The sequence below is a fragment of the Marinobacter nanhaiticus D15-8W genome (assembly GCF_036511935.1).
In the GTDB taxonomy this organism is placed as follows: domain Bacteria; phylum Pseudomonadota; class Gammaproteobacteria; order Pseudomonadales; family Oleiphilaceae; genus Marinobacter_A; species Marinobacter_A nanhaiticus.
Genome location: NZ_AP028878.1, coordinates 5,236,338 through 5,292,393, shown reverse-complemented (window position 1 = coordinate 5,292,393; position 56,056 = coordinate 5,236,338). Strand labels below are relative to the sequence as shown.

Sequence of the window (56,056 nt, the reverse complement as noted above, 5' to 3'; positions counted from 1 at the left end):
GCATGGTCCGCTGGCGCTGGTGGACAGCGAAATGCCCGTTGTCACCGTTGCGCCCAACAACATGTTGATGGAAAAGCTTAAGTCCAACCTGGAAGAGGTCCGAGCCCGTGGCGGTGAACTGTTCGTATTTGCCGACGGCGAAGCCGGTCTGACCGAGGAAGACGGCGTGCACGTCATGTCCATCCCCGAGGTGCATCCGATCACCGCGCCGGTCGTCTACACGGTGCCCCTGCAGTTGCTCTCTTACCATGTTGCGGTGCTGAAGGGCACCGATGTGGACCAGCCGCGGAACCTGGCCAAGAGTGTCACGGTCGAATAGTCGGCTGTAGCTGCAATCTCAGTTTGCTTCCACTTGGCCCGCCACTTGCTATGAAAACGTGTGAGTGGCGGGTTATGGTTTTTAAAGATCGGTGTTTCTGCTATCTTTCCCATGCGGGTAAAAAGTAAACACCATATCCGACGTACTAGCGGGAGAGACTGGTTCGCGCAGCGAATCGGCGCCGAAGGAGCAACTGCCCCGGAAACTCTCAGGCAAAAGGACCGCTAGCACGAGACACTTTCCGAAGAGCTGCCAACATCTGCGTCAGTTGGCACACCGAAGGAGCAAGCGGCCGCTGATATCAGACGGCGCGTGAATCTCTCAGGTTCAGTGACGGAAGGGGTGCTGTCTACAGTCGTGTAGAGAGGAAACCCCGACGCCCCTGGAGATGATCATGAAACGCATTGCTGTTGTCGGCGGTGGCATTACCGGCATCACAACCGCCTATACCCTCGCCAAGCGCGGCTTCGAGGTTACCCTTTTCGAGAAACACCGCTATGCGGCGATGGAGACCTCGTTCGCCAACGGTGGCCAGTTATCGGCCTCAAACGCCGAAGTTTGGAACAACTGGCAGACCATCATCAAAGGCCTGCGCTGGATGATGCGCAACGATGCGCCATTGTTGGTCAACCCCAAGCCAACCTGGCACAAAATGAGCTGGTTCGCCGAGTTCATGGCGGCCATTCCCCAATACGAAGCCAATACCACCGAAACCGCCCGCCTGGCCATCGCTGCGCGGGAGCACCTGTTCGAGTGGGCGAAGAACGAAGGAATCGATTTCGATCTCGAACGTCGCGGTATCCTGCATATCTACCGCAACAAGTCCGGGTTCGACCATGCGGCCAACGTCTCCAGATTGTTGGCCGCTGGCGGCCTGGAGCGCAGGGCTGTAACCCCGGATGAAATGCGCGCCATCGAACCCACCCTGGCGGGTACCTACTACGGTGGTTTCTTCACGGAGAGCGATTCCACCGGCGATATCCACAAGTTTACCCATGGACTGGCGACCGCCATCGAACGCCTGGGCGTCAATACCCTGTACGGCTATGATGTGAACGACGTAGGCGCCGACCAGAATGGTGCCTGGGTTACTGCCTCCGATGGTGAAAGCGAACAGCGCCACAGCTTCGATGGCATGGTGATCTGCGCTGGCGTTGGCAGCCGTCCGCTGGCAGCCAAACTGGGGGACCGGGTCAACATCTATCCGGTGAAGGGCTACTCGATCACCGTCCATCTGGATGATGAGTCGTCGCAGCAATCGGCCCCGACGGTCAGCCTGTTGGATGACGAGACCAAGATCGTGACCAGTCGCCTGGGCGGCGATCGCTTCAGGGTGGCCGGCACGGCGGAATTCAACGGCTACAATCGCGACATCCGGGCTGATCGTGTGCGCCCGCTGGTAAGCTGGGTGGAGCAGTGTTTCCCGGGTGTGAGCACGCGGCGCGTCGTGCCCTGGGCGGGTCTGCGACCGATGCTTCCGAATATGATGCCGCGCGTTGGCCCTGGCCGACTGCCAACGGTGTTCTACAACACGGGCCACGGCCACTTGGGTTGGACCCTGTCGGCGATTACTGCGGAAATGTTGGCTGACGCGGTGGAGAATCCAGCTTCAGCCCAAGCTATGGGCGCGGCCCACTAGTCGCGATCGACTCGAAGTCTAGCGGTGCGCTGCCGAAGTGGCGCGCCGCTTCCTGACCGGCTTGCGTTCTACGACGTTCTTCCCCTGCACTTGTAACCTCAACGTGCGCCACGCTTGACACAGCGAAGTGGGCGATCCCGCCATCTGGGTCACTTGCTCGCTCATGCTCACTCTCCACCACTCTTCATGTGCACGACCCGGATGTCGTGCACTGCTTGAAAGTTTTGCGTCACTCTAATCGCATGTACCGTTCCCGTGTCGTGCACGGGTCGTTGTGCTGACGACTGTTATCAAGAATGGTCGAGCTTAAGTCAAAAAACAAATGAAAATTATTATCATTTGACTGCAATCAAGATTTTTTGCCTATTTTGTCTGCTAACGGGCTACGTCGAAGGAGGTAAGTCCCTTTAGCCAAAGGCATTAATGACCTATGCCTTTGGGCGTAAGTTACGCAGTTGCAGTAACAAACCAGTAGGCCTTCTGCTATCATCCTGGCGGTTTGTTGGTCCGTGTATCGCACACGGCTTGACGCCGGGGACAACCCATGCCGTGCTCGCCCCAGTTGCCGCGGCCTTATTCGGCTTGAAGTTCCCTCCTTTTGCTTCCTACAAACAACTGACAATAAAGACGGGTACCATGCCAACGACTGTTTTTGGCGGCTTTACCGCAAACTTCCTGGGCAATGCGCCTGCCTGGTATAAACAGGCCATCCTCTTGTTTCTGGCGATCAATCCCCTGGTGCTGTGGTCCCTGGGGCCCGCGGTCGCCGGTTGGCTGCTGGTCGGCGAGTTCATCTTCACCCTGGCCATGGCGCTGAAATGCTACCCACTCCAACCTGGCGGACTGCTGGCCATTGAGGCGCTGCTGATCGGCATGACCTCAGCCGACGCCGTCTATCTGGAAGTACTGCATAACCTGCCGGTGATCATGCTGCTGATGTTCATGGTGGCCGGCATCTATTTCATGAAGGATCTGTTGCTGGTCACCTTTACCCAGATTCTTGTGGGCGTGCGTTCCAAATCGAAGCTGGCTCTGCTGTTCTCGCTGGCGGCGGCCTTCCTGTCCGCGTTCCTGGATGCGCTGACGGTGACGGCGGTGATCATCAGCGTGGCGGTGGGTTTCTATTCGGTATATCACAAGGTGGCGTCGGGCAAGGGTTACCATCACGACGACCACAACGCGCATTCAGATGACGGTGTGATCGAGTTGCATCGGGAAGACCTGGAAGAATTCCGCGCCTTCCTGCGCAGCCTGTTGATGCACGGGGCCGTGGGCACGGCCCTCGGTGGCGTGGCCACCATGGTGGGTGAACCGCAGAACCTGCTGATCGCCAAGGAAGTCGGTTGGGATTTCGCCACCTTCTTCCAGCGCATGGCGCCTGTCAGTTTGCCCGTCCTGGTGGCGGGACTGTTCACCTGTCTGCTGCTCGAGAAGCTGCGCTGGTTCGGTTATGGGGCGCGTCTGCCCAAGCCGGTGCGACAGGTACTGGAAGAGTTTGCCGCCAATGAGCGTTCCCGCCGTACGGCCTCCGACCGGGCTGCGCTATGGATCCAGGGCCTGGCGGCCATCGTCTTGGTGATCGGCCTGGCGTTTCACCTGGCGGAGGTGGGGCTGATCGGCCTGCTGGTGATCATCCTGATCACCTCCTTCACCGGCATCACCGACGAGCACCAGATTGGCAAAGCCTTCCAGGAAGCGCTGCCGTTTACGTCGTTGCTGGTGGTGTTCTTTGCCATCGTTGCGGTGATCCACGAGCAGCACCTGTTCACTCCGGTCATCAACTACGTGCTGAGTCTGCCCGAGTCCCAACAGCCGGGCATGTTCTTTATCGCCAACGGCCTGTTGTCGATGATCAGCGATAACGTCTTCGTGGCGACCGTCTACATCAGCGAAATCAAGCAAACGCTGGAGGCTGGCAGCATCTCCCAGGCTCATTTCGAGGAGCTGGCTGTGGCGATCAATACCGGCACCAACCTCCCGAGCGTCGCGACACCCAACGGCCAGGCGGCGTTCCTGTTCCTGCTCACATCCGCGATTGCGCCTTTGGTACGCCTGTCTTATGGGCGCATGGTGATCATGGCGTTCCCCTACACCTTGGTAATGGGCTCTGTGGGGCTGCTGTGCGTGATGTATCTGGTGTGACATATCCGCTGTGTGATCCTTTCCGTGCGCTGGTGGTGACGGCAACGGTCGATCAAGGCAAACTGTTGCCAAAGCAATGACAAGGCGCCTGGGCGCCGTAAGGAGGGAGTGATGTCCAACGTCGTAGCGTGTATTGACGGTTCACGATCGACAACAGCCGTTTGCGACTATGCAGCCTGGGCCTCTCTACGGTTGGATGCATCCCTGATGCTGTTCCATGTGCTGGACCAACTGCGGTACCCGACCGAACCGGACCTTGCGGGCAGCATTGGCTTGGGCAGCCGGGAGCACCTGTTGGAAGAACTGGCCGAACTGGACCAGAAGCGCAGCCGTATCGCCCTTGACCAGGGCCGGCACATGCTGGAAGCGGCCGCTGCCCGGGTCCGTGAGGACGGCGTGGAGACCATACAGCAGCGCCAGCGACACGGCGACCTGTCCGATAGCCTGCTGGATGTGGAGCCGGAGATCCGGCTGCTGGTGATGGGCCTGCACGGGGAGAGCAGCAGCGACAGGGACATCCATATCGGCAGCCAGTTGGAAACGGTCATTCGCACCCTGCATCGACCGATCCTGCTGGTTCCAGACGAGTTTGCCCCGCCACGCAATGCCATGCTCGCCTTCGATGGCAGCGATACCGTCAAGCGCGGGGTGGATCTGCTTTCCAATAGTCCGATTTTCCGGGACTTTTCCCTGCACCTGGTGATGGTGGGTACTGAATCAGAAGCCAACTGGTCGCAACTGCGCGAGGCCGAACAAAAGTTGACCGCAGCCGGTTGTGAAGTGCACCTGGCGATCCGCGCCGGCGACGTTGAAAAGACCCTGCATAGCTACCAGGAAGAGCAGGGGATCGACCTGCTGGTGATGGGCGCTTACGGCCACTCCCGGATTCGCCAGTTCCTGGTTGGCAGCACCACCACCAACATGCTGAAGACCAGCGGCAGCCCGCTGATCATTCTCCGATAGTTAGTCTTTACTTACTTGTCTGGCCAGCCACATATTGAACGCCAATGCCCCCGCGCTGACCGATCGATAGCTCAGTGTCGATATGCCGTGATGGATCTGTCGCACCCGCTGGCTCACTGGCCGGGTGACAGGAATTCGTGCCAAAACGTTGAACGTCTCGTCGGCGATCGATAGGTGGACCTGCTCTAGCCGGCCAGCGGTCGCCGCCGCTCCGGCACTGGCCAGGTCGGCCATCCCCAGCCACCAGTCACGATGCGTCAGTTCCTTTGGTGCCATCATTGCAGCCATTCCTCCAACTGAGCCAAGACCTGCGGATGATGAGCCAGCCGGATATGGTCTATGCCGGCAAACACCACTTCGCCATCCAGCGTCCAACCCGTCTGACCACGGCCGCAGGCACTGTCTTCATGAACCAGGGCATCGCCGACAAGCCGATTCACCAGATGCGCCCGCCGGCGTCCAATAAGGCCGCAAACAGCAAAATGCCGGACCTCCGGCAGCAACGGCGCCGTGTCGTCTTCCTCAAGTATGACCCCTTGATTCAGGTTGCGTATACCCACGCTGCGCAGGTTGACGAGATCCGCCGCCGCCCGTAGGTAATCCCGGGGCATCTGTTGCATCAATCCTGTAGTGCCCTGCGCCAGCCGGGCGAGCCAGGACCCGTCGTGAGGCGAACCGAGGTAGACGCAGCTATCCAGGTGATCGATCCAGGTGTGTGATGCATCTTGCCCGTAGTGGCAGGCACTGCGAATCAGCAGGCCGCCCATGCTGTGGCCCAGCAGGAAAAGGTTTTCCACTGGCACCGGCCAAGCGGCGACCAGTTGTTCGATCATTAGCGAGAAATCCCGGCCGTTCTGGTGGATGGCGCGGCCCGAGTTGTAACGCACGGTGAGTGCGGTCGCTCCCAGTCTTTCGCTGAGGGCCGTCGCGTAGTTGTAGCCGGGCCGGCCGGGAAAGTCCCAGATCGTCTCCATTTCGGTCAGGCCATGGACCAGGATGATCAGCGTGCGCTTGGGGTTGTCTATCGCCGGGGTGGCATCGAGATGAAGCGTTTGCCCGGCCTGCTGCATCTGCATGGTCACGGCCAGCGGGTTGCGCCGGGATTCCAGCCAATCGCCGAGAAAGCCGCTGACGATGGCCGAAGCCTGATGTTGCCAGTGGGCGAGTGGGGTATGCATGGTCGAATACCTGCTGGTTATTTACTATACAGTCTAGGTCGGGCCAGTCGAAGAGCCATTGGCTTTTCTGGCCGTGTATGGCGGCAGCCCAATCAATGGTGCGGTCCAGTTTGCGGGGTGGCTGGGGGCGTCTTCAAAACCGAATTTCGCTAGTCGTCGGAGCATAGACTGGGTTAACCTTGGCTGACGCTAAATGCAGACTGGATAGATGGAAGGCGATCCGGCGTAACCGGGGGAACAATGACAAAGGATTGTGTCGAAACCCGACGTCCAAAGGGGCGGTGGTATGGAGTCATTCTGCTTTGGGCAATCTTGCTGTGTACACCGATAGCCTGGGCCGAGCCGACTACGTTGCGCATCGGCTACGTGGAATTCCCGCCTTACGAGTACCAGGACGAACAGGGCAACGCGGCAGGTAGTTTTATCGAGCTTACGCGCCTGGTCGCCAAGGAGGCGGGATATCGGCCCGAATTTATCTATCTGCCGCCGAGCAGGCTGTACCTCTATCTCCGTGAAGGCCGCATCGATTTATGGCCCGGCCTGACCTATATCCCGCCGCTGCAGGGCCATGTGCTGACGAGCAAGTCCACGCCAATGCTGGTCGAACTCAGCGCATGGCACCTCAAGGAGACGGCGCCGGTGGCCCGGTTTGACGACTTGCGGGACAGCCGTCTCATCCTGATTTCGGGCTATACCTACGGTGGTTTGAGCACCTATCTGACCCGCCAGCCGGATATTCGGTTGAGTTACTCGTCCACCCACCAATCCGCCGTCGACATGCTGCGTCTCAAGCGTGGTGAATACCTGCTGGACTACCGCGAACCTGTAGAGGCGTTAGGCGCCACGCAGTCGATGGACGACCTCCGGCACTCCTTTATACGAGACTGTGTGACCGCCTGGCTGTTCTCAATGGAACAGGATAAGGCCGAGCAGTTCCGCGAGGACTTCGATAGGGCCTTCGCGCGCCTGCAAGCGCGCGGCGAGTTGCCGGTAACGCCAACGTCGAGTGAGACCGCTCTCTTGCCGGGCTTTCCGATGTTACCGCCCCATGATCTTTCGGCCAGGGACAATTTCGTGTTCTCCCCAGGTTCGAACGGGGAAGTTGTCGGCAGTGAATAGCCTTTCCCGCAACGTCAGGATTCATCCTCGGCTTCACCCTCTGCCTCACTGACGCGTATCAGCTCGATATCCCCGTACCAGGCGGTCGCCGCTTCGCCGGTATTGTCCGAGTCGGACATGATGCCGATACCGATAATACGCGGCGGTGGTTCGCCGAAGGCGGTGCGATAATCCGACACCAGATCCCGTTCCACCGTCACCCACTGGCCTACCTTCTCACTACCACTGGTAACCGCGATCATACGGGTTTTCTCGGTGTAGGGATTGGGCACCATCGCCCCCAACGGTAGGCGGTTGGCCCAGATGTAGTTGATCGCATTCCCTGGCAGTTCGTTGCCGTAAAGTATTTCCACCGCCTTGCGCTTGGCCCGCTCGAAAAAACCGGCTTTCTCCGGCTGAAAACCGAAGGCCACGTAGATTCGGGCGGGATAGTCATCGCCGCTCTTCTGCCGAGCGTCTCCCTTGTCGTAGACGGTACTGACCTTCCAGCGCCAGCGCATCAGCAGCTTCTCTCCCGGTTCGATGGAAATACGGGCAATACGGCCAGAGGCGCTGTTGTCGGTGTCCGCCTGTATGACCTGGGTCTCGTCTTCCGTGATCAGGGCGTAGTCGGTGTGACGGTCGATATTGGGGAAATCCAGTGCCGACCAGCCATCGTCGAGGCTTGCCATGCTGGAAAACGGTTTGATGATATCGGCGGCGCCGGCCGGATTCGCGGCAAGGCCAATCAAGAGTGTCAATAAGAGGATGGAGGGCTTCATGCCCATTGGGAGGCTCCGTGGAATAATGGTCTGTCTATTTTCAGGCTTTGTATTTGATACGTCCAATGAGGCGGTATTATCCAGTCAAACGCCCTCAGGAACGAAAAGCTCGCATGGTCAGGCTACCACGGCTGCGCCGGTACCGGAGTGTACTGTTTTCAAATCACTCGAAATGTTGCATGGAAGGCCGATTGGCGCCAGAGGATCGCGATCCACAAGGCATGGGTGTTGACCAGCAGCGCGAGCACCCACTCGAAGGCATCCTCGAAGCGTTCATGGAACGCGTGGGCGATGGCATCGAGCACCACCGAAAAGAGACCTACAGCCAGGGTGACCTGACACAGGCGCAGCAGGTAGTTGCCTTGCAGCGACCAGCGGGGAACCGATTGCAGGCCAGCGCTCAGCAGTAGCTGGGCAATATAGGTGAGGGCGAAATACAGCACCACGCCAATGCGGCGAATCAGTTGGAACTCATCACCTCGGTGACCCAGTGCCAGGGTGTAGCTGGCCAGGGCCAGGCAGGCTACCAGGCCTAGCCAGGGCAGCCAGGCTATGCCTTTGCCGCCGGCGCCCAACTGCCGCAGCCATAGGAGGTTCAGCCACCAGAAGAACATGCCAAGCAAGGCTGCAGGCAGCATGGTTCCCTTGAAGATAAAATAGGACACACCGTGCCGACCGGTGCGGCTAATGCTGGTACAGCTCTCCCAATAGGGCACACACCAATCCACGTGTCCCTCGATGGCGGACATAAAATAGGTGGTGTGGATGGTCACAAGGGGAATCAGCGCCGCTGCCAGGGCCATCCACCAAAGCGGAATCACCGTGTTATCGGTGGTATTCGGTTGCATACGATCCGGATCGACTGTTGCTGCCTGTGCCTAGTATAGAAAGCTTTGCGATAATGCGATGCAGCTTGATAGCGACGGCTTGGATCGGGAGGTATCACAGGGTACTCTGCTGGAGAGTCGGTCGTTCAGGGAAAGAAGGAACCGCGCGAGAGGGACATCCATGCGACAGGTTATAGCGCTTTTAATGCTTTACGCAGCGATTGTGCTGCAGGCCCACGGAGCGGACAACGGCACTCTAGAGCTGGGCCGCACATTGACGGAGCAGTTCTACAGCGGTCAGACGGATATCCTGTGGCAGCGTTTCAATACGCCCATGCGCGACGCGATGACCAGCAAGGAAAACCTTGCCGGCTTCCAGCGGCAGGTTATCAACCAGCTCGGTGCGGAAAGCGAGGTGTTGTCCGAGTCTGTTTCACCCGTTAACCCGTACCAGGTCTACCTGCGTTCGGCGACATTCGAGCGTGGGCGCGGCCCCGTCATCGTCCAGTGGACCGTGACTGACGACCAGAAGGTGGCGGGCTTCTTCATCCGCCCAGCCAGCACGGCGCCGAGCCCTTACCTGGACTACCAGACCCAAGCTTCCCTGCAGCTACCGTTCGAGGGCGAGTGGATGGCCCTCTGGGGCGGACGCGAGATTGCGTCCAATTACCACGCCCGGGCTATCGATCAGCGTTTCGCCTATGACTTCGTGAAAACCCGGAACGGTTCGTCGTTTCATGGCGAGGGTACGTCCAACACGGACTACTATTGCTTCGGCCAGCCCATCCTTGCACCGGCCGCCGGTTCGGTCGTGGCCGTAGAAAATGATGTAGCCGATAACCGTCCGGGCATCATGAATCCGCTACGGCCTATGGGAAACCACATCATCCTCGACCACGGCAATCAAGAATATTCATTCCTGGCCCACTTCAAGCAGGATAGCGTCGAGGTCAACCAGGGAGAGCAGGTGGCGGCCGGGGACGTGCTGGGGCTGTGTGGCAACAGCGGCAACTCAAGCGAGCCTCACCTCCACTACCATCTGCAGAACACGCCGGAACCGTTCGCCGGCGAGGGTCTGCCGGCACAGTTCAATGACTATCTGGCCAATGGCGAGCTGGTGGAGCGGGGTGAGCCGGTCAAGGGGCAACGTATCCAGCCGGAGTAGAACCTTTTTCCCCCTTCTAGCCTTGCTCTCTGAGCCGGGCGAGTTTGAACGCGAGGGACTTTTTCACGGTCGGCCATTCGTGTTCGAGGATCGAGAACACCACGGTGTCTCGATAAGCACCGTCCGGTTCGATCTTGTGGTTACGCAGTACGCCATCCTGCTTGGCCCCCAGGCGGGCGATGGCGCGGCGAGAGGCCTCATTATGCCAGTGGGTACGGAACTCCACGGCAATGGTCTCGAGGCTCTCGAAAGCATGGGCCAGCAGGAGCTGCTTACACTCGGTATTTACGGTGGTGCGCTGGAAACGCTTGGCGTACCAGGTGTAACCGATCTCCAGACGCCGGTGATCGGGGTCGGCGTTGCAGTAGCGGGTCGAGCCGATGATCTCTCCGCTCGGGTTATGTACGACAACGAACGGCAGGGCGACGCCCTGGGCCTTCTCGGCCAACGCCGTCTCGATATAGCGGTCTACCGTGTCGGCGGAAGGTGCGCCGGTAAACCACAATTCCCAGAGGCCGTCTGTCGCGGCTTTGACCAGGGGATCCCGGTGGTCCGGGGAAAGGGGGATCAGGCTGGCGGATTCCCCAACCAGTTTTACCTCGTCAAGCCACTTACTCATACAGGCACGTCCTTATTCGTGGGAAGATAGCAGGCTAAGGTGTTTCCGTGACGTCCATACAGCGCACTAGAGCTCACAAGTGTGGCTTGATTCCGCCGTTATCCACAAGCTGTGGCGGTATGGCTTCTTGCTGCGTTGTTCCAATAACGGCGGGTTCAGATACTGGGAGTATGGTGTGCGGCTCTATCTGCTTTTTCTGTTAATGGCGACAGCCACGGTCCTGAGCCCGGGACCTGGCGTGGTGATGACGCTATCCAATGCACTGCGCTCCGGGCGTCGGGGTACGGTAGGCGGTATTCTCGGTATTGCCGCTGGTGCCCTGGTGGTCGCGGTGATTTCCGCGACCAGCCTCGGAGTCCTACTCGCCACGTCGGCCAAAGCATTCACCGTACTCAAGTTCGTCGGCGCAGCCTACCTGGTCTATTTGGGTATCCGCCTATGGCGGTCGCCGGCGCTGAACCTGTCGCTTGAGACCGATCAATCGGCGGACCGTTTTGGCCGGCGGTTTATCGAAGGCATCACCATCCAGCTTACCAATCCCAAGGTGGTGCTATTCTTCCTGTCGATCTTTCCCCAGTTTATCGATCCCACAGCCGCATACGGCGTACAGTTCGCGTTGCTTTCACTGACCTACGCCGGCATCGTGGTGGTTGTGCACCTGGTCTATGCGCTGTTTGCCAAGCGCGCACGGCGCTGGCTGGTGTCGGAGCGGGGTGGCCGGATCATGAACCGTACGGCGGGTACAACCTTCCTCTTCTTCGGGGGCGTGCTGGCGACGGCTCATCGTTGAAAATTGCGGGTTCTGGGACATTCCCGTGAGGAGGACAGCCCCGCCGACGGCCCGATAGATAGCGGATATCCACAGTACCGAACAATCGTCTTCCGGCAACTTCTTTGGTACGCTGCAATCCGTTCCTGCCTCGAAGGATGCCGCTTTCCCTGCGGCGACCCACTTCATACGACCTTTCAGAGGGCGGCGCCAACGTTACCTTGCGCGCCTGCAGTCGTTTTTTTCATGATATCCGCGGCGTGCATCCACGTTCAGGACGGGTATCACAAGAGAGTTAATCTATGAGTTTTGCGTCTCTCGGCCTGTCCGAATCGCTCGTTCGTGCCACCAAGGAAAAGGGGTACGACACACCGTCACCGATCCAGCTTCAGGCTATCCCGGCCGTGTTATCCGGCAAGGACGTCATGGCAGCGGCCCAAACCGGTACTGGCAAGACAGCTGGGTTTACACTGCCCCTGCTGCAACGTCTTGCGGAATTGCCTCGCCGCGGCAAAGGCGTGCGTGCGCTAATCCTCGCGCCAACCCGTGAGCTGGCGGCACAGGTGGGTGAAAGTGTTGCCCTCTACGGCAAACATCAATCCGTTCGTTCCGCCGTGGTCTTCGGCGGCGTCAAGATCAACCCGCAGATCCGCGCCCTGCGCCAGGGCGTCGATGTGTTGATCGCGACCCCGGGCCGTTTGCTGGACCTCCATCAGCAGGGCATGGTCAACTTCAGCGGCCTGGATATGCTGGTTCTGGATGAAGCCGACCGCATGCTGGACATGGGCTTTATCCGCGACATCCGCAAGATCCTGGCCCTGTTGCCGAAGCAGCGCCAGAACCTGATGTTCTCCGCCACCTTCTCGCCGGAAATCCGGAAGCTCGCCGAGGGCCTGTTGGATAACCCCGTTTCGGTGGAAGTTGCGCCTCGCAATACCACGGCCGAGGCCATCAAGCAGACTATCCATCCGGTCGACCAGAACCGCAAGTCTGCCCTGTTGAGCCAACTCGTTGCCGATAACAACTGGCAGCAGGTGCTGGTCTTTACCCGCACCAAGCATGGTGCCAATCGCCTGAGCCAGAAACTGGAGAAGGACGGTATCACCGCCGCCGCGATCCACGGCAACAAGTCCCAGAATGCCCGGACCCGGGCCCTGGCCGACTTCAAAGGGGGTGACATTCGCGTGCTGGTGGCTACGGACATCGCTGCGCGTGGTCTGGATATCAAGCAATTGCCCCAGGTCGTAAACTTCGAACTGCCCAACGTGGCGGAAGATTATGTACACCGCATTGGCCGGACCGGTCGGGCTGGTGAGAGCGGCCACGCCGTATCGCTGGTCAGTGCCGACGAAGGCAAACTGCTGGCGGGTATCGAACGGCTCATCAAGAAAGAGCTGCCGCGGGAGGTGATTGCCGGGTTTGAACCCAGCGTGGAGATTAGCGCCAAGGCCAAGCCCGAACAAAACCGGGGCCGTGGTAATGGTGGTGGCGGTCGAAATGGCAACAACGGTCGTCGTCAGGGTCGTCCTGGTGGCAATGCCCAGAGTCGCGGACGCTCCCAGGGCGCACGCTCGTCGGGTAACCGCCAAGGTGGCCAGGCGCGCCGTCAGGACTGACGGGCAGCGATCACCAGACGTACAAAGGCCGGGATCATCCCGGCCTTTTTCGTTTGGGCTGCTCGCAAATGCTCAGAAGCGGTAGCTCACGCCCAGCATGTAGACCATCGGGTCGATGTCGACATCGACCTTGCCTGTCGCCACTTTATTGCCGGCCCCATCATAGGCCTTGATGGTCGCTTCGGTATCGATGTCGGCGTACCAGACCGCAGCGTTGACACCAATATGGTCGGTGACCATGAAATCAACGCCCAGTTCAGCCGCCAGGCCAACGCTGTCATCGAGATCGATATCAGTCGATGCGGCGCCCAGCGCATTGGTCAGGGTTGAGGTGGTGTCTTCGTCGAAAAAGACGGTGTAGTTCACCCCGATACCGGCATAGGGCTGGATCTTGCTGCCGCTTTCCAGCGGGAAGTATTGGAGCGTGATGGTTGGCGGTAGGTGCTTGGTTTCCGCCAGCTTTCCGGTTCCGGCCAGGGCGTCTCCCGCGCCGTTGATGTCGTGGGAAAAGGGTGTTGCGCCCAGGATACCGACACCCAGGTGATCAGCGAACATATAGGTCGCGGTGATCCCCAATTGGGTATCGGAATCCACGCCGACTTCCGCGCCATCCAGCCTTACGCCTTCGACACGGAGGTCACCGCTGGATTCCTGTGGATCGACCAGCACCGGACCGGCGCGCAGGACAAAGTCGCCAGGTTCGTAAGCGTGGGCCAAGGGGGCTGCCAGCAGGGTGGCTGCCAGGACTGAAAGGGATACTTTGCGGGACATCGCAATCTCCTTGCTCTGAAAGTTGGAATGTCTCTCAGGTTAAGGAGTGCGCGCTGTCTGTTCTTGATCTGGCGCAAGAACTGCGACGCGGCGGGGGCCGGGAACACCCATTCCTTGATACAGCTCAATAGTTGCGAAGGTGACGGGTTTAGCTGGCCTTCGTCTTCGGCGTCCTAGCTTCGAGGTCCGGCATGAAGACATCGCGGATCGTCAGCGGCTTGCCTTTGGCACTTTGCACCTGCATCTGCTGGATGGGCTGGCGGGTTTCACGGTCACGTAGATCCAGGGGACCCTGTTCCGGGGAGGGATTCCACTTATCTCCCCACTGGCGTAGGGCGATGACCACCGGGAACAGGTCCCGGCCTTTTTCTGTCAGGCGATACTCATGACGTGAGCCATGTTCGCCCACCTCAACTTTGCGCAAGACTTCGTTGTCCACCAGCTTTGCCAGGCGATCGCACAGGATATTGCGGGCGATGCCCAATTCCTGCTGGAAGTCGACGAAACGGCGGGTGCCGTACATCGCCTGCAGCACGATCAGCAGGGACCACCAGTCCCCAACTTCATTCAGGGCGCGGGCAACGGAGCAATTGGAGTCATCAAAACGTTTTCTGGCCATGATTTCGAGTCTACCGAATAGGGTTGCATTTTAAAACCAGATTAAATAGGGTTTCATTATGAAACCAAATTTGGCCAGCTAGGTTAGAAAGTATGAATAGCCTGGCGGCCGTCGATTCTTCAGGAGATTTGCTCTAATGTCCGTAAACTTGGGACCGCTTTTCGAACCTTTCGAAATCAATGACCTGACCCTGCGCAACCGCGTTGCCATGGCGCCGATGACCCGCAATTTCTCTCCGGGTAACGTACCGGGCGACAACGTGGTGGACTACTATCGCCGCCGGGCAGAGGGCGGCGTGGGCCTGCTGATCACCGAAGGCACTACGGTCAACCACCCGGCTGCCAATGGCTATGAAAACGTTCCGTTCTTCCACGGTGACGACGCGCTGGCGGGCTGGAAGAAGGTTGTGGATGCGGTCCATGAGGCTGGCGGTGCCATCTTCCCCCAGCTGTGGCATGTCGGATCGGTACGTCGTGAAGGTATGGAGCCGGATCCTTCCGTTCCCGGGTACAGCCCGTCTGGCCTCTATGCGCCGGGTAAGCCGAACGGCAGGGCGATGACTAAGGAGGATATCGCCGACGTCGTCAACGCCTTCGCCGACGCCGCGCAGGATGCCAAGGCATTAGGCTTCGATGGTGTCGAAATCCACGGTGCTCACGGTTACATCATCGACCAGTTCTTCTGGGAAGGTACCAACCAGCGGGACGACGAGTATGGCGGCAGCATGGCCAACCGCCAGCGTTTCGCCATCGAGATCATCGAAGCTGTGCGTCAACGCGTCGGTCCCGATTTCCCCATCATGCTGCGTTTCTCCCAGTGGAAGATGCAGGACTACGACGCCAAGCTGGCCAAGACACCGGAAGAGCTGGAGCAATTCCTCAAGCCGCTGGTCGAGGCGGGTGTGGATATCTTCCATGCCTCCACCCGCCGCTTCTGGGAGCCGGAATTCGAAGGGTCCAACCTCAACCTGGCCGGCTGGACCCAGAAACTCTCCGGCAAGCCCACCATGTCCGTCGGCAGCGTCGGCCTGACCGAAGACTTCATCAGCGGCACCTTCGCCAGCAAGAAAGAGGCCGTGGAGCAGTCCGGCATCGACGAACTGGTCGAGCGCATGAACAACCACGAGTTCGAACTGATCGCCGTCGGCCGCGCCCTGCTGCAGGATCCAGAGTGGCTGGTGAAGGTTAAGGAAGGCCGCATTGGTGACGTGGAGCCGTTTGCCAAGAAGTCATTGGCGAAGCTTTACTAAGCTTACGCGTCCGGCGAACGTGGGCACGTTGACTTGCCCGAGTTCGCCGGGCATGCTTGATTGCTGTTTCAGCAACCCTTTCCGATCGGACGGAATAAATCGCATGTTTTCCTGCCACCTGCCGATGACCATTGCCCTGCGCCTAGCGAGTGCCGCTGCGTGGGCCCGTTTGTCATGCGCTGGGGCTGGAGACCGCGACTGCTGAATCAGAGCCGAATCTCCCAAAGACCGCAGCGCTTCTCGCCCTGCGGTCTTTTTCGTTGGGGCGGTGGTCTTCTGTCTTTAGGGGATGTTTCCTAAGGAATTCACTGGAGAAGGAACCCCATGCACGTCCCCGCAGCCTACCTGATCGTGGTCCTCGTCTGGTCCACCACGCCGCTCGGCATCGTCTGGAGCGGAGCGACCGTCCATCCCATCATGGCCGCGTGGTCCCGCATGGCGATTGCCGCGGTGCTTGGCTGGTTGCTGCTGCGTGCCATGCGCATTCCCCTATCATGGCGCGGCCCTCAACTGCGTGCATACGGTTACGCGCTCCTCGGTGTGTACGGCGCGTTGAGCTTGAGCTATGTTGCGGCGCAGACGGTGCCGTCGGGACTGATTTCCGTGCTCTACGGGTTGTCGCCACTTCTTTCAGCCGTGCTTGCGCAATGGCTGTTGCGGGAGCCGCCGTTGCCGGTTTACCGCTGGATCGCCTGCTTCATTGCGTTGGCGGGTTTGGGGGCGATTTTCCTGGATGATGTGGCGATTGGACGAGAAATTATTCCAGGTGTTCTGCTGATCCTCGTTGCGGTTCTGTTGTTCAGCTACAGCGCGGTGATGGTCAAGAAAACCGCATCACCGGCACACCCGCTGGCGCAGACTGTCGGCACCCTGTTGCTGAGCCAGCCGTTTTTCGCGGTGACGTGGCTCGTACTGGATGGGACGCTGCCTTCCATCGATTGGTCCTCCACCTCCCCCTGGGCCATCCTGTATCTGGCAATCTTCGGTTCGTTGTTGGGGTTCGTCAGTTATTACCATGTGTTGCGGCACCTGTCGGCCAGCACGGTCGCTCTAGTGACGCTAATAACGCCCGTATTTGCCCTATATCTTGGGCAGTGGCTCAACGGTGAGGTTATTTCTGCCGCATTGGCCTTTGGGAGCGGGCTGATTCTTACGGGATTGGGGCTGTTTTTCTTTGGGCACCGGCTGTTTGCGCGTCCGGCGCGTCGTTCGCGGGGCGTTACGGGTCCGTAATCGAAAGCGTCAGGTGAACCGGTATGATGGATGCAAATCCAACCTGGGAGACGTTGTTATGCAAAGCATGAAATCGCTGTTGGGTGCCGGTGTTCTGACGGCTGCGGTACTGGCGGCAGGCTGCGCGACGGTGGGTAAGGACTTCCCGACCCATAATGTGGACGAGATCAGGATTGACCAGACCACCCGTGCCGAGATCCAGCGGATGTTTGGCGAACCCTGGCGCACGGGTATGGAAGACGGCAAGCGGACCTGGACCTACGGAAAATACCGCTGGTCGGCGTTCAGCGATGCCGAGACGACGGACCTGGTGGTGCGCTTCAACGAAGACGGCACTGTCGATTCCTACGTCTACAACACCACCGGCGAGTAAGGCTGGTGCCCCGCCGAGCGGGTCAGTGCTGACTGACCCGCTCGGCAATCTCCTCCGGAGAGAGCCTTTCCACCAATGCCCCCCGAAACTGGCGGTTGATGAACCGCTCGGTTTCCAGCTGGATCCGCTCCCGCTGATCCACCTTCTCGATGTAATCCATGGCCCGGAACAGGATATAGCGGATGGTCATGTGCGAAATTTCATGGATCGTTGCTTCATCCAGACCGCTGACCAGTTTGCGCTCAATGATATCTTCCGCCATTTCCCGCGCGCTGGCGTTCAACTGGACTTCCAGAGCACGGCGCAGGATGGGGGAAGGACCATGCAACTCACGCACGGCGACGGTCGTGGCGGCGGGATTGCTGAGAAAGTAGCTGTAGACGAAGGCCACCGTGTCATGGGAGGCCTGATCCGAGCTTTCCGCCATGCGGCGCAACTCCCGTACGCCCGTCTTCATTTCCTCGGCGATATAGCCCAGGACCTGCAGGCCGAACTCGTCCAGATTGCGAAAGTGCCGATAGAAGGTATTGGGATTCAGCCCCGCTTCCCGCGCCAGTTCTCTCAGACCCAATGATGTCAGACTACGGCTCTGGGTAATCAGGCGCAGGGCCGCCTGTACCAGCTTCAATTTGCCTCCGGTCATCACGCTCATCAGGACGCCTTCTTGTCTGTGCGGGCCAAAGGCCGCTGTATGGCTCAGCAAAAGTATACAGGTGTCTACTTTAAGGTGTATACATCCGTCTACCGACGTAGACAACTGTATACACGAATCGCCAAAACCAACAGCTCAGATAACAACAGGCCTCTACAAACGGAGGCCGCAACGAGGTGGATGGATATGAACAACAACACGCCTATCGCGATTATCGGCACCGGCTTTGCCGGGCTGGGCATGGCTATCAAGCTGAAGGAGGCCGGCTACGAAGACTTCGTGATCCTGGAGCAGGGCAACGAGGTGGGCGGTACCTGGCGCGATAACCACTACCCCGGGTGTGCCTGTGACGTTCAGTCCGCGCTCTACTCTTTCTCATTTGAGCAGAACCCGAACTGGTCGCGGATGTACGCCCAACAGTCGGAGATCCTCGACTACCTGCGTCACTGTGCCGAAAAATACGACTTGATGCGGCATATTCGCTTCAACACCCATCTCGCCGCTGCGCACTATGATGAGCAGCACAACCGTTGGAGCCTGAAGACGGCGGACAGCTCGGCGCTGTGGACCTATATGCAGGAGAAGAACCTCAAGCCCGGCGACGCCCTGGATATCGATGATCCCGAATTGCCCGAGTTTGAGACCATGGAGGCCAACGTGCTGGTGTCCGGGATGGGCGGTCTGAGTACGCCGTCGTATCCGGCCATCAAAGGCCTGGATACGTTCAAGGGCAAGATGTTCCATTCCCAGGATTGGGATCATAGCTATGACCTGCAAGGCAAGCGGGTCGCCGTAATCGGTACCGGCGCGAGTGCCATCCAGTTCGTACCGGAGCTGGCGAAGGAAGCGGCCCGGGTCGACCTGTACCAGCGCACACCGCCGTGGGTCATGCCCAAGCCGGACCGGGAAATGAAGGGCTGGGAGAAGGCGCTGTTCCGGCGGGTGCCGGCGGCCCAATCTGCGCTGCGTAATTCCATCTACTGGCAGTTGGAATCCCGCGTTCTGGCCTTGGCGCTGAATCCACGGCTGATGAAGGTGGCGGAACTTGAAGCCCGCCGCCATATCCGCAAGCAGATCCCCGATAAGACTCTGCGCAAAAAAGTCACGCCAGACTACACCATCGGCTGCAAGCGCATTCTGCTGTCCAACAACTACTATCCGGCCCTGGCGCAGGACCATGTGGACGTGCGCACCGACGGCATCCGGGAAGTGACGGCCAAGGGCGTTGTGGATAAGAACGGCGTGGAGCGGGAAGTGGACGTCATCGTCTTCGGCACCGGTTTCAAGGCCCAGGAGCCGATCGCGCCGCGGATGATCTTCGGCCGTAATGGACAGGATCTGCTCGACGCCTGGAAGCAGGGCGCCGAGGCCTACAAGGGCACCACCGTCCACGGCTTCCCCAATTTCTTCATGCTGGTCGGTCCCAACACGGGCCTCGGGCACAGTTCGATGGTCTACATGATCGAGTCCCAGATCCAGTACGTGATGGATGCCCTGGCTCAGATGAAACAGGAAGGCTGGGAAGCGGTCGAGGTCAAGGAACGGGCCCAGACCAAATACAACGCAATGCTCCAGTCCAAGTCCGGTGGCTCAGTGTGGGAGAGCGGCTGCAACAGTTGGTACGTGAACGAGCACGGCAAGAACACCGCGCTCTGGCCCAGCTTCACCTGGGCGTTCCGGCAGCAGACGAGCCGGTTCGATGCGCAGCAGTATCGGTGTGAGACATCGGCGACCTTGCGGGCGGTGGCCGGGGAGCCGGTGCCGGCTTGATGTGATTTTAGAGACGGATAGCGTCGAGCTATCGGAAAAGTGTAGCCGACGCTTCAGCTTCGGAGGGCCCGTCAGGGCCCAGGGCTATATCGGCGAGCCTACGGCTCGCTCGGAAGCTGAAGCATCCGCTACATGCTCGGGGTGATCGCTTCAACTCACGACACCAACGTCCCACCGTCCACCGCCAGGCACTGCCCGGTGATATGCCGTCCGGCTTCGGAGGCCAGCAACACCGCCGCCCCTTTCAGGTCTTCGTCGCCGCCAAACCGGTTCAGCGGAATACGCTCCAGCATGGTGTCGCCCTGGGCATCGAGCAGCCCCTGGGACATCTTGGAGGGGAAGAAGCCCGGGCACAGGGCGTTCACGTTGATGTTGTGATGACCCCATTCGGCAGCCAGTGCACGAGTGAAGTTCACGACGGCGCCCTTGCTGGTGTTGTAGGCGATGGTCTTCATGGCTTCCGGGTTGCCGGAAAGGCCGGCGATGGAGGCGATGTTGATCACCTTGCCGGTCTTGCGCGGGATAAAGCATTTCTTCGCCACCGTCTGGGTGAGGAAGAAAACGGCGTTGACGTTGAGGTTCATCACCTTCATCCAGCCTTCCGCCGGGTAGTCCTCGGCGGGCGCGCCCCAGGTGGCACCGGCGTTGTTGACCAGAATGTCGATCTCGCCGAGCCCTTCGGCGATCTTGTCCACAACTGCCGGGATGCCTTCCAGGTCCGACATGTCCGCGGCCAGGGTCATCACCTCGATACCCTGGTCTTTCAGGTGCTTTTCTGCCTCATCGAGCTCATGCTGCTTGCGGGCGGTGAGGGCCACCTTGGCGCCCATTTCCCCCAGGGCTTCGGCCATCTGCAGGCCCAGCCCACGGGAGCCGCCGGTGATCAGCGCGACTTTTCCGGTGAGATCGAGAAGTTGTTTTACGCTCATGCTGTCGTTCCTTGCCTTGTTTTTAGGCGCTCTTGAGCAGCCCATCGCTGACCTGTGCCAAATGGTGGTCGGTGTCGCCGAACAGCAGGTTGATCAGGGTCAGGCGCTTGAACAGGTGCGCAGCGAACATCTCTTCGGTCACACCCATACCACCATGTAACTGAACCGCTTGCTGGCCGACGTAACGCGCCGACTGGCCGACCAGTGTCTTGGCCATGGAAATCGCCTCACGTCGCTTGGCCCTGTCATCGGAATCCGCTTCGCTGGCCGCCAGGATGGCCATGGATTTGGCCTGTTCCGCGGCGATGAACATATCCGCCATGCGGTGCTGCAGCACCTGGAACTTGCCGATGGGTACGCCGAACTGCTTGCGGGTCTTGATGTACTCAAGCGTGGTCTCGTTCAACGCTTCCATCGCGCCGACCGCTTCCGCGCAGAGGGCGGCGATGCCCAGATCGACCATTTTCTCGATAGCCGGCGCGGCATCGCCGATTTCGCCGATCACTGCGCCGGCCTTGACCCGCACATTATCCAGGTGAACTTCGGCAGTACGGAGGCCGTCATGGGTTGCGAAGTCTTGTAGCGTAAGGCCTGGCGCCGTCCGATCCACGAGGAAGAGCGACAAACCCGCCGCGTCACCCACCTTACCGTCGGTCCGGGCCGAAACAATCAGTTGATCCGCCTGCGCCCCGTGAATGACGGCGGTCTTGCGGCCGCTGAGGAGAAAGCCGTCGCCGTCCTTCATCGCTGCGGTCTTTACGTGGGTGAGGTTGTAGCGGGCGCCCGGTTCGCTGTGAGCGAGAGCCAGGAAGTGCTCACCGGCGGCGATCTTCGGCAGGATCTCGGCCTTCTGTGCCTCGGAACCGGCATCACGGATCAGACCGCCGCCCAGCACGACCGTCGCGAGGTAGGGCTCGACCACCAGTGCCCGGCCGAAACAGTCCATCACCAGCATCGTATCGATCGCGTTGCCGCCCAGCCCGTCGTAGTCCTCGGGGAAGGTAAAGCCCAGCAGACCCATTTCGGCGAAAGCGTTCCAGGTCGTGCGATCCAGGCCCTCGCCGGATTCGATGATCTTCCCGCGCTTGTCGAAGCCATACTCGTTGGCCAGGAAGCGGCGCAGGGAATCCTGCAGCATCTGCTGCTCTTCGGTCAGGTTGAAGTTCATAACGCGCTCCTTACAGGCCCAGAACCATTTGGGCGATGATATTGCGCTGGATCTCGTTGGACCCGCCGAAGATCGACAACTTGCGCATGTTGAAGTAATCGCCGGCGGCCGGCGTGGCGTCGAGAGAGCCAACCCGCGCCCCGGCGTAGTCCAGTTCCAGGGCTTGCGGGATGTGGGCGATGGCGTCCTGACCGGTGGCTTCCATCAGCAGTTCGAACAGCCCCTGGCCGATCTCGGTGCCCTTGATCTTGAGGATCGACGCCTGCGGCCCGGGGCCTTTTTCGTTGGTCAGTACCCGCAACACTGTTAGTTCCAGCGCTCGCAACTCGGTATCCAACTGCGCCAGACGGTCTCGGAAGCGGGTGTTCTCGATCAGCGGGCGTTCGCCGTCGCGCTCTTCCCGGGCGACTTCCTTCAGCCGACGCATCAGCGCCTTCCACTGGCCGACGTTGGCCAGGCCGGTGCGCTCGTGGCCGAGCAGGAACTTGGCGTAGGTCCAGCCCTGATTTTCCTCGCCGACCCGGTTTTCCACCGGCACCTTGACATTGTCGAAGTAGACTTCGTTAATCTCGTGTTCACCGTCGAGCATGATGATTGGGCGCACGTCGATGCCCGGTGTGTTCATGTCGATCAACAGGAAGGAGATGCCCTGCTGGGGCTTGCCTTCACTGCTGGTGCGCACCAGGCAGAAGATCCAGTCCGCGTGCTGGCCCAGGGTGGTCCAGGTTTTCTGGCCGTTGACCACGTAGTGATCGCCCTCGAGCACGGCCTTGGTCTTCAGCGAGGCGAGATCGGAACCGGAGCCCGGCTCGGAATAACCCTGGCACCACCAGTCCTCGCCGCTGAGGATGCCCGGCAGGAAGCGCTCTTTCTGGGCCTCGTTGCCAAAGGTCATGATGACCGGTGCCACCATGCGTAGACCGAAGTCCAACTGACGCGGGGCGCCGGCCAGGGCACATTCCTCTTCGAAGATCAGTTGCTCGATCGGGCTCCAGCCCGGCCCGCCGTATTCCTTCGGCCAGGTGGATGCGCCCCAGCCTTGATCGAACAGGATCTTCTGCCAGCGCTGGGTCATGGCCTTGTCCGGCCGCAGGCGTTTCTTGACGCGCTGGCGGATGTCGTCGGGCAGGTTGTCCTGCAGGAACTGGCGTACTTCGGCGCGGAAGGCCTCCTGCTCGGGAGTGTAGTTCAGGTCCATGGCAAACCTCGTTGTGCGATGTAGATAGCCGGTCTAGCGATCATGCGGTTCTGTTGTAGCCGACGCTTCAGCTTCGGAGCAGGCGTCAGCCTGGCGAGGTCGATCCGGGGGACTGGCGTCCCCTCCGAAGCTAAAGCGTCGGCTACACAAGCGTTGAAGCTCGGCGTTAGCCTGCCAAATCAGGCCACTTCAAACAGGCCGGCGGCGCCCATACCGGTGCCGACACACATGGTGACCACCACGTATTTGGCGCCACGGCGCTTGCCTTCGATCAACGCATGGCCGGTCAGGCGCGAGCCGGTGGTGCCGTAGGGGTGACCCACCGCGATGGCGCCGCCGTTCACGTTCAGGCGATCCTGGGGAATGCCCAGCTTGTCGCGGCAGTAGAGCACCTGCACCGCGAAGGCTTCGTTCAGCTCCCACAGGTCGATATCGTCGACGCTCAGGCCGTGGCGCTTGAGCAACTTGGGTACGGCGAAAACAGGGCCGATGCCCATCTCGTCCGGCTCGCAGCCGGCGACCGCGAAGCCGCGGAAGATACCCAGCGGTTCGATATTGCGCTGTTCGGCCAGCTTGCCGTCCATCAGTACGCAAGCGGAGGCGCCATCGGAGAACTGGCTGGCGTTACCTGCCGTCACCACGCCACCCGGAACCGCAGAGCGGATCGTCTTCACACCCTCGAGGTTGGTATCCGGGCGAATGCCTTCGTCCTGGCTCACGGTGACTTCCTTGGTGCTCAGTTGGCCGGTGGCCTTGTCCGCCACGCCCATAGTGGTGGTAATCGGCACAATTTCGTCGTCGAACTTGCCTTCCTCTCGGGCCTTGGCGGCAAGCTGTTGGGAGCGCACACCATACTCGTCCATGTCTTCTTTCCGAATGCCGTAGCGCTGGGCCACGGTTTCGGCGGTCTGCAGCATGGACCAGTAGAGTTCCGGCTTGTGCTTGGCCAGCCAGGGTTCCATGAAGTAGTTCTGGTTGACGTTGGCCTGGACGGTGGAGATGGATTCCACGCCGCCAGCAACCATGACCGGCACCTTGTCCACAGCGATATGCTGGGCCGCCATGGCGATGGCCTGCAGGCCGGACGAGCAGAAACGGTTGATGGTGGCGCCGCCCACGGAGACGGGGAGCCCGGCGCGGATCGCGCCCATGCGCGCGACATCGTTGCCGGTGGAACCTTCGGGCAGGGCACAGCCCATCAGCACGTCTTCGATTTCGTTGGGGTCGACCTTCGAGCGCTCGACCGCGTGCTGGATGGCGTGCCCGGCGAGAGTCGCGCCGTGGGTCATGTTCAGCCCGCCGCGCCAGGACTTGGCCAGCGGGGTACGGGCGGTGGATACGATGACGACATCATTGGACATAACAATTCTCCTGTTGGCGGACCTGCCCGCAGGCAGCCCCGCTTATGTTCTGTGACCGGATACCCGAGTTATTTGGAACGCTCATCGAAACGCTTGCCCTCGCCGGCGCAGCGCGCCAGCAGCGGGGCCGGTTCCCAGAAGCCCGGTTGTGTATGCGTGTCGGTAAAGGCTTCCATGGCGCGGACCACGTTGGGCAGGCCCACTTCCTCGGCGTAGTGCATGGGGCCGCCCCGGAAGATCGGGAAGCCGTAACCGGTCAGGTACACCATGTCGATATCGGAGGCGCGCTGGGCGATGCCTTCGTCCAGCAGGCGCGCGCCCTCGTTGACCAGGGCATAGACGCAGCGCTCGACGATTTCCTGGTTGCTGATCTTGCGCGGGGTGATGCCCAGTTCGGCACGCACCTCATCGACCACCCTGTCTACTTCCGGATCATGCAGGGCGTTGCGGTTGCCCGGCTCGTAACGGTAGAAGCCGGCGCCGGTCTTCTGGCCGTAGCGGCCCATCTCGCACAGGCGGTCGGCCACGACCATCTTCGTCATATCCGGGTTTTCTGCGTACAGACGCTTGCGGATGGCCCAGCCGATGTCGCCGCCAGCCAGGTCCGCCATGCGCAGCGGGCCCATGGCAAAGCCGAACTTCTCGATGGCCTTGTCGATCTGCTGCACAGTGGCGCCTTCTTCCAGCATCAGGATGGCTTCACGCTGGTACTGGTTGATCATGCGGTTGCCGATAAAGCCGTCGCAGACACCGGAGACTACCGCGGTTTTCTTGATGGTCTTGGCCAGCTTCATGGCGGTGGCCAGCACGTCCTTGGCGGTCTTGTCGCCGCGCACCACTTCCAGCAGCTTCATGATGTTGGCCGGGCTGAAGAAGTGCAGGCCTATCACATCTTCCGGGCGCTTGGTGAAGCTGGCGATTTTGTTGACGTCCAGGGTGGAGGTGTTGGAAGCGAGAATCGCACCTGGCTTGCAGGTGGCGTCCAGCGATTCGAAAACGGACTGCTTGACGCCCATTTCCTCGAATACCGCCTCAATGACCAGATCGGCGTCTTTCAGGTCGTCATAGGACAGGCTGGGGGTGAGCAGGTCCATGCAGGCTTTCGCCTTGTCTTCGCTCATCTTGCCTTTCTTGACCCGCCCCTCGTAGACCTTCTGGATGGCGGCGACGCCACGGTCCAGGCCTTCCTGTTTCATCTCTACCAGGGTCACTGGGATGCCGGCGTTGAGGAAGTTGATGCTGATGCCGGTGCCCATGGTGCCGCCGCCGATCACGCCCACCTGCCTGATCTCACGGGTCGGGGTATCGCTGGGCACGTCCGCAATCTTGCTGGTCAGGCGCTCGGCGAAGAAGGCGTGGCGCAGGGCCTTGGATTCCGGGGTTTGCAGGAGAGTGGAGAAAGCGTCGCGCTCGACCTTCATGCCCTCGTCAAACGGCTTGGTGACGGCCGCCTGTACGGCATCGACACACTTCAGCGGTGCGGGGTAGTTCTTGGCCACGGCGCCCACCGTGTTGCGGGCGAACATGAAGAAGCCTTCTGGATTCTCGTGCTTCGCTTTCAGGTCGCGTACGCGCTTGAGGGGCAGGTTCTCGCTGACCACTTTTTTGGCATAGGCCAGTGCGCCGTCCAGCAGGTCACCGTCGACGATCTCGTCGAATAGCGGACTGCCCTGGAACTGCTTGGCTGGCAGCGCCGCGCCAGAGACGATCATGTTCAACGCATGCTCGACACCAATCACGCGCGGCAGACGCTGCGTACCGCCAGCGCCCGGAAGGATGCCCAGTTTCACTTCTGGCAGGGAGATCTGCGCATCCGGCTTGGCGACACGGTAGTGGCAGCCCAGCGCCAGTTCCAGACCGCCGCCCATGCAGGCGCCGCTGATGGCCGCAATGACCGGCTTCTTCGCGGTATCCAGGTAGTTGATCACGGTGGTAAGGATCGGCTCGGCCAGCATCTTGTCGGTGCCGAACTCGCTGATGTCGGCGCCGCCGGAGAAGGCCCGGTCGGACCCGATCAGCACGACCGCCTTGATCGCGTCGTCGCCTTCGGCGGTCTTGATGCCGTCGACAATGCCCTGGCGCAAGGCGAGGCCCAGGCCGTTGACCGGCGGATTATCCAGGCGGATGACGGCAATCTCGCCGTTCACGTCGTAGTGCGCGGTGCTCATTCGAGGTGCTCCTTGTTGGCACGCGGGGTGAAGCGAACTGCTGGCGCGACCCCGGCTATGGATCGAGGAATCGTGCTGGAGTGGTTTGAAAAAGACTCCATACACTGGTGTATTGTTTTTCCGTACACTAATGTATGTTGCGGAGGTGGTCAACGCTTTGACCGCATCATGTAGAATCCAGCGTCCACGTTTTAACATTGGTTCAATGACAGGATCAGCAACCAGCATGAATGAGGCGAAACCCCAGGCCAGGCGCCGCTCACGTACGTCCGACAAGGTGCAATTGACCCGGGATAACTGGTTGGACGCGGCCGCCGGGGAGATCGCTGCAGGCGGTTTCGGCCATCTCCGGGTGCTGACCCTGTCCAAGAAGTTGGGTGTCACCCGGGGCAGCTTCTACTGGCATTTTCGCGATCACGAAGATCTGGTGGTGAGCTTTCTCGATCGTTGGCGCGATCGTCGATTGCATGAACTACGGTATTGGAAACCCGAGGGCGAAAATACGGCGGAAGAACTGCGCCAGATCCTGGAACTGTTGCTGACGGATGCGGCGCGCAACGTGCGGCGCTTGCAGGTGGAGCTGGCGGTGCGGGATTTCGCCCGTCGAGACGCCTATGCAGCCAAGATCGTGGCCGAGGTGGACGAGGCGCGGATCAGCCAGAACTGCATCCTGTTCCAGCACATCAGCAAGGACCCGCAGCGGACCCGTGACCTGTCGCTACTGCTCTATGTGGCGACCATCGGTTCCCAGGTGGTCCTGACCGGCCGTAGCGACGATGACAATGCCATCGGCCGGATTGAGGATCTGATGGCGCGGGTGGTGATGGGCTTCAAGGAAGACCGCTGAGTATCCACCTTGGATGCGCTATTCCCCACCCGGTTCAGGTTTGGCCTCCGGACCGGCCAGCTCCCGCTGGGAACCGCCCGGCTCCCAGTCCCCGTCGACTGGGCCGATCAAACCGTAGCTTTCGTAACCTTCGATCACCTGCGTAAGCCTGGCGGGCGGATCTGACAGGTACTGATTGAACGCTTCGATAACCTCGGGGTGCTTCATGGAGGCCAGGTGGTAACGGCTGCGTTCGATGTTCATGAGCTCCGCCGCCGGGACCAATGTGCCCCTGGGGTCCATCTGCTCCAGGTGATATCGCGCTACCGGCAACGCCAGATTGATCATGTCCACCCGGCCTCGCAGGGCCATGCGTATGAGGTTTTCCGGCGTGCGCGCGGTTTCGACCCGAAGCCGCCCTGCATCGATGTCGCCGGCAAACTTCCAGGGGGTAAAGCCATGGATGGTGCCGAGCTCGCGCATTTGCCCGGGACGAAGATCCTGCTTCTCTTCGGGCACCAGGATGGCATCTTCGAAATAGACCAGGGGTTGCGAGTAGTGGATGCGTTTGCCGGCCTTGGCGATGTGGTTCCATTGCGGATGGGCGGGGAGGATGAAGTCGAGCTGGCCGCCAAGGAATTCGGCGGCGCCCCGCCGGATCGGACGCGGGCGGTAATCGAAGTGGATGCCTTGCTGCTGGGCGAAGGCATCCAACACATCCCGCAGGTAGCCGTCGTAGTCGCCACCGTCGGATGACGTGCGGTAGAGAGGATAGTAGTCGATATCCTGAACCGAGACGGTATAGACCGTTTGAGCCCGCAGGCCCGGACTCAACAGGATGAGCAGCCATAGGAAGAACCCGATGGCCAGCGCCTTGATGGCGATAGAAGGGTTCGGGAGAGTGGGCGAGGCGGTCTTGCGTGCAATCATTACTTCTCTTGGGGTTTGGCTCTATGGTCGGCGTGCTTGCCCACCAGGTCGATGACCATGACGTGATGGACGTATTCGCCAGACTCCATTTGGCTGGCGATTCCTGTCCTACTGTTCGGTAACCTGGCCGCTGGGATGATTGTGGTAGCGTTCAACGCTGAGAATGCAATTGAGGATGTACGGCTAATGAATCAACCCGTTCGACTATTGATGTTCGCGCCCGTCGGCGTTCAGGCTGGAAGCGCTCATCGCGATGGCCTGCCTCCGGGACTGCAAAAGAAAGTGGAGCGGGGTGAATCCCTGCCGCCCGGATGGGAAAAGAAACTCCATCGTGGCGATCGTTTCCCGGCCGACTATTACCGTTACGGAGTAATTGATCGGGTTGATGATCGATATGATCGTATTCGTCTTGAGGACAGAATTTACGTAGTGATTCGTAATACGCGGGAGATTGTGGATATTCTCCGGAACTGATTCTATTCCCGGACGGTAGAAGCCGGGCAAGCGCCCGGCTTCGTGGTCGTACCTCGGTGATCACGTTCAGCGCGTCACCTGCAGGTTGTCGATATACAGCCGCGTCGCCGGCTCCGGCCCTATTACGTGAAGGCGCAGTTGAGTGACCGGCCCATCCGGGTTGATGCTAAAGCTGGCCTCGATCCTCTGCCAGGCATGGGTAGCGATGGCTTGGCCGCCAAGCTGTTGCCAGTGGGCGCCAGCATCATCGACGTAGTAGGCCCAGAGTTGCGCGTTATCCGAGCTCAGTGCTGAATTGCGCAGGAACACATCCACGCTGGCCTGGTAGGTCTGGCCGGCGTCGAGCACGCCATGGACATCGAAACCGGGACCCGAATACCAGCTGTTGCGATTCGCCGACAGCAAGCCGTAGTTACCAGCCTGGGCGGTACGGGAATAGTAGAGCCCGGTGCCGAAGTAGGCGCCCCAGCCGGTGGCGCCGTTCTCAAAGCCTTCGTCCACCAGTAATGTGGGTTCCTCGGTTTCAGGCGCACCCACGTTGACCAGCTTAACCTCATCCACATAGAAATCGACGCCCGCCTCGGGGCCGTAGATCAGCAGCTGGGCATTATCCAACGAAGCATCGCCCTCCAGCGTGAAGGTCTGGTCGTAGGTGCTCAGTTCGCTGTTGCTGAATGACGCTTCCGGCAGGTACTGGTAGCGGGTGCCTTCGCTGTCGCTGAGCTGGATCGCGGCGCGGATGCTGTCCCGCTCGCTGCCGGAGGCGATACCCAGCTTTGCGGTCAGGCGGTATTGCTGGCCGCCTTCGACGACATCGGTAATATCCTGCGCCGGGCCGCCGTAGAACTGGGAGCGGTCGGTCACGCGCAGCACGTAGTCTCGTCCGCAGTCGGCGGTAAGGGCGCTTTGCTGCAGGGATGCGGCGTTGGCAAAGGCGTCCCAGGCGGACAGGCTGTTGAAGTCGCCTTCTTCCAGCAGGTTATCGTCCAGCTCCGGCTTGTTGCAGATGGGCAGGTCGCCGCCATCATCGCCGCCGCCGTCGTCGGGATTGACGGTAGGCACGAAACCGGCCACCTGGCTCGCCACCACCCGCAAATTGGCCACCGAATCCGCACCATCAGGCTGGTCGCGGTCGACGCCGCAGAGTTGGCCTTCGCACTTGCGCTGCTGTGGACTGGAGAACTGCTGCACCTGGTTGCGGGTACCGTAGGCCTGGGGGTAGGCCATGATGGTACTGAACAGACCGTTCACGCCGTGGCCCCGGGCCCAGGGGTAGATACCGCCTTCCGACTGCTGGACGTAGGAATGCCCCAGGCTCATGTTATGGCCCAGCTCATGGCTGAAGGTGCTATAGCCGCAATCGATGCCCACCAGGCTGAAGCCCAGGCTCGGTGCGTTGCTGTAGAACTCGCCGGTACCGGGCTGGCCCGGCGGTACGTAGGCGATGCCGCACACGTAGCCACCGCTGACCGGCTCGCGCAGGTTGAGCAGGGTCACCAGGTCGGCGCCATACTGCTGGCGCAATTGCGCCACGGTGCCGTTATTGCGGAAGGCTCCAAGGTTGTCGCCGTTGACGTAGGTGTAGGGCAGGTCGACATTCTCAGCGCCGACCAGACGCAGTTGCATGTCCACTTCACTGTTCTGGTACGCCTGGTTGGTGTACTCGATATACGAAGCAATTCGGGCATTGATATCGCTACCGTTGCTGGTCTGCGTGGCGTCGTCGATGTAGAGCACGAGAATGTCGACGGTTTCCGTCGCCTGCGCGCTCAGCGCCAGGCATGTCGCGCCTATACTTGCCAGCCAGGGTGTCATCCTTTTCATGGTTTTTCCTTCCTTGCGGTTCAGTTTGGTTTCAACAGGTACAGTCGTACCTTCGAACGCTGCCGTGGCGTTCGTCTTGTTGTCTTTATTCATTGATCAGCTCGATTCGGGTGTGGGCATCTCGATGCCGGGGACGCTAATGCTGTCGTCGCCGGGGTGGATACCTTCGGTGATATCACCCTCGTCGGTGAGGGTGGCGTTGCCGGTGCGGTTGTCGATGGTGGCGGAATAGGTGCCTTCGCGGGTGGCCACCACCACATAGGTGCTGGTCTGGCCGCGGGTGATGATCACATTGTCCTTGGGATGACCGTCGGTAACCGGACCTTTGAACACCTCCACGTTGTCGAGCTGGTTATGGGTAGAGGTGATCTTGGCGGTTACGGAACGGTTCAGTGCCGGAATCGGCAGAGTGACTTCCTGGCCTACGTGCATGGCATCCAGTAATTGGGGTGCTATGGAAATGCGGGTGGCCGGTATGCCGTTGACCTCGGTCGAGGGATCCTTCGTATCGACCTGCCAGAGTTCGGCGCGGGGCTGGCGAGGCGCGCGTTGGATCGGTTCTGGCAACGGCATGTTTGCGCTGCTGTTACCGCCGCTGCCGGCGGGCACGGGCGATGGGGTGGCGACCACCGGCCCCGGGCCGGGCGCTGATCCCGGCGCAGGCTTCATATTGCCAGGTGTTGGTGGCGGAGTCGACGCGGACTGACCCTTGGGCTGGGTTTGCGCCTGAGCCTCTGGAGAGGCTACTTCGCTTTGGGTCTGTGGGTAAATCAGCCAGGCCAGACCACCGGCTGTCGCCAGTAGCGTCATGATCATTAACTTAGTGTGTCGCATTTTACGTCCCTGTTCGACGAATTTCCCGGAAGTTCGGCACAATAGTGGTTGAACTTGGCCAATCGGGCCAGTGGCGAAAATTACTGAACGTTAATGGTTTTCAGAAGAGTGGGGGACAGCTTTCGGGAAAATTTTCCGATGCGCCAGCAGCATGCCCGGCACCGGATAGGTGAGAGCTTGAATTAAATGTCGTTAATTTCGAGTCAGTCGGCATCCCCAGCGCGTTTCGAAGTGTGACCGCTGTCACGCCATGCCCCGCCTATCACGTCTGACTAATGCGATAGGCGGAGGGCGTTATTCCGAAGCGCTTACGGAACGCGCGACTGAACTGGCTGGCATCGTTGAAACCGCAGTGCATGGCGATGGTGGTCACGGGCAAATCCGACTGGCGGAGTTCGTCCCTGGCGCGTGTCAGCCGCCGTTCTTGCAGGTACTGGTAGGGTGCGCAGCCGAAGCTGGCACGGAACAGGCGCGCAAAGTGATAGGGGCTGAGGTTGACCCAGCCGGCCAGCGTGGCCAGGTTGAGGGGCTGATCCAGCTGTGCTTCGATGCGCTCCTGTAGCAGCCGCCGATGTTTCGGGGCCAGGGTGCCGGCGACGGCAGGTGGCGGCCGGTCTATTGAGGCGTGGCGACTGACGATCTGGACCAGCAGCCAGTGGGTCAGATGATCTGCCGCCAGCGCTTGACCAGGCGCGTTCCAGTCGCCCATATCGATCAGCTTGCCCGCCTGGGCGATGATGTCGTCTTCCACCTGGTAGCGCTCGGCCAACTGGATATGGTCGGGCTCGCAATCCCAGGTCTGCTCGGCACAACGGCGCAGGTCCAGTTCGTTGAAATACAGGTGCACGAACTCGAAAGGACCGGCAATCTTCCACTGGGATTGGCTGCCGGCCGGAAACAGACAGACCGCGCCGGGGAAGCCCTGGCTCACCGCACGGCCGTTAACCTGTCGCGTCGTCTGTTCACCGCTGCGGGTGTAGATGCTCAGCGCATGGTGGCGCGGGCGTTCGTAACGGGCCTCGCCCAACTGGTTGTGCCAGAGGGCCAGGGCGCGGCCGCCATCCAGTTCCAGCACGCGCCGGGGCGCCGCTCCGGCCAGGCGCAGGGCGTCGACAATATCCCGGTTGTGTGGTGTCTGGGCGGTCTGGTGCACGGCTTTTCTCCAATCCAGCAGGAATCATCCAATGTCCCGCAAGATCTGACAAGCGTCAGGATGTGCCGGGGCGTATCCTGGCCTGCCTGATCCGGTATTTCAGAAGGAACATCGTTATGCCCATCGCCGCCCATTACGTCCTGACCGTGTTGATCTGGGGGCTGACCTGGACCGCTATCCGTCTGCAGGTGGAGGCGGCACCGGTGGATCTGTCCGTGTTCTACCGCTTTGTGCTTGCTGCGGCGACGGCGCTGTTGGTGCTGGCCGCCGTGCGGCGCCTGCCGAAGCTGACCCTGCGTCAACACGGGCTGCTGGTCCTCCAGGGCCTGACCCTCTACAGCATCAATTTCCTGTTGATCTACCGGGCGGCGGAATCCATGACATCCGGGTTGCTGGCGGTGGTATTTTCCCTGGCGGCACTGTTCAACGCCCTCAACGGCTGGCTGCTGATGCGCCTGGTGCCGAACCGGCGCATCTACCCGGCGGTGGCCCTGGGTGTCTCCGGCGTAGCCCTGCTGTTCTGGCACGATCTCAACCTGGGTAACGCCACACTCGCAGCTATCCTGTTTGCCCTCGGGGGTACCTACTGGTTCTCCCTGGGCAACCTGATCAGCCTGCGAGTGAGGGCGGCGGATATTCCGCTGCTGGCGGGCAATGCCTGGGCCATGTTCTACGGCGCAGTCGTGCTTGGGACCTGGTGCCTGAGCCAGGGTGTCGACTGGCATTTGCCGACCTCCCCGACCTTCTGGGGGGCGACCCTGTTCCTGGCGATCCCCGGCTCGACCATCGCCTTCTACAGCTACCTGACGGTCATCCGTGTCCTAGGCGCTGATCGCGCCGGCTACGCGACTGTGTTGTTCCCGGTGGTGGCGCTCACCGTGTCCACCTGGCTGGAAGGCTTCGAATGGACCGTGACCGCCATTTTCGGCGCGGTGCTCGCGTTACTAGGCAATTACGTGCTGTTTCGCAAGCCGCGCCATGCGCGAAACCCTGCACTGCACGGCCGGACCTAATCCGCGGCAAAAAAACGATTCATATGCCCTGCCACTTCCGCGGGCTTCTCCTCCTGCAGGAAATGGGCGGCATCCACCTCCTCGACCTGGACGCTCTCAAAGCAGTCTTCGATGTGATTGAGGTAGTCGGGAATGATTACCCGGTCCCGGTTGCCATAGATATATAAGCCCGGCATCGGCCACCGGTGATCGGCCATGCCGGCCCAGCGCTTGGCGTCCTCACGGAAGGTGCGGTAGTAGTTGGCGCCGCTCGCGGCGGTGCCCGGCAGGCTGTACATGCGCACGTACTCGTCGAAAGCATCCTGAGGGAAGCCATCCTTGCTCCAGGTGCGCAGGAAGTGACCCAGCCAGGCCGCCTCGTTGCCGGGGATCATGGCCTCGGGGAGGTCGGGCGTTTGCTGGAAATGCTGGTACCAGTAGGCGCTGCCACTGCCGGCGCGGACCTTTTCGATAACTTCCTTGTTGCCCTTGAGGTTGTTGATGATGGCGATGTTCATGATGACCAGCTTGTGCACGCGGTCGGGCACCGCCATTGCAATCTCCTGAGCCACGACCCCGCCCCAGTCATGCCCCACCAGGTAGAAATCGTCGATACCCAAGGCGTCGAGCATGGCGATGACGTCCAACGCCAGCTCCGCCTTGCGGTAGGGCGCGAGGCTTTCAGTTCGTTCGCTGTCGCCCAATCCGCGTAAGTCCGGGGCAATGATCCGCAGGCCACTATCCAGGTAGCCTGCCACCGCTTCCCAGCAATAGCTGCTCTCTGGCCAACCATGAACCATCACGACCGGGTAGCCCACCGAGTCGCCCCCTTCGCGCCAGGCGAAACGTCCGCGCGGGGTATCCAGGAATTTGGGTTGGCTGAGATTCATCCTGATCTCCTTGTGTGTTGTTCGTAGGGTGCGACCAGGCAGCTTCCCATAGCAACCAGCGGTTTGGCCAGGCGCTCGTCTCCTGATCGAACGATAACCTGTAGATCAGGTCATAGCCGCCTGGCAAAAAGGCTAGCGGAACTACGCATGGTGGGTCGTTTGCAACTAGGCTAGTGTCCCGTCTGGTTAATTCGTTGACCTACTGCGTGCCGCTGGCCGCTCTGGTCAAGGCGCCAGGCCGCAGGTGTGGTGGCTCCACATCAAGGACTGGCAACGCAGATCCAGAGCGGCCAGCGGCGCGCCCTTCGGGAGTGCCTGAACGCTTTGAGAACGGTGTTGCGCCAGCTCGATTTGGAACCACCAAACCTTCGCTGCCGCGCCTTGCACTCAAAGCGTTCAGACGCTCAGTAGGTCAGCGAATTAACCAGACGGGACACTCATCTCTGCGCCCGTTTCAGCGTACCGCCAATGCATTGATTTGCCGCAGGAGTATCATGCTGCATACCTTTTTTGCCACCTATCTGAGCAGTGCCATCCGCTTCCTGTTCCTGCTGGCGCCCTTCTTCGTGGTGACCATGTTCCTCGCCCTGACCCGCGGTGAGGATACTGCCCACAAGCACAAGGTCATCCAGCGTGCCTGTCTGTCGGCGCTGATCCTGGGGCTGGCGCTGTTTTTTGCCGGCCCCGTGCTGTTCAACGCTATCGGTATCACGTTGAACTCCTTTCGCATCGGTGCCGGTTCGTTGTTGTTCCTGACCGCAATCAGCCTGGTCAACAGTGGCACGCGCAACCACGCCACCAGCCTGCCCCAGGAAGATCGCGACGATATTGCGGTGGTTCCGTTGGCGATTCCCATCATCGTCGGCCCAGCCACCATCGGTGCCATCCTGGTCTACGGTGCTGAACTCAAGACCCTGCCGGAAATGGCCGGCGGCGTACTGGGGCTGATTACGGGGTTGCTGGCGCTGGCGACACTGCTCTATCTTTCCGGTTACCTGGAGCGGGCACTGGGCAAGACGGGGCTGAATATCATGTCCAAGATCAGCGGCCTGATTCTCTCGGCCATGGCGGCTGAGATCGTCATGTCGGGAATTGCCGGATTTATCAGCACTTCGGGGTTGGCGGCGGGATAATTGATGGTGGCGTTGCCTCGGGGGTGACGGTGTCCCGCCCTTCTGCGCTATGATCAGGAGTCCCCACTCAGCTGAGGGCGGATGGCCTATGGATCTCGACAATCCCGCTGCGATCCACCGCATGGTTCAGCTTTTCTATGCCAGCCTGCTGGATGATCCGGTGATGGAGCCGGTGTTCATGCAAGTGGCCGGTGTACACCTCGCCGAGCATCTGCCGATGATCGAAGGTTATTGGTGCAAGATGCTACTGGGCAAGGATACCTACCACCGCAATATGGTCTACCGTCACGAACGGGTGCACGACAAGTTTCCCCTGAGCCGGGAGCATTTCGAACTCTGGTTCGATCACTTCAATCATACGCTCGATCACTATTTCGAAGGCCCCTATACCGAGAAGGCCCGCAAACTGGCGCGGCGAATCCTGCGTAACCTCGCCCGCTGGCTGGCGGTAAGGGACGAGGAACTGGCCCAGGCCGTCAAGGACGTGGCTGATCAGCCTGCCAGACCAGGCTAGAGCGGTCAGGGTTCAGGCGGACAATCCGCATCCACCGGCGCCCAATGAGGCGGCTCGACGACACCCGGCATGTCGCCGGTGGAGGGTCGCGTGGCCCGGTAGATTTGGCCTTCATGGGTCACCCAGGCACCGACGCTGTAGGAATCCGAGAAGGTCCAGCTGGGAGCCGGCTTGCATTTGGTTTCCGAGGCCTTCACCTCACTCATGTCCTCAGACGCCTTGTCCGCCGGGAATAGCGGAACTGATTCGTCGCCGCGGCCGGACGTGTCGAGGCCAGGCTCGGTATCCATGGGCTCTTCCACTCGTGCGCAATCGGGAGGGGCATCCAACGCCTGCCAGGCGAACTCACCGCGACCTGGGCGGCGGCCTTCCTGCCATTCCCGCGCCACGTACCAGTTGTCGCCGTGGAAAACGATCTCACCGGCGTCGTAGTAGCGTCCCGGCAACCAGGCGTTGTCGTCCGGTGAGCAGGGTGTGCGCTGTGCCTGGGCTGTGGAGGTAAAGACGGTCAACAGGAGCAGTAGCAATAGTGCGGGGCGAAGCATTAGCGATGTCCGTTGGTCAATGGACGGGCGTTCCATGTGCCCGGTTCGAGGCTGCGTTGGCAGAAACGACAGACTGCCGGGGAATCGAGAGCGGATCAAGGCCCCATCATTGAACGCGAGTCCCTGTTACTGTTTTACATGCTGCCGGCTTCCCCTAATAGTAGTTTCAGGAGAGAGCAGGTATGCTGCCCGGCCCATCATCGGCGTGCCGATCCCGACACGCCCGCGGATATCGGAGGACGAGACATGCAAAACTGGCTGTTTCTGGCTGCTGCGATCTGCTTCGAAGTGGTGGCCACGTCCGCGCTCAAAGCCTCGGAGGGCTTCTCGAAATTCTGGCCGTCGGTACTTGTGGTCTGTGGTTACGCCCTGGCGTTCTATTTCCTGGCGCTGACATTGCGCACTATTCCCGTGGGTATCGCCTACGCTATCTGGGCCGGGGCTGGCGTGGCGTTGATTACTCTGATCGGTTGGCTGGTGTTCAACCAGACCCTGGACCTGGCGGCGATCATCGGCATCCTGTTCATCATTGCCGGGGTGATGATCCTCAACATCTTTTCCAAGGTATCGCCGCACTAGGCAAATACTGGCGGCGGTCCTAATCCTCCTGTAGCGCTTGCTCCGGTCCACGCGCCTCGGTGCCGATGTGATAGGCCGCAAAACCGGCCATGACCACTTGGTCGACCGCCATGCCGATGACCCGACCGTCCTGTTCAGCCTTGATAAGGTGCTGGGCGTTGGTGATGGGGTCGGTCACGACACCCAGTATTTCACCGGCGGCCACTTCCTGCCCCAGCTCTACATCGCTGACCAGAATGCCCCCATGGTTGGCGCGAATCCAGGTGGAGTTGTAGTAGACCGGCTCCGGTTTGCCCCAAACGAAGAGCCGCGACAGCATGCCCTGCTTCTCCAGCAGGCTATTTAGGCTGTTGACCCCGGCTTCGATCTGGTTTTCCTGGATGCGCAGCGATTCACCCGCCTCCATAGTAACGGTCACAACCCCGTGCTCGGTTGCGACGGTGCGCAACATGCCGGGGGAGCCCTCACTGTGGACCACTGCCATCTTGTCGAAACCTTCGGTCAGCCGAGCCACGTCTGTGTTGTGCATGTCCGCCCTGAGCTGGGGCAGGTTGCTGCGTTTGAGCGATCCGGTGTGGATATCCACCAGCATGTCGCAGTGCTTGATCACGTCGTTGAACAGGGAATAGGCGACGCGGGAGGCCAGGCTTCCCTGGGGGTCCCCGGGGAAGTTGCGGTTGAGGTCGCGCCGGTCCGGCAGGTAGCGTGAGCCGCGCTGGAAACCATGGACGTTGACGATGGGGACCCCGACGATGCGTCCGCTCAGTTCGTCCGCCTGTATGTCGTACATCACCCGGCGGATGATCTCGATGCCGTTGAGTTCGTCGCCGTGTACGGCGCCAGTCAGGCACAGGTTGGGCCCCGGTTGGGCGCCGTTGATCACCAGCACCGGTGTGGGCTGGTTGAGACCGGCCATGGAGGTATCGGGCGTCCACGACAGCCGGGTGGTGGTGCCGGGGCGTACCTCGGCACCGAGGATGACGAGCGGCTCGGCTTTAGGCGCCGGTTCAGGTGGCGCCTCGCCTTGAACCGTGCCTTCGGTTGTCGGCTCTGCTGATGTGGTCGGTGCCGGGGTTTGTTCTTCCTGATCGGTTTGCGGTGATTCGGGAGAGGTTGAAGGTGCCTGGGACTCAGGGGATGTCGTCGCCGTCTCTTCGGGGCTCTTAGGCGCGGGCGAAGCGCTGTCATCGGGCCCGGGTACCGTTTTCGCGGCTTCCTTCGTGGCATCGGCCGCCGGCGGTGTTGGCTGCGGCGGTGGCGTGACTTCCTTCAGGTCGACGTTGGGCGCTACCCGGGTAGCCTGTTCGGAAGACGCTTTATCCGGCGTGGGCTCTGCAGTGCCGCCTGCCGTGGTTTCGGGGCCAGTATTTTGAGCGCTCCCGTCGGCTGCCGGAATAGCCTGGCTCGCCTCGATATCCTCGACGCTTTCGTCTTCGGACAACTCCACCGGATGCGGTTGCGAATCCATGGGTTCTTCCCCATAGGCAGGGAAACACAGGAAAACCAAGGTAAACAGCGACATCCAGGGTGCGGGGCGGGGCGAGAGACAGCGATCACGCATTATGAAACAGGCTCTATACCGATGAGATGAATGACTCGCCCATTCTGCCTGTGGCGTTCCGGCGAGGCCATTAAGAAACCGTTGGGTTGCGATGGCGCCATGTCCGATAGATTAGGCTGCCGTAAACCAACAGATTAAATGTAGTTACACCGGCGCCCAAAAACATTTGGACGCCGCGGGTCAGCCCCGGCGGGTAGATCAGGGGCAGGAGATAGTGAGCAATGAAACCGCCCTCGTAGCCGGCGTCGCCTGCCATATGGCGGAGCTGGATCTCCAACGGCGTAAGCGGGCAAAGCCAGCCATTGAGCATCACCAACGCCGCCCAGGCGACCGCTGGCAGGTGCAGCCATAGGCACCAGCGGCGCCAGAAAACAGCCAGCCCGCCGAGCACGGCGAACAGGATAAACAGCAGGTGCAGGACCAGAACGGCGTCCGCTGCGATGCGCCAGAGCATAGGAAGACCACTACGTGGGAACTTAATCAAAGATTCCCTGGATGCCGGAACGAAAAAGGCCGGTCTAAGGGACCGGCCTTCCATCATGCCTCAGTAAGGCCTCAGACATGCAACCCATTAGCGTGTCTGGATGTTGCCTTCCTGATCGGAGATCACGATCTCCACCCGGCGGTTTTGCTGACGACCACTCGAAGTCTCGTTGCTCGCCACCGGATATTGCTCGCCAAAGCCCTGCAGCTCGACCCGCGAGGGTTCGATGCCTTCGAGCATCAGCGCATTACGTACGGCTTCGGCTCGACGCTCGGAAAGTTGCTGGTTGTAATCCTCTGCGCCGGTACTGTCGGTATAGCCTTCGACGCGGACGCGACGTTCAGGATACTCTTTCATGAACTCGGCCAAGCGTTCAACGGTACGCTGCCCAGAAGGCTTGAGTTCGGACTTGTTGAGATCGAAGAGTACGTCGCCGAGGGTAAGGACCATGCCGCGCTCGGTCTGCTTGGCCTGCAGCGCTTCCATTTCCTGGCGCAGCCGCTCGGCTTCGGACTGGGCCTGTTGCGCCTTCATGGTTTGCGCCTGCAGCCGCAGTTGCTCGCGCTGCTGTTCGGCATTGGTGATCTCCTCCTGCAAACGCGCACGCTCGCCCTGCTGGCTGGCGATTTCCACATGACGATTGGCCAGGTAGGCGGCGTGTTCGACCCGGACACTATCCGCGTCCTCCTCAAGTAATTCTTCGGCATGCCGGAGGGCTTGTTCCGCATCCCGCAGCTGCGTGGACCCTGCCCGCGCTACATAGGGATCATCCTCAATAGCCTGGTAGCCGGCCCGCGCATCCTCGACCTTGGGATTCGTCGGCGTTCCGGCACAGGCTGTCAAAAGGGCGGACAGGCCGAGTGCGGTACCTGACATCAATATCCGTTTAGTCATCGTAACCTCCTGTCCGCTTACTGTTGCTCGATCGAGTTGAGCTGCTGACGCAACTGTTCGATGCTCTGGTTTACTTCCTCTACGGCGTTACGGGCCTTTGCCGTTTCCGACCGGGCGCCGGCCAGCTGGGCATCGACCTGAGCCTGCTCGAGCATGCGCTCGGCTTCCTGGTAGTCTTCCTGGTCGATCAGTTGGCGGGCGTCGGCAACTTTATTCTGCGCACGGTTGAGGAGGACCGGTTCGAAATCACGGGCGTCCGCAGCTTCTGCCTGCCGGACAGACTCCTCAGCAGCGTTGAGATCCTGATGGGGCACCGTCCCCTTGCTGGCACAGGCGGCCATCAGGGTGGTCAGTCCGAATACGAGGGCGATTCGGCCTGCTTTATCGTACCTGATCATGCACCTTCTCCTTATGTGTGCGGTTGCTTCTCTTCCAGGTTTTATCATTCGTCGAAGAACCCGTGTCCCCGGGCCTTATTCATTCGGGGTCTACGTCTAAAAATAGCATCTGGGTTTGCTCCCTGTATGAAATGTGTGCAACCTGCCATGACAGGTCGTTGTGGACTATTCGTCGTTTGAGCCAGAAATAACTTTAATATCAGTACTTTGATTAACGATTTATTATTTACGAGATGGTCATTAAATTTACGCGATAGTGGCGCGATCTCGGTAAATAGAGGAGGCGGATATGTTTGAAATCACACGAAATGATGTGGCGATCCGCTGTGTCCAGGGAGACATTACCCGGCAGTCGGATCTGGATGTCGTCGTAAACGCGGCCAATGCGGAACTTCGAACCGGTGGTGGTGTGGCCGGCGCCATTCATCGGGCGGCCGGGCCGGAGCTGGACGAAGCCTGCCGGTCGCTGGCCCCGATTCGCCCAGGTGACGCAGTCATTACGGAGGGCTATGGCTTACCCAATGCCCGGATCATCCATTGCCTGGGACCGGTCTACGGCTCTGACGAACCGGCCAACCAACTCCTGGCCAATTGCTACCGGAATGCGGTGGAGCTGGCCGAGCAACAGGGGCTGGCGAGCATCGGTTTCCCAGCGCTGTCCACCGGTGCTTTCGGCTACCCGATGGAGGACGCTGCGGAGGTGGCTTTTGCCACCCTGTTGGCCATCGTGCCCAAGTTGGAGAACGTGCGACATATCCGTTTCGTGCTGTTCAGCGACGCGGATGCGGATCTACACGCCCAGGTGCTCAAGCGTATTGCCGGAGGTTGATCGTGGCTACGCGATCCACACCCAGTGATTTTCCTCACGCTGGGCGCGGCCGTCTTTCTCCAGTTTTAACAGGTGGGCCAGCAGCGAGCGGGCGGCGATGCGGTGCAGGGATGGGTCGGCATCGGCATAGGCTTCGGTGACCAGGTTCTCCAATATCGCCGGGCCCAGTTTCTGCAGCGCCGCGATGACCTTGCGCTCCCGCGAAAGCCGGTGAGTGACCAGATAGTCCACCACCATCTGCGGATAGCCCATCAGGAATCCGTGGCCGGGCGCAATCCAGTCGATCTCTTCCTCCAGCAGGCAATTGAGCGAGTCCAGGTAAGCCTTCATATCGCCGTCCGGCGGATTAATCACCACGGTAGAGCCCTGCATGATGTGGTCGCCGGAGAACAGCATGTGCTCGCCCTCATGCAGGAAGCAGAGGTGATTCGACGCATGCCCCGGGGTGTGGAGGATCTTCACTTGGGTTTGTTCCAGGGCGATGGTCTCTCCATTGACCGGGCGGTGATCTGGCGTAAAGGTCATGTCCTGCAGCCCGTCTTCCGGAGGCGCCAGGCCAATAGTCATGGCGCCGGTGGCTGCGCGCAGCGGACCGATTCCGGGGCTGTGGTCGCCGTGAGTGTGGGTCGCTAGGATATAGCGCAGGTGGCCTCCGGTTTTGTCGAGGATCCGCTGCAAGTGCTCGTCATGTTCTGGACCGGGGTCGATCACCAGGTGGCCGGCCGGATCCTCGATCAGGTAGGTGTTGGTGCCCGGTCCGGTCATGACACTGGGGTTGGGGACCGTCAGGCGCCAGACTCGCTCGGCCAGTTGGACCCATTCCCCCGGTTCGATCTCCGCGTTCGCCGTACCCCAACCGTGGGGATCGAGCTTGCGCGCTTCCTGGTAGGCCGGTTGACCCGGATTGAGCTGGACGATCTCTCCATTACGCCGGGCCGGCCAGGTTTCGGTGGGGAAACTTTGGGGCTTGGCACGAGCTGCGCTGCCTAGGGCCTCCGTCAGCGTGCCATAGCGTGCGAGGCGACGCAGCACCGTCAGGGTTGGCGCGCCAAACAGCCGCTCGCCGGCCCGGTGTTCTTCCAACGCCGCCTGGGGGCTGAGCCAGCAATGGTCGATGGTCTCTTCGCCGTCGTGGCGGGCGATCTGGCCGGACGGCGCCTCGGCGACGAAAAACCGCGTATCGAAACGGCGTGGCGGGCCGGGTGGGGTAATCCAGTGATCGATGTAGGCCAGGCGATCCAGCGGCAGGCGCAAGCGGTGCTCCCGGCAGAGCGCCAGCAGGTCCAGTTCGCCCCCGGTCAGACGTTCGCGGGCGTCGTTGAAGGCCGGGTGCTGCGCGCTTAACGGGTGACCATCGTGATCCTGGGCGAGCAGCAGACCGGCTTCCTCGAAGCATTCGCGGATGGCTGCGGTGAGGTACCCCAAGCCGCCAGCGTCGAGGTTGAGCATGGCGCTGGCGGAGGTATCGTCGTGGCCGTGCAGGTGGGGGAGCAGGTCGGCGTGCTGGTCGCCTTCGTCCACGGCCCCGCCGGGAAAAACGTAGAAGCCGGGCAGGAAAACGGCCTGATGGCTGCGCTGGAGCATCAGGACTTCGAAGCCGGTATTCGATTCGCGAAGCAGGGCAAGTGTGGAGGCAGGACGTGGTTGCATGGTTGTTGTCATCCGCACGATTTCTCCAGGTTCCTTAGCGCCCTACGATAACGTGTCGCCTGGACCATTGCGACTGCGTTCGCAAGTCGATCCGGGTACACTTGCGCCTCCCTGCAATGACGATAGAGCGACGTGTTATGGCCCGAATCAAGCTGTCCTTTCCGGACGATGTGTTTGTCTTTTCCACGGAAATGCCGGTGCGCATTACCGATATCAATGGCGCGAACCATCTCGGCAACGATGCGCTGATTTCCATGCTGTCCGAGGCCCGGGCCCAGTTGCTGGTGAAGTACGGTGTGCAGGAGACGGATCGCGATGGCGTTGGCATCATCGTCACGGATCTGGCGACCATGTATCAGTCCGAGTCCTTCTTTCCGGAAGTGCTACGTTTCGAGATCGGACTGACGGATTTCAACAAGTACGGCGGGGACTTCGTGTTCCGGGTAACCAAGGCGGATTCCGGGCAGCCGGTGGCTTTGGCTAAGTATGGGTTTGTTTTCTTCAACTATATCGAGAAGAAAGTGGTTCCGATGCCGGAGGCGTTTCGGGCCCGGTTTTCTTAATTAGTTTGATTGCTAGTCTTTGGGGTGGGAAGCGGACGGCCACCGTTGCTTACGTCGCCAAGGATGGCCCTCCATGGCGAACCGGGACGTCCGTGTCCCTACTCCAGCAACGATGTCCGTCCGCTTCCGGCAGGCCTCGAGGTGATCTCTTATAAAGCTGACTGGGTTTGTTGTAGCTTGGTCATACCTTGTCGATAGAACAGGTAGGCCTGCAAGCCGGCACACAGATTCCCGATCAATGCGCCAGTAAGGAGTCCGTTGATCCCCCCAATCTGCGCACCCAGCCACAGGAACGGCAGGAAGCAGAGGAACAGCCGCAGGATGGAAATCAGCAGCGCCCGCAGGGAAAGTCCCAACGCATTGCACACAGACACCATCAGCATGCAGACCCCCAGGCCGCTATAGCTCAGCGGCACCCTCACCAAATAGCTGTGCAGGATATCGGTGACGGCCTGATCCGACGTGAACAGTTCCGACACGAATCCGGACAGCGCCAGCCAGATCACACCGATGGCCAACTGCCAGATCACCACGAAACGCACGCCAATGCGGACCAATGCCTTGATTCGGCCGATATCTCCCGCGCCGAGCATGCGGCCGATCATGGGGGGCATGGACATGGTCAGTGCCAGTACCACGACGATGGAGAAGAACTCGAGTCTCGTGCCCAGCCCCCAGGCGCCGACGGCGGCGGTGCCGAAGCCTGCGACAAGCGCGGTGGCCAGGCTGGCGGCCAACGGCGGCATTAGTTGGCTAAGCATGGCAGGACCCATAATGCCGCTTAGCTGGCGGACGGCCCTCGCCAGGGCCAGTTGTGCCAGATCGAAGCGCAACCACCCACGCCGGATCAGCTTGGGATAGATCACCAGGCAGCCAGTGCCGAAGGCGGTGACGGTGGCTAAAGCGGCGCCAGGCAGGCCCCAGCCGAAGACGAAAATGTAGAGTGGGTCCAGTGCGATGTTGAGCAGGCTGGTGAAGACCATCATGTAGCCGGGAAGCTTGGTGTCGCCGTGGGAGCGGCTGACGGAGTAGCCGAAGTAGAGCATTGCGCCGAGCCAGGCGGCGCCCAGCCAGGGTACCCAGTAGGCGGAAATGAGAGGTAGCAGGACGTCGTCGGCCCCCAGCAGGTCCATGATCAGTCCCCGGCAGAACCAGAGGAGGGTAACGAGGGCCAGCACCAGCGTTCCGCCGATAAAGACCACCAGCCCGCCCAGTCGCTCGGCGCGGGTCACATCTTCAGCGCCCAGGGTGCGGGAGATAATGGCGGTAGTGGCGATGCCCAGGCCCACCTGGAGGCCGATGATCAACTGCTGCATGGGTACGGTGAAGCCCAGGGCGGCCAGGGGGTCGCGACCGAGCTGGCCGATAAAGATGCTGTCCGCCAACTGGAAACTCATCAGGGACAGCACGCCGAACAGCATGGGCCAGGTCATGGCCAGCAGTTGGCGGCTTAGGGGGCGTGAGTTATCAACCAGGGGTGTCACTGTCGGATGTACCGCGGTTATCGGGCAAATTCAGGCGGGCTGGTATGGGAAGGTCGGTCCGCCGGGAACGCCCCCGACGGACACTGTAAAACCGGATCAGGGGGCCAGCAGGATCAGAGCGCGGCCAGGGCTGCGTCGTAGTCCGGCTCTTCCTTAATCTCGTTGACCAGTTGGCTGTGGATCACCTTATTGTCCTCGTCCAGCACCACTACGGCGCGGGCACAAAGACCGCGCAGCGGGCCACTTTCGATAGCGACGCCGTAGTCCTTGCGGAAGCTGTCGTCACGGAAGGTGGACAGGGTAACCACATCCTTCAGACCTTCGGCGCCACAGAAGCGACCCGCTGCGAACGGCAGGTCTGCGGAGATAACCAGCACCACGGTGTTATCGAGGCTACCGGCCTTTTCGTTGAACTTGCGGGTGGATGCGGCGCATACACCGGTATCGACGCTGGGCACGATGTTCAGGATCTTACGCTTGCCGCTCCAGGCGGTGAGGGGCGTGTCTTCCAGGCCGATATTGGTCAGCGTGAAGTTGGGCGCGGTGTCGCCCTTGGCCGGGAAGGTGCCGTTTACGTCGATGGGATTGCCGTCGAGAGTGACTTTGCTCATGGTGTGCTCCTTGTCATATCAGTCGAGAGATCCAGAAGGATACCCTTGTGAGGCGTCGATTGGATGCTACGACTTTCGGGTAACCCGCTGACGGGAATTGGAGAAGTGTAGACGCACTTTGCCAAAAGTGTGGAGAAATGCCCAGACCGACGTACGGACACCGGCAGCGGTCAACCGTGGCTGGCGGCCGCTCCGAAACCGGGTGCCGTATGACGCGCAGTACGCAGCAGGTAGGCGATCCCTGCCGCCAGGGCACAGCTGGCGATGATCGTTGCCATCACCTGGCTGGTGCCATTGTGCAGGTGTCCCACTAGCACTCCGGCGCCCGCGGCGGATGCCATCTGGATAAAGCCGAACATCGCTGAGGCCGAGCCAGCCATGTGGGGGAAGGGTGCCAGTGCGCCAGCCATGGTTTGTGGCAGCACCATCCCTACGCCGATCATGAATACCGCCTGCGGCAGGATCACGGCGGCCTTGGTGAAGACCTCCGACCAAGCCAGTGTCGCCATCAGCAGCCCACCTACCACGCTCACCATCAAACCTACTCGTAACAGCTGGTCTGGAGTAAGCCGGCGTCCCATTCGCGCAGCCAGGAAACTGCCAGTCATGAAGCCGAAGACCATGACGGAAAAATAGGCGCCGAACGCAGTCGGGCTTATACCCAGGAAATCGATCAGTACGAAAGAAGCCCCGGAGAGAAAGGCGAACAGGCCAGAGAAGATCAACGCATTGATCAGCGCATAGCCCTGGAAGGAACGATCGCACAATACCGTCCAATAGTTGCGTGCGAGTGAAGCCGGACGCAAGCTTTGCCGGTAATGGGGTTTCAGCGGTTCGGGCAGGCCGAAAGCAATCACCGCGCTGACCACCAGCGCATAGCCGCCCAGGCTAAGAAAGATGGCGGGCCAGCCGAAGCCGGCCAGTAGGGCACCGCCCACGGTAGGCGCGATGGCCGGGGCAATTGCCATGATCGCGGCCAGGATCGCCATGATACGTCCCGCATCCTGCGGGTTGTGGATGTCACGCACTGCCGCCCGGCCCAGGACCGGTCCCGCCGAGCCGCCCAGAGCCTGCAGGAAACGACAGTACACCAGCGTTTCAATATTTTCCGCCAACGCACAACCCACACTGGCCAGAGCAAATAGCACCAAGCCGCCGAGCATGATCGGCTTACGGCCGAAAGGGTCCGCCAGGGGGCCGCAAACCAGTTGGGCCAGGGCGAAACCGATCATGTAGATGCTGAGGGTGAGCTGAACCTGGCCTGTGTCTGCGGCAAAGGCATCGCCCAGCTCCGGCAGGGCTGGCAGGTACATATCAGTCGCCAGCGGACCGAGCGCGACGGCAGCGGCCAATAGGGCGGTTGTGGACAGGCTGGCGAGTTGCAGCATGGCTGCGGGGCTCCAAACAGGCTTCAATTTCGGTCGGGGATTAAAACCGGTGCCCCCAGCATACGCAGGCCACGGAGCAAGATAACCGCCATGCCGTTCATTCGATCCATGAACAAATGTGATGAATCAGTCGATCTGACTGGCGACCTGCAGGAGTTGGTTGCGAATCCAACGGTGTGCCGGATCCTGTTGGTAGCGTTGGTGCCACAGCAGGTACAGGGTGAAGGGGCGATGCGGGAACGGCAGCGGCGCCTGGGCAAACTCGCGCATCATGCCCCGATGCAGTCGTGCCGGGGCACTGGCCAGCCAGGGCGAGCCGCGCAGGAAGGCCGGCATACCGGCGAAGTTGGATACGGTGACCGCCGCGTCACGCTGGATGCCCTGGGCAGCCAGATTGTCGTCCAGCCCAAGGCGCTCGCCGGTGGCGAAAACGATGGAAATGTGTCGGCTGGCGAGGTAGCTCGTCAGGTCGTTCGGGGCTTCGCGGCAGGTCGGGTCGTAGAACACCACCATGCGATCGTCCAGCAGGCGCTGTTGCATGATATCGCTGGCGGGGGGTGGATGCGGGGAGATAATCAGGTCGCACAGGTCCCGTCGCAAGCGGTCCGGGGTCGGAATGCCGGAGGGCACCACATGCAGGCGAATGCCCGGCGCCTCCTCGCGAAGGACGGCCGCCAGGCCCGGTAGAAGCAATTCCCGTTGGTAGTCATTGGCGGCGATGGTCAGTGTCATCGCTGTTTGTGCCGGTGAAAACGGCGGGCCCAGGGCGAGGCCACGCAGCTCGGTCAGGATCTGCCGCAGGTGTGGCCCGGTCTGGACGGCATAGCTGGTCGGGGTAATTCCGCGGCCCGCCTTGACGAACAGCGGGTCGCCCAAGGCCTGGCGTAGCCGGTCCAGGGTGTGGCTGACGGCAGACTGACTGACGCCCAGCTTGATCGCAGCGGCCGACACGCTGCCTTCGTCCAGCACCGCCAGGAAAACGGAGAGGGAGCGGATGTCGAGGTTGAATCTATCGATCGGGTTCATGAATCGCAGTGTAAGGCGATTCATCGGCGCCAGCCAGCGCGGCCTGCATGAACTGGGTGAGGGTATCGGCCACCACGTCGAAGTAGGGATTGTAGGTGAGACGGCTGGTAGGGACCTCCAGCGCGCCGGGATGCCAGGCACCGAACCAGAGGTCGTCCTCGGCCAGGGCTTCGCAGTCCTGCAGCGTCAGGCCGTTGGGTTCGAGACAGCGGTTGAGCGGGCCATTGATGCCGTAGAGCGGGTTATCCGGCGCGATATTGAGCGACATATGGGACAACTCCAGCACACGCGCCTCTGGCAGGTAGCTGTTCAGGGACCGGATGCGCGGATCGTTGAGCAGCTCCGGCAAGGTTTCACGGGTATCGCGAAACACTAACATGCGGCTGGCCGGGTGCTCGAAACGGAACTTGAACTGTTGAGCCAGGAAAGGCAGGTTGATGACAGAGTCCGCCTCGGTGGCCACCAGCATCAGGGGTAGGTCGATCTGTTCCCGCGCGGAAAGGATGGCCTGTACGCCGGCCCGTACATCCGCCACCTGGGCGGCGGCGTTGATCGCCAGGGATTCGTATTTCACCGGGTTCAGCTCCGGCTCTTCCTCCACGAAATCCCGGAACCAGGCGGCATAGGGGGCGAGCCAGAGGTAATCCCTCAGGCCGTTCAGTTCCCAGGCCGGTGCCACCGCCAGTAGCCCGGCCGGCGCCGGCTGATCAGGATCGAGTGCCCGCTCGGTCGCCAGCGCGCCACCCAGCGAGAATCCGCCGATAAAGGCATGATCGACGGTCTCCCGCAGGGCGGCGAAGTGGGCGTCCACCTGCGCCCGCCAGACGTCTGCCTCGGCATCGACCAGATCGCCGGGCCGGGTGCCGTGACCCTGCAGAAGCAGGGTCCGTACCCGCACGCAGCGGGCAGCGAGCGTATTCGCCAGGTCGCGAAACATATAGGGCGAATCGCTCAAGCCGTGGACCAGGAGTATCCCCACGGACTCGCTGTCAGCATTGCAGGTTGTCGCCGGCGGAATCTCGTACGGCATATTCCAGGCCACCTGGTCCTCGAGGGGAAAACCGTCGATGGCGACGCGGTATTGTTCCAGGTGGTTGCGCACTTGACGGGCATATTCGTCGAAATCGCCGACCGGTTGGGCCTGCAACTGTTGCGGTGCCGGCTCATAGCGCGACGATGACGCGGCGCAGCCGGAAAGCCAGAGGCCGGCCAGGATGATCAAGGTAAAACGAAGGAGTTTGGAGTCTGCAGCCACTGTTGTTAGAACGTCCTTTCGACCAGAATGGAGTGCACGGCACCTATACGCATGTTTTTATTGGTCCGGATGACCTACAGGGAGTTCCAATGAAAATCCATCTTGCTTTCGATGTCTACGGTACGCTCGTAGATCCGCAGGGAATGGTTGATCACCTCAGGGCCGACGCCGGTGAGCAGGCGGACCAGGTGAGTCAGCTGTGGCGCCAGAAGCAGCTGGAGTTCGCCTTTCGCCGGGGACTGATGCGAATGTACGAGGATTTCGGCATCTGCACCCGCCAGGCCTTGCGCTATGCGATGGCCAGTTACGGTTTCGATCTGGAGCCGGCGCGGGAAGAGGATCTGATGCAGGCTTACCTGTCACTACCGGCGTTCGCCGATGCCGGTCCTGCGCTGGCGAGTCTCAACGGCTATCACCCATGCTACGCCTTCTCCAATGGCAGCCACCCGGCACTGGAAAAGGTGCTCGGCCATAACCGGTTGCTGGAATACCTCGACGGCCTGGTCTCTGTCGACGACATCAAGAGCTTTAAGCCGGATCCGGCGGTCTACGCCCATGCCCGTCGAGCTACGGGCGCCATGGACGAGCCTCTTTGCCTGATTTCCAGCAACGGCTGGGATGTGATCGGTGCCCGCGCGTCGGGGCTCATGGCAATCTGGGTCCAGCGCGACCCGGTCACCGTGTTCGAGGATTGGGGCCTAGCCCCGACAGCCATTATCCGCAGTCTGCAGGAATTACCGGACACGCTGGCCCGCTTTGACTGAAGAGGCCGTTCGGTTCGCTGGCTATATTGATCCAGTCCGCCGTGCCACCGGGCATTTTGGCGAGCCACTTGTTATGATGTCGGCGGTTTCCCATTGCCCGGAGATGGACAAAAACAATGCTGAGTTTCCTGCCCGCGCCCGTTGTGGGCGTGATCGCATCGATCCTGCTTGCCCTCAATACCCTGTTCTGGTGCGTGCTGCTGTATATCCCCGCACTGCTGAAGCTGATTCCCATCAAGCCCTGGCAGGGCCTGTGTACCCGTCTGATCATCCAGATTTCGGAAGCCTGGGTGGCGTGTAACACCGGCTGGATGAAATTGACCCAGAAGACCCGCTGGGACGTGGAAGGCGCCGAAAAGTTGCGCCGTAAAGGGTGGTACCTAGTGCTCAGTAATCACCAGAGCTGGGTGGATATCTTTGCCATGCAGCGGGTGTTCAACCGTCGCGCCCCGTTCCTCAAGTTCTTCATCAAGAAGGAACTGATCTGGGTACCGGTGATCGGCCTCGCCTGGTGGGGGCTGGATTTCCCGTTCATGAAGCGCTACACCCGGGAGTACCTGATCAAGCATCCCGAGAAGCGCGGCCAGGATATGGAATCCACCCGCAAGGCTTGTGAGAAGTTCCGCTTTGCGCCAGTGTCCGTGATGAATTTCGTCGAGGGCACCCGCTATACCCCGATCAAACACACCAAGCAAAAATCGCCCTACAAGCACCTGCTCACCCCCAAGGCGGGTGGTGCCGCGTTTGTTCTGGATGCGATGGGCGATGCCATCGAGACCTTGGTGGATGTCACCATCGCCTATCCTGGCGGCTCGCCCAGTTTCTGGGATTTCCTCTGTGGCCGGGTACCCGAGGTGCGCATGCGCATCGACACCGTGCCGGTTCCGGCTCATCTCAAGGGCCGTAACTACACGGAAGAGGCGGAATACAGGAAGGAAATGAAGGCCTGGCTGGGCAGTATCTGGTCGGAGAAGGACGTCATGTTGGACGGGCTGATGACGGAGCGGTAGTCGAATGCTGGGTGAGCCGTGGCTATCATTTCCTGTAGTTACGTGCCTGGTTTGATGCGGTTCGCAGGCTCACCGTGAGGCTTGCCGAACCGCAGGGGCCACAGGCTTTTCCGATCGATACCTTTCTGTACCGTCAAACCTCGTCTGTCGCGGCGGGCTGTAGCAAGCCGCTCGCCGGCACATGCGCCAACAGCTCCTCCACCGGCTTGGGCCGACTGAACAGGAAGCCCTGGCCGAAATGGGCGCCCATACCCAATAGGCACCCCAGTTCCGGTTCCGTTTCGATACCCTCGGCCACCACGTCCAGGGACAGGCGTTCGCACAGGGTCAGGATCATCTCCAGGATAGCGCGCTTTTCGCCGTCGTGGTCCAGGCCCGAGACCAGGCTACGGTCAATCTTGAGCTGGTCTAACGGCAGGTTGCGGATGTAGGCCAATGACGAGTAGCCGGAACCAAAGTCGTCCAGGGCGATGGCGACGCCGTGCTTGCGCAACTTGTGGATCAGGTGGATGGCGACGTTGGGATCGGCCATCACTGCCGTTTCCGTCAGCTCGATCTTCAGTCGATGGGGCGGCACTTTTTCCCAGTGCAGGATTTGCAGGATCTGGTCCGCCAGACTCGGATCATGCAGCTGGGTAGGGGAGAGGTTCACGCTCAGGCTGAAATCATTGCCGTAGCGTTCCTGCAAACGCTCATCCCGTAGCAGTGGAAGCGACTGGCGCATCATCTGGTCGCTCATGGGGCGAATGAGCCCGGTACGCTCGGCGACGGGCACGAACACCGAAGGAGAAATCAGGCCCCGTTCGGGATGGTTGATGCGGGCCAGTACCTCGAAACCGGTAACCTCGCCGCGCTGCAGGTCCACCAGGGGTTGCAGGTACGTCTCCAACCAACCGCGACGTAAGGCCGAGCGGATCGTCTGTTCCATATCGAGCCGACCGTGGCGTTGGGCGCGCATGGTGTCTTCGAACAGTACGAAGCTGCCCGTGCCCTTGCTCCGGGATTCACCCAGCGCTGCCCGGGCGGCCTGGATCAGGCTGAGGGACGTGTCCGGTCCATCCTCCCGGGCGCGTGCCGCAGCGGCGACTGCCGAAAGCCATACCTGGCGTTCTCCAAGACTGAACGGGTCGTCCAGGGCATTCATGATCTGTTGGGCGCGCAGGCGTAGCTTGGGTTCGCTATCCAGAGGAACGACAAAGGCGAGGGTGTCGTCGGGCAGGCTGGCGATCATTTCATTGGGGGCCAGGGTGCGCTGCAGACGTTGGCGCAAGGCCATCTTGAGCTGACGGGTTTCGCGGGCGTCGAGGGTCTCGGCTACCAGGGTCCGATTGGGAATGCTAAGCAGGATCAATGACAGTATGGGAGGACCGGCGGTTTTCAGATGGCGATCGAGTTGTTCTTCAAGGTAGTCGGCATTGGCAAAGCCGGTATCAATATCGACATACTTCTGTTCGTGCAGGGCCTGATCCAGTAACGCCAACATGTGGTGGACCGAGTCCAGCAGGTGCTGCACATCAGGGTCCCGGGAATCGGAAGTAACGCCGACGCTGTCTCCGCGAGCCAGTCGCTCGCGAAGCTGGAGGGTCAGGGCATTTACACTCTGACGGAAATCGTTATCGATCTCCCTGGTCTCGCTTTCCCTTTCCCTGGTCCCACGTTCCGTGGACTCATTTTCCCTGGACACTGATACCACCCGTCACTGGTTGGTTCCGGTCGACGTCGCTTTCCGGGATGCACGCGGCGGCCGTCTCGGCCATCATTGAGATATCGTCCCTGACGCTGTTGTTAACCAAAGGCTCGTTAGGACTCGTTATTATCGCCTTGTTCAACGTCTTCGGGATGCTCGCGCCGGTAGGCCTCCCATTCTTCCCAATCATGCGGCGTTCCGGCGTGGGGGCGCTTGAGATGCCGGGCGTGGTCAAGCGCTTGACCACGCAGGCTATGGTCCTTCTCCTCCTCCTGGTCGAAACCATATTTCTTGAGGAACTCATCGGGACGCATCAATCACCCCCTTTCTGGCAGGATGTGCCGAACACACCAAGCCATCTCAGATAATTACATCTGAGACTATGACCCTCTGGAGACGGCTTTTCAAGCAGTGGCGTCTTTGGCCACTTCGTCTCCGGCGCTGGGTGCGTCCTCGACCAGGGTAAACAGGATCTGGCGCCGCTCCTTGTCCACCCCGGCGAGCGCCACGCGCACCGATTGATCCAGCAGGAAGGTGCGGTCGTTGGGGCCGCTGAGACTGAGCGTGACCGGATCGAAGCTGTACTTGCCTTCCATGTCCTTGGTGCTGACGAACCCTTCGATGCCATTGGTGTCCAGGCGAACATAGAAACCGGAGGAGGTGACACGGCTGATGGTGCCGGATTGGGCCTCTTTGCCGAGTTGCGGGGCATACTGGCATTTGAGCCACTGTTCCAGGCTGTTAGCCGCCTTGCGGGCATTGATCTGGGCGTCCTGCAGTTCGGCCAACTGCTGCTCGGTCAATGCCGATTCCTGTCCCTCCCACAGTGCTGCACGCAGCAACCGGTGGACCTGGAAATCCGCGTACTTGCGTAGCGGCGAGGTAAAGGTGGTGTAGGCGGGCAGTCCCATACCCTGGTGCGGCGCGGCACTGAAGGCGAGCTCTGCACGGGCCAACTGTCGGGTAACGATGGCCTTGACCGGTACGTCGGCATCCATCTCGCCGGTTTCCAGCATCACGCGACGGAAGCCTTCCGGTGTGGTCGGGTCCACGTCTGCCAGTTCGGGTGCGTGGCGCTTGAGCAGTTCGCGGATATTGTCGACGCGGTCGTCCCGCAGACCCGGATGGGTGATGAACAGGCCGGCTGGGCAGTTTTCCGCCAATGCACGGGCGGCGCAACGGTTGGCAGCGACCATGCACTCCTCTACCAGACGGTGGGCTTCGTTCTGCTCGGCGGGCTCGATCAGCCGTATCCGGCGGTTCTCGTCCAGGCGTAAGCGGAATTCCGGACGGTCGGTATTCAGTAAGGCGTTTTCTTCACGCCAGCGGCGCAGGGCACTGGCGGCCTGGTGCATCTGGTCCAGGCTGGCGACGATGTTATCCGGCAGGGCCTTGATTTCGTCATCGCTACGGCCGGCGATCACGCCGTCCACCAGGTCGTAGCTGAGCTTGCCATGGGAGCGGATGACCGCCTCCTGCAGGCTGAAATCTCCCAAGGAACCGTCGTTGTTGACCTGAATGTCGCAGACCACGGCCAGGCGTTGGGTATCCGGCACCAGGGAGCACAGCTGTGTGCTCACCGCCTCGTGCAGCATCGGCCGGGGCTCTCCGGGAAAGTAGATAGCCGTAGCGCGGTTGCGTGCTTCACGCTCCACCGGGCCGTTGACCTGGAGCAGGGCGGTAGGATCGGCAATCGCGACGGACAGGGTCCAGCCGGTGGCGTTGGGCACAGCACAGAGCGCGTCGTCCATATCCTGGGTGCTCGGGCTGTCGATGGTGACGAACGGTTCGGCGGTACGGTCGGCCCGTTTTTCTGCCTGGGCCTGGATCTGTTTTTCGCCCAGGGCGTCGAGTTCCTTGCGGGCTTCTTCCGGCCAATCCTCGTTGAGATCGAACTGGGCCAGGGTAAAGGCACGTTCGATGCCCGGCTGGTTGGGCTTGCCCAGCACACGGAGAACACTGGCCTGGCCCTTGCCGTCCTTGACCGGATGACGGCTGATACGGCAGTAGATAAAGTCACCCGGCTCGGCGCCCGCGCGCTCCTTGGGCGGAATGAACAGCCAGTGGTTCAGGCCCGGGGTTTCCGGCGCGACGAAATGGCCCTTGCCCCGTACCTGGTAGCGGCCGACGAAGGTCTTCAGCGGCGAGTCCAGCAGGCGATCCACTTCGGCATAGGTCTTGCCCTTCTCGCCTTCGTGCTCGATGACCTCGATACGGTCCCCCGGCAGCACCCGCTGCATCTGTTCCTGGGGCAAATAAAGGTCACGCCCGTCGTCGAGCGCGACGAAGCCGAAGCGTCCGCTAGTGGCCTTGACGGTACCGGGATAGACAACCTTGTTGGCTTCGATATCGGTTTTGAGCTGGCGCAACTGCGATAGGGCGTCGGCGTTTAGCATGCAATGAAACCTGGCTGGCGGGGTGGTAAAAAATGGACCGGCAGTATACCGGTTCTGGCTCGCTACGTCAGAGTTTGCCTCAATCTCCTGGCCCGATCCGCTACCAACCCAAGCCAAAGTGCGGGTCGGCCCAGAACATGAGGCCCACATAGAGTGCCACCATCAGGATGCTGCTGGCAAAGGACGTCAAGCTCCAATAGTAGGCTCCCCGCTCGTCGCGCCGGACGATACGGTAGACGGTGTAGCCGGCCAGTCCCAGGACGGCGGCGGAGAGTGCCAGCCAGACCATGTTGATCAGGTAGATAGTGTCGGTGTTCTCGTTGGTCAGGTCCCTGCTGACCGGATCATTCGGTACGTCGATCGAATAGCGGTGGAACGGCCAGAAGCGACCGCAACGCAGCACGACCCGTTCATCTTCCGGGGTGAGTTCGATACCCGCGGCCGGTAGCAGGTGGGAGCTGCATTCCTCATTCAGCCGTGCCCAGCGTGGGGGCGTCATCGAGTCATAGGATGCCTTTACGCCCAGTACGGCGGTGCCCTGGGTCTGGAACCAGGTGTACTCCAACAGGCTCAGGCTGTAGCTGAAGCTGCCGTAGAGGAAGAGTACAATCAGCATGAACTGCAGCACCCGGGGCCGGTTCTTGGTTTTCTCGAGCATGTCGTGTGTCCGAATCGGTCCGTGAATCCCTTTCAGCATCCCGAAGTCTGGCAGGCTGATCGAGATCGACCATACTTGCCCTAGTAGGGAAAACAG

At 60.8% G+C, this 56,056-nt stretch carries 55 protein-coding genes and 1 riboswitch (1 of these 56 running past the window's edge); of the genes, 22 read left to right on the top strand and 33 right to left on the bottom strand.

What is annotated here, in order from left to right; translation table 11 throughout:
• From glmS to RE428_RS23825, 4 genes are all read left to right on the top strand, one after another.
• Positions 1–319: the end of a glutamine--fructose-6-phosphate transaminase (isomerizing) gene (gene glmS / locus RE428_RS23840; protein WP_004579648.1), read on the top strand. It extends 1,514 nt beyond the left edge of the window; the window shows 319 of its 1,833 coding nt (coding positions 1,515–1,833); its start codon lies off the left edge, out of view; its stop codon occupies positions 317–319.
• A 139-nt stretch (positions 320–458) separates the two neighbouring features.
• Positions 459–553: riboswitch (glycine riboswitch) on the top strand.
• A 160-nt stretch (positions 554–713) separates the two neighbouring features.
• Positions 714–1,958, top strand: a complete 1,245-nt coding sequence (locus RE428_RS23835) for a D-amino acid dehydrogenase (protein WP_040882333.1) — start codon at positions 714–716, stop codon at positions 1,956–1,958.
• 636 nt (positions 1,959–2,594) lie between these two features.
• The gene (gene nhaB / locus RE428_RS23830; protein WP_004579650.1) at positions 2,595–4,100 is read left to right on the top strand and encodes a sodium/proton antiporter NhaB; all 1,506 of its coding nucleotides are present in this window, start codon (positions 2,595–2,597) and stop codon (positions 4,098–4,100) included.
• 111 nt (positions 4,101–4,211) lie between these two features.
• On the top strand, positions 4,212–5,063 hold the full coding sequence (locus tag RE428_RS23825; RefSeq protein WP_004579651.1) for a universal stress protein: 852 nt from the start codon (positions 4,212–4,214) through the stop codon (positions 5,061–5,063).
• Here the strand turns inward: RE428_RS23825 and RE428_RS23820 are convergent, their stop codons facing one another.
• Both RE428_RS23820 and RE428_RS23815 read right to left on the bottom strand, forming a co-directional pair.
• A complete protein-coding gene (locus tag RE428_RS23820; protein ID WP_004579652.1) occupies positions 5,064–5,342 on the bottom strand; it encodes a hypothetical protein in 279 nt (92 codons plus the stop codon).
• The gene (locus RE428_RS23815) at positions 5,339–6,241 is read right to left on the bottom strand and encodes an esterase/lipase family protein (RefSeq protein ID WP_004579653.1); all 903 of its coding nucleotides are present in this window, start codon (positions 6,239–6,241) and stop codon (positions 5,339–5,341) included. Before RE428_RS23815 ends, RE428_RS23820 begins: the two co-directional genes overlap by 4 nt.
• 240 nt (positions 6,242–6,481) lie before the next feature.
• Here RE428_RS23815 and RE428_RS23810 point away from each other — a divergent pair, with 240 nt between their 5' ends.
• Positions 6,482–7,360, top strand: a complete 879-nt coding sequence (locus RE428_RS23810; RefSeq protein WP_081614547.1) for a substrate-binding periplasmic protein — start codon at positions 6,482–6,484, stop codon at positions 7,358–7,360.
• A 14-nt stretch (positions 7,361–7,374) separates the two neighbouring features.
• Here RE428_RS23810 and RE428_RS23805 read toward each other — a convergent pair whose 3' ends face one another.
• The gene (locus RE428_RS23805) at positions 7,375–8,127 is read right to left on the bottom strand and encodes a DUF3047 domain-containing protein (RefSeq protein WP_004579655.1); all 753 of its coding nucleotides are present in this window, start codon (positions 8,125–8,127) and stop codon (positions 7,375–7,377) included.
• 152 nt (positions 8,128–8,279) lie between these two features.
• A complete protein-coding gene (locus RE428_RS23800) occupies positions 8,280–8,969 on the bottom strand; it encodes a Frag1/DRAM/Sfk1 family protein (protein ID WP_004579656.1) in 690 nt (229 codons plus the stop codon).
• 160 nt (positions 8,970–9,129) lie between these two features.
• Between RE428_RS23800 and RE428_RS23795 the strand changes: the two genes are divergently transcribed.
• Positions 9,130–10,113 carry a M23 family metallopeptidase gene (locus tag RE428_RS23795; RefSeq protein ID WP_040882335.1) on the top strand — a complete coding sequence of 328 codons (984 nt, stop codon included), beginning with the start codon at positions 9,130–9,132 and terminating at the stop codon, positions 10,111–10,113.
• A gap of 16 nt (positions 10,114–10,129) precedes the next feature.
• On the opposite strand, the gene RE428_RS23790 is transcribed toward RE428_RS23795, so the two are convergent.
• The gene (locus RE428_RS23790; RefSeq protein WP_004579658.1) at positions 10,130–10,732 is read right to left on the bottom strand and encodes a GNAT family N-acetyltransferase; all 603 of its coding nucleotides are present in this window, start codon (positions 10,730–10,732) and stop codon (positions 10,130–10,132) included.
• 175 nt (positions 10,733–10,907) lie between these two features.
• On the opposite strand from RE428_RS23790, the gene RE428_RS23785 reads away from it, so the two are divergent.
• Both RE428_RS23785 and RE428_RS23780 read left to right on the top strand, forming a co-directional pair.
• Complete coding sequence (locus RE428_RS23785) at positions 10,908–11,522, top strand: LysE family translocator (RefSeq protein ID WP_115840282.1); 615 nt, start codon at positions 10,908–10,910, stop codon at positions 11,520–11,522.
• Positions 11,523–11,803: 281 nt separating this feature from the next.
• Entirely contained in the window at positions 11,804–13,117 is a 1,314-nt protein-coding gene (locus RE428_RS23780; protein ID WP_004579660.1) for a DEAD/DEAH box helicase, read from the top strand.
• Positions 13,118–13,189: 72 nt separating this feature from the next.
• On the opposite strand, the gene RE428_RS23775 is transcribed toward RE428_RS23780, so the two are convergent.
• Together RE428_RS23775 and RE428_RS23770 are read right to left on the bottom strand one after the other, a co-directional pair.
• Complete coding sequence (locus RE428_RS23775) at positions 13,190–13,888, bottom strand: OmpW/AlkL family protein (RefSeq protein ID WP_004579661.1); 699 nt, start codon at positions 13,886–13,888, stop codon at positions 13,190–13,192.
• 148 nt (positions 13,889–14,036) lie between these two features.
• On the bottom strand, positions 14,037–14,507 hold the full coding sequence (locus RE428_RS23770) for a winged helix-turn-helix transcriptional regulator (RefSeq protein WP_004579662.1): 471 nt from the start codon (positions 14,505–14,507) through the stop codon (positions 14,037–14,039).
• Between the two features lie 136 nt (positions 14,508–14,643).
• Here RE428_RS23770 and RE428_RS23765 point away from each other — a divergent pair, with 136 nt between their 5' ends.
• The 3 genes from RE428_RS23765 (at position 14,644) to bamE (ending at position 17,362) form a co-directional block, all read left to right on the top strand.
• Entirely contained in the window at positions 14,644–15,756 is a 1,113-nt protein-coding gene (locus RE428_RS23765) for an NADH:flavin oxidoreductase (RefSeq protein WP_004579663.1), read from the top strand.
• Positions 15,757–16,080: 324 nt separating this feature from the next.
• A complete protein-coding gene (locus RE428_RS23760) occupies positions 16,081–16,989 on the top strand; it encodes a DMT family transporter (RefSeq protein WP_004579664.1) in 909 nt (302 codons plus the stop codon).
• 58 nt (positions 16,990–17,047) lie between these two features.
• The gene (gene bamE, locus RE428_RS23755) at positions 17,048–17,362 is read left to right on the top strand and encodes an outer membrane protein assembly factor BamE domain-containing protein (RefSeq protein WP_004579665.1); all 315 of its coding nucleotides are present in this window, start codon (positions 17,048–17,050) and stop codon (positions 17,360–17,362) included.
• A 22-nt stretch (positions 17,363–17,384) separates the two neighbouring features.
• Here the strand turns inward: bamE and RE428_RS23750 are convergent, their stop codons facing one another.
• Entirely contained in the window at positions 17,385–18,014 is a 630-nt protein-coding gene (locus RE428_RS23750; RefSeq protein ID WP_004579666.1) for a TetR family transcriptional regulator, read from the bottom strand.
• A 186-nt stretch (positions 18,015–18,200) separates the two neighbouring features.
• Between RE428_RS23750 and RE428_RS23745 the strand changes: the two genes are divergently transcribed.
• Positions 18,201–19,784 (top strand): flavin-containing monooxygenase, encoded by a 1,584-nt coding sequence (locus RE428_RS23745; RefSeq protein ID WP_040882982.1) that lies wholly within the window; start codon positions 18,201–18,203, stop codon positions 19,782–19,784.
• A gap of 155 nt (positions 19,785–19,939) precedes the next feature.
• Here the strand turns inward: RE428_RS23745 and RE428_RS23740 are convergent, their stop codons facing one another.
• The 5 genes from RE428_RS23740 to RE428_RS23720 form a co-directional block, all read right to left on the bottom strand.
• The gene (locus RE428_RS23740) at positions 19,940–20,713 is read right to left on the bottom strand and encodes an SDR family oxidoreductase (RefSeq protein ID WP_004579668.1); all 774 of its coding nucleotides are present in this window, start codon (positions 20,711–20,713) and stop codon (positions 19,940–19,942) included.
• 22 nt (positions 20,714–20,735) lie between these two features.
• Positions 20,736–21,881: an acyl-CoA dehydrogenase family protein gene (locus RE428_RS23735; RefSeq protein WP_004579669.1), complete on the bottom strand. Its 1,146-nt coding sequence runs from the start codon at positions 21,879–21,881 to the stop codon at positions 20,736–20,738.
• Between the two features lie 10 nt (positions 21,882–21,891).
• Positions 21,892–23,079 (bottom strand): acyl-CoA dehydrogenase family protein, encoded by a 1,188-nt coding sequence (locus RE428_RS23730; RefSeq protein WP_004579670.1) that lies wholly within the window; start codon positions 23,077–23,079, stop codon positions 21,892–21,894.
• A gap of 179 nt (positions 23,080–23,258) precedes the next feature.
• The gene (locus tag RE428_RS23725) at positions 23,259–24,440 is read right to left on the bottom strand and encodes an acetyl-CoA C-acyltransferase (RefSeq protein WP_004579671.1); all 1,182 of its coding nucleotides are present in this window, start codon (positions 24,438–24,440) and stop codon (positions 23,259–23,261) included.
• Positions 24,441–24,508: 68 nt separating this feature from the next.
• The gene (locus RE428_RS23720; protein WP_004579672.1) at positions 24,509–26,608 is read right to left on the bottom strand and encodes a 3-hydroxyacyl-CoA dehydrogenase NAD-binding domain-containing protein; all 2,100 of its coding nucleotides are present in this window, start codon (positions 26,606–26,608) and stop codon (positions 24,509–24,511) included.
• 226 nt (positions 26,609–26,834) lie between these two features.
• On the opposite strand from RE428_RS23720, the gene RE428_RS23715 reads away from it, so the two are divergent.
• Positions 26,835–27,455, top strand: a complete 621-nt coding sequence (locus tag RE428_RS23715) for a TetR/AcrR family transcriptional regulator (protein ID WP_004579673.1) — start codon at positions 26,835–26,837, stop codon at positions 27,453–27,455.
• Positions 27,456–27,473: 18 nt separating this feature from the next.
• Here RE428_RS23715 and RE428_RS23710 read toward each other — a convergent pair whose 3' ends face one another.
• On the bottom strand, positions 27,474–28,364 hold the full coding sequence (locus tag RE428_RS23710; protein ID WP_004579674.1) for a substrate-binding periplasmic protein: 891 nt from the start codon (positions 28,362–28,364) through the stop codon (positions 27,474–27,476).
• Positions 28,365–28,550: 186 nt separating this feature from the next.
• Between RE428_RS23710 and RE428_RS23705 the strand changes: the two genes are divergently transcribed.
• Positions 28,551–28,838, top strand: a complete 288-nt coding sequence (locus tag RE428_RS23705; RefSeq protein ID WP_004579675.1) for a hypothetical protein — start codon at positions 28,551–28,553, stop codon at positions 28,836–28,838.
• A gap of 66 nt (positions 28,839–28,904) precedes the next feature.
• On the opposite strand, the gene mep72 is transcribed toward RE428_RS23705, so the two are convergent.
• From mep72 to RE428_RS23690, 3 genes are all read right to left on the bottom strand, one after another.
• Positions 28,905–30,662 (bottom strand): biofilm-associated metzincin protease Mep72, encoded by a 1,758-nt coding sequence (mep72, locus tag RE428_RS23700; RefSeq protein ID WP_040882984.1) that lies wholly within the window; start codon positions 30,660–30,662, stop codon positions 28,905–28,907.
• Positions 30,663–30,758: 96 nt separating this feature from the next.
• Entirely contained in the window at positions 30,759–31,496 is a 738-nt protein-coding gene (bamI, locus tag RE428_RS23695) for a biofilm-associated metzincin protease inhibitor BamI (protein WP_154660730.1), read from the bottom strand.
• Between the two features lie 262 nt (positions 31,497–31,758).
• Positions 31,759–32,649, bottom strand: a complete 891-nt coding sequence (locus RE428_RS23690; protein ID WP_004579678.1) for an AraC family transcriptional regulator — start codon at positions 32,647–32,649, stop codon at positions 31,759–31,761.
• A gap of 116 nt (positions 32,650–32,765) precedes the next feature.
• On the opposite strand from RE428_RS23690, the gene RE428_RS23685 reads away from it, so the two are divergent.
• Positions 32,766–33,662, top strand: coding sequence for a DMT family transporter (locus RE428_RS23685; protein ID WP_004579679.1), 897 nt, complete (start codon positions 32,766–32,768; stop codon positions 33,660–33,662).
• Here RE428_RS23685 and RE428_RS23680 read toward each other — a convergent pair.
• Positions 33,659–34,531: an alpha/beta fold hydrolase gene (locus RE428_RS23680; protein WP_004579680.1), complete on the bottom strand. Its 873-nt coding sequence runs from the start codon at positions 34,529–34,531 to the stop codon at positions 33,659–33,661. The genes RE428_RS23685 and RE428_RS23680 overlap by 4 nt on opposite strands.
• 494 nt (positions 34,532–35,025) lie before the next feature.
• Between RE428_RS23680 and RE428_RS23675 the strand changes: the two genes are divergently transcribed.
• Positions 35,026–35,664, top strand: a complete 639-nt coding sequence (locus tag RE428_RS23675) for a MarC family protein (protein ID WP_004579681.1) — start codon at positions 35,026–35,028, stop codon at positions 35,662–35,664.
• Between the two features lie 88 nt (positions 35,665–35,752).
• On the top strand, positions 35,753–36,178 hold the full coding sequence (locus RE428_RS23670) for a group III truncated hemoglobin (RefSeq protein ID WP_004579682.1): 426 nt from the start codon (positions 35,753–35,755) through the stop codon (positions 36,176–36,178).
• A gap of 5 nt (positions 36,179–36,183) precedes the next feature.
• Here the strand turns inward: RE428_RS23670 and RE428_RS23665 are convergent, their stop codons facing one another.
• Positions 36,184–36,723 (bottom strand): hypothetical protein, encoded by a 540-nt coding sequence (locus RE428_RS23665; protein WP_004579683.1) that lies wholly within the window; start codon positions 36,721–36,723, stop codon positions 36,184–36,186.
• 246 nt (positions 36,724–36,969) lie between these two features.
• On the opposite strand from RE428_RS23665, the gene RE428_RS23660 reads away from it, so the two are divergent.
• Positions 36,970–37,302, top strand: a complete 333-nt coding sequence (locus tag RE428_RS23660) for a DMT family transporter (RefSeq protein ID WP_004579684.1) — start codon at positions 36,970–36,972, stop codon at positions 37,300–37,302.
• Positions 37,303–37,321: 19 nt separating this feature from the next.
• Here the strand turns inward: RE428_RS23660 and RE428_RS23655 are convergent, their stop codons facing one another.
• The 4 genes from RE428_RS23655 to RE428_RS23640 all read right to left on the bottom strand — a co-directional run bounded on the left by RE428_RS23655 (position 37,322) and on the right by RE428_RS23640 (position 40,639).
• The gene (locus RE428_RS23655) at positions 37,322–38,770 is read right to left on the bottom strand and encodes a succinylglutamate desuccinylase/aspartoacylase domain-containing protein (RefSeq protein ID WP_004579685.1); all 1,449 of its coding nucleotides are present in this window, start codon (positions 38,768–38,770) and stop codon (positions 37,322–37,324) included.
• Positions 38,771–38,933: 163 nt separating this feature from the next.
• Positions 38,934–39,317 (bottom strand): DUF2784 domain-containing protein, encoded by a 384-nt coding sequence (locus RE428_RS23650; RefSeq protein WP_004579686.1) that lies wholly within the window; start codon positions 39,315–39,317, stop codon positions 38,934–38,936.
• Positions 39,318–39,434: 117 nt separating this feature from the next.
• Positions 39,435–40,241 (bottom strand): OmpA family protein, encoded by an 807-nt coding sequence (locus tag RE428_RS23645; protein WP_004579687.1) that lies wholly within the window; start codon positions 40,239–40,241, stop codon positions 39,435–39,437.
• A gap of 17 nt (positions 40,242–40,258) precedes the next feature.
• Positions 40,259–40,639 (bottom strand): DUF4398 domain-containing protein, encoded by a 381-nt coding sequence (locus RE428_RS23640; RefSeq protein WP_004579688.1) that lies wholly within the window; start codon positions 40,637–40,639, stop codon positions 40,259–40,261.
• 289 nt (positions 40,640–40,928) lie between these two features.
• On the opposite strand from RE428_RS23640, the gene RE428_RS23635 reads away from it, so the two are divergent.
• Positions 40,929–41,468, top strand: coding sequence for a macro domain-containing protein (locus RE428_RS23635; protein ID WP_004579689.1), 540 nt, complete (start codon positions 40,929–40,931; stop codon positions 41,466–41,468).
• Between the two features lie 6 nt (positions 41,469–41,474).
• Here RE428_RS23635 and RE428_RS23630 read toward each other — a convergent pair whose 3' ends face one another.
• Positions 41,475–43,118: an MBL fold metallo-hydrolase gene (locus RE428_RS23630; RefSeq protein ID WP_040882340.1), complete on the bottom strand. Its 1,644-nt coding sequence runs from the start codon at positions 43,116–43,118 to the stop codon at positions 41,475–41,477.
• A 137-nt stretch (positions 43,119–43,255) separates the two neighbouring features.
• Here RE428_RS23630 and RE428_RS23625 point away from each other — a divergent pair, with 137 nt between their 5' ends.
• A complete protein-coding gene (locus RE428_RS23625) occupies positions 43,256–43,681 on the top strand; it encodes a thioesterase family protein (protein ID WP_004579691.1) in 426 nt (141 codons plus the stop codon).
• A 149-nt stretch (positions 43,682–43,830) separates the two neighbouring features.
• Here RE428_RS23625 and RE428_RS23620 read toward each other — a convergent pair whose 3' ends face one another.
• From RE428_RS23620 to RE428_RS23600, 5 genes are all read right to left on the bottom strand, one after another.
• Complete coding sequence (locus RE428_RS23620) at positions 43,831–45,114, bottom strand: MATE family efflux transporter (RefSeq protein ID WP_051079758.1); 1,284 nt, start codon at positions 45,112–45,114, stop codon at positions 43,831–43,833.
• A 164-nt stretch (positions 45,115–45,278) separates the two neighbouring features.
• Positions 45,279–45,776, bottom strand: a complete 498-nt coding sequence (gene tpx, locus RE428_RS23615) for a thiol peroxidase (RefSeq protein WP_004579693.1) — start codon at positions 45,774–45,776, stop codon at positions 45,279–45,281.
• Positions 45,777–45,946: 170 nt separating this feature from the next.
• Entirely contained in the window at positions 45,947–47,164 is a 1,218-nt protein-coding gene (locus RE428_RS23610; protein WP_004579694.1) for a multidrug effflux MFS transporter, read from the bottom strand.
• A 126-nt stretch (positions 47,165–47,290) separates the two neighbouring features.
• Positions 47,291–48,190, bottom strand: coding sequence for a LysR family transcriptional regulator (locus RE428_RS23605; RefSeq protein WP_004579695.1), 900 nt, complete (start codon positions 48,188–48,190; stop codon positions 47,291–47,293).
• Complete coding sequence (locus RE428_RS23600; protein WP_004579696.1) at positions 48,174–49,445, bottom strand: alpha/beta hydrolase; 1,272 nt, start codon at positions 49,443–49,445, stop codon at positions 48,174–48,176. Before RE428_RS23600 ends, RE428_RS23605 begins: the two co-directional genes overlap by 17 nt.
• 89 nt (positions 49,446–49,534) lie before the next feature.
• On the opposite strand from RE428_RS23600, the gene RE428_RS23595 reads away from it, so the two are divergent.
• Entirely contained in the window at positions 49,535–50,209 is a 675-nt protein-coding gene (locus tag RE428_RS23595) for a haloacid dehalogenase type II (RefSeq protein WP_004579697.1), read from the top strand.
• Positions 50,210–50,325: 116 nt separating this feature from the next.
• Positions 50,326–51,219: an acyltransferase gene (locus RE428_RS23590; RefSeq protein WP_004579698.1), complete on the top strand. Its 894-nt coding sequence runs from the start codon at positions 50,326–50,328 to the stop codon at positions 51,217–51,219.
• Positions 51,220–51,352: 133 nt separating this feature from the next.
• Here RE428_RS23590 and RE428_RS23585 read toward each other — a convergent pair whose 3' ends face one another.
• The 4 genes from RE428_RS23585 to RE428_RS23570 form a co-directional block, all read right to left on the bottom strand.
• Positions 51,353–52,903: a putative bifunctional diguanylate cyclase/phosphodiesterase gene (locus RE428_RS23585; protein WP_004579699.1), complete on the bottom strand. Its 1,551-nt coding sequence runs from the start codon at positions 52,901–52,903 to the stop codon at positions 51,353–51,355.
• A gap of 116 nt (positions 52,904–53,019) precedes the next feature.
• Entirely contained in the window at positions 53,020–53,220 is a 201-nt protein-coding gene (locus RE428_RS23580) for a hypothetical protein (protein WP_081614548.1), read from the bottom strand.
• Between the two features lie 90 nt (positions 53,221–53,310).
• Positions 53,311–55,302, bottom strand: a complete 1,992-nt coding sequence (locus RE428_RS23575) for a ribonuclease R family protein (protein WP_004579700.1) — start codon at positions 55,300–55,302, stop codon at positions 53,311–53,313.
• A gap of 100 nt (positions 55,303–55,402) precedes the next feature.
• Entirely contained in the window at positions 55,403–55,960 is a 558-nt protein-coding gene (locus tag RE428_RS23570; RefSeq protein ID WP_004579701.1) for a hypothetical protein, read from the bottom strand.
• Positions 55,961–56,056 lie beyond the last annotated feature (96 nt).

Coding starts and splice junctions, on each gene's coding strand:
- RE428_RS23620 (WP_051079758.1), bottom strand. CDS start 45,114: ATGACCTGGCCCATGCTGTTCGGCGTGCTGTCCCTGATGAGTTTCCAG.
- RE428_RS23575 (WP_004579700.1), bottom strand. CDS start 55,302: ATGCTAAACGCCGACGCCCTATCGCAGTTGCGCCAGCTCAAAACCGAT.
- RE428_RS23760 (WP_004579664.1), top strand. CDS start 16,081: ATGCACGTCCCCGCAGCCTACCTGATCGTGGTCCTCGTCTGGTCCACC.
- RE428_RS23775 (WP_004579661.1), bottom strand. CDS start 13,888: ATGTCCCGCAAAGTATCCCTTTCAGTCCTGGCAGCCACCCTGCTGGCA.
- RE428_RS23725 (WP_004579671.1), bottom strand. CDS start 24,440: ATGTCCAATGATGTCGTCATCGTATCCACCGCCCGTACCCCGCTGGCC.
- RE428_RS23720 (WP_004579672.1), bottom strand. CDS start 26,608: ATGAGCACCGCGCACTACGACGTGAACGGCGAGATTGCCGTCATCCGC.
- RE428_RS23705 (WP_004579675.1), top strand. CDS start 28,551: ATGAATCAACCCGTTCGACTATTGATGTTCGCGCCCGTCGGCGTTCAG.
- RE428_RS23635 (WP_004579689.1), top strand. CDS start 40,929: ATGTTTGAAATCACACGAAATGATGTGGCGATCCGCTGTGTCCAGGGA.
- RE428_RS23680 (WP_004579680.1), bottom strand. CDS start 34,531: ATGAATCTCAGCCAACCCAAATTCCTGGATACCCCGCGCGGACGTTTC.
- RE428_RS23740 (WP_004579668.1), bottom strand. CDS start 20,713: ATGAGCGTAAAACAACTTCTCGATCTCACCGGAAAAGTCGCGCTGATC.
- RE428_RS23580 (WP_081614548.1), bottom strand. CDS start 53,220: ATGCGTCCCGATGAGTTCCTCAAGAAATATGGTTTCGACCAGGAGGAG.
- RE428_RS23750 (WP_004579666.1), bottom strand. CDS start 18,014: ATGAGCGTGATGACCGGAGGCAAATTGAAGCTGGTACAGGCGGCCCTG.
- RE428_RS23610 (WP_004579694.1), bottom strand. CDS start 47,164: ATGCTGCAACTCGCCAGCCTGTCCACAACCGCCCTATTGGCCGCTGCC.
- RE428_RS23805 (WP_004579655.1), bottom strand. CDS start 8,127: ATGGGCATGAAGCCCTCCATCCTCTTATTGACACTCTTGATTGGCCTT.
- RE428_RS23570 (WP_004579701.1), bottom strand. CDS start 55,960: ATGCTCGAGAAAACCAAGAACCGGCCCCGGGTGCTGCAGTTCATGCTG.
- bamI (WP_154660730.1), bottom strand. CDS start 31,496: ATGCGACACACTAAGTTAATGATCATGACGCTACTGGCGACAGCCGGT.
- RE428_RS23650 (WP_004579686.1), bottom strand. CDS start 39,317: ATGCTCTGGCGCATCGCAGCGGACGCCGTTCTGGTCCTGCACCTGCTG.
- RE428_RS23660 (WP_004579684.1), top strand. CDS start 36,970: ATGCAAAACTGGCTGTTTCTGGCTGCTGCGATCTGCTTCGAAGTGGTG.
- RE428_RS23655 (WP_004579685.1), bottom strand. CDS start 38,770: ATGGATTCGCAACCGCATCCGGTGGAGTTGTCCGAAGACGAAAGCGTC.
- RE428_RS23590 (WP_004579698.1), top strand. CDS start 50,326: ATGCTGAGTTTCCTGCCCGCGCCCGTTGTGGGCGTGATCGCATCGATC.
- RE428_RS23645 (WP_004579687.1), bottom strand. CDS start 40,241: ATGACTAAACGGATATTGATGTCAGGTACCGCACTCGGCCTGTCCGCC.
- RE428_RS23715 (WP_004579673.1), top strand. CDS start 26,835: ATGAATGAGGCGAAACCCCAGGCCAGGCGCCGCTCACGTACGTCCGAC.
- RE428_RS23675 (WP_004579681.1), top strand. CDS start 35,026: ATGCTGCATACCTTTTTTGCCACCTATCTGAGCAGTGCCATCCGCTTC.
- RE428_RS23835 (WP_040882333.1), top strand. CDS start 714: ATGAAACGCATTGCTGTTGTCGGCGGTGGCATTACCGGCATCACAACC.
- RE428_RS23780 (WP_004579660.1), top strand. CDS start 11,804: ATGAGTTTTGCGTCTCTCGGCCTGTCCGAATCGCTCGTTCGTGCCACC.
- RE428_RS23790 (WP_004579658.1), bottom strand. CDS start 10,732: ATGAGTAAGTGGCTTGACGAGGTAAAACTGGTTGGGGAATCCGCCAGC.
- RE428_RS23665 (WP_004579683.1), bottom strand. CDS start 36,723: ATGCTTCGCCCCGCACTATTGCTACTGCTCCTGTTGACCGTCTTTACC.
- RE428_RS23735 (WP_004579669.1), bottom strand. CDS start 21,881: ATGAACTTCAACCTGACCGAAGAGCAGCAGATGCTGCAGGATTCCCTG.
- RE428_RS23625 (WP_004579691.1), top strand. CDS start 43,256: ATGGCCCGAATCAAGCTGTCCTTTCCGGACGATGTGTTTGTCTTTTCC.
- RE428_RS23730 (WP_004579670.1), bottom strand. CDS start 23,079: ATGGACCTGAACTACACTCCCGAGCAGGAGGCCTTCCGCGCCGAAGTA.
- tpx (WP_004579693.1), bottom strand. CDS start 45,776: ATGAGCAAAGTCACTCTCGACGGCAATCCCATCGACGTAAACGGCACC.
- bamE (WP_004579665.1), top strand. CDS start 17,048: ATGCAAAGCATGAAATCGCTGTTGGGTGCCGGTGTTCTGACGGCTGCG.
- RE428_RS23630 (WP_040882340.1), bottom strand. CDS start 43,118: ATGCAACCACGTCCTGCCTCCACACTTGCCCTGCTTCGCGAATCGAAT.
- RE428_RS23685 (WP_004579679.1), top strand. CDS start 32,766: ATGCCCATCGCCGCCCATTACGTCCTGACCGTGTTGATCTGGGGGCTG.
- RE428_RS23825 (WP_004579651.1), top strand. CDS start 4,212: ATGTCCAACGTCGTAGCGTGTATTGACGGTTCACGATCGACAACAGCC.
- RE428_RS23815 (WP_004579653.1), bottom strand. CDS start 6,241: ATGCATACCCCACTCGCCCACTGGCAACATCAGGCTTCGGCCATCGTC.
- RE428_RS23710 (WP_004579674.1), bottom strand. CDS start 28,364: ATGATTGCACGCAAGACCGCCTCGCCCACTCTCCCGAACCCTTCTATC.
- RE428_RS23770 (WP_004579662.1), bottom strand. CDS start 14,507: ATGGCCAGAAAACGTTTTGATGACTCCAATTGCTCCGTTGCCCGCGCC.
- RE428_RS23810 (WP_081614547.1), top strand. CDS start 6,482: ATGACAAAGGATTGTGTCGAAACCCGACGTCCAAAGGGGCGGTGGTAT.
- RE428_RS23765 (WP_004579663.1), top strand. CDS start 14,644: ATGTCCGTAAACTTGGGACCGCTTTTCGAACCTTTCGAAATCAATGAC.
- RE428_RS23820 (WP_004579652.1), bottom strand. CDS start 5,342: ATGATGGCACCAAAGGAACTGACGCATCGTGACTGGTGGCTGGGGATG.
- RE428_RS23745 (WP_040882982.1), top strand. CDS start 18,201: ATGAACAACAACACGCCTATCGCGATTATCGGCACCGGCTTTGCCGGG.
- RE428_RS23795 (WP_040882335.1), top strand. CDS start 9,130: ATGCGACAGGTTATAGCGCTTTTAATGCTTTACGCAGCGATTGTGCTG.
- RE428_RS23605 (WP_004579695.1), bottom strand. CDS start 48,190: ATGAACCCGATCGATAGATTCAACCTCGACATCCGCTCCCTCTCCGTT.
- RE428_RS23595 (WP_004579697.1), top strand. CDS start 49,535: ATGAAAATCCATCTTGCTTTCGATGTCTACGGTACGCTCGTAGATCCG.
- mep72 (WP_040882984.1), bottom strand. CDS start 30,662: ATGAAAAGGATGACACCCTGGCTGGCAAGTATAGGCGCGACATGCCTG.
- RE428_RS23670 (WP_004579682.1), top strand. CDS start 35,753: ATGGATCTCGACAATCCCGCTGCGATCCACCGCATGGTTCAGCTTTTC.
- nhaB (WP_004579650.1), top strand. CDS start 2,595: ATGCCAACGACTGTTTTTGGCGGCTTTACCGCAAACTTCCTGGGCAAT.
- RE428_RS23800 (WP_004579656.1), bottom strand. CDS start 8,969: ATGCAACCGAATACCACCGATAACACGGTGATTCCGCTTTGGTGGATG.
- RE428_RS23640 (WP_004579688.1), bottom strand. CDS start 40,639: ATGATCAGGTACGATAAAGCAGGCCGAATCGCCCTCGTATTCGGACTG.